Origin of the sequence: Flavobacterium sp. 28YEA47A (genome assembly GCF_041262125.1) — a bacterium.
GTDB lineage: Bacteria > Bacteroidota > Bacteroidia > Flavobacteriales > Flavobacteriaceae > Flavobacterium.
In genome coordinates this window covers 173,015-218,630 of sequence record NZ_JBGCCI010000009.1, presented here as the reverse complement: position 1 = coordinate 218,630, position 45,616 = coordinate 173,015, and the positions used below count along the sequence as shown (strand labels likewise).

The 45,616-nt window shown below is 37.3% G+C and carries 31 protein-coding genes and 1 pseudogene (1 of these 32 only partly in view); 16 read left to right on the top strand and 16 right to left on the bottom strand.

All coding sequences use genetic code 11. The features are described 5' to 3' along the window. Positions 1–240, top strand: a pseudogene (locus ABH942_RS14205) (hypothetical protein); the annotation flags it as partial. Positions 241–245: 5 nt separating this feature from the next. On the opposite strand, the gene ABH942_RS14200 reads toward ABH942_RS14205, so the two are convergent. The 3 genes from ABH942_RS14200 to ABH942_RS14190 all read right to left on the bottom strand — a co-directional run bounded on the left by ABH942_RS14200 (position 246) and on the right by ABH942_RS14190 (position 9,938). Next, positions 246–2,117, bottom strand: a complete 1,872-nt coding sequence (locus ABH942_RS14200; protein ID WP_370033071.1) for an OmpA family protein — start codon at positions 2,115–2,117, stop codon at positions 246–248. 19 nt (positions 2,118–2,136) lie between these two features. Beyond that, positions 2,137–3,069 (bottom strand): type IX secretion system membrane protein PorP/SprF, encoded by a 933-nt coding sequence (locus ABH942_RS14195; RefSeq protein ID WP_370033069.1) that lies wholly within the window; start codon positions 3,067–3,069, stop codon positions 2,137–2,139. A gap of 65 nt (positions 3,070–3,134) precedes the next feature. After that, on the bottom strand, positions 3,135–9,938 hold the full coding sequence (locus ABH942_RS14190; RefSeq protein ID WP_370033067.1) for a choice-of-anchor J domain-containing protein: 6,804 nt from the start codon (positions 9,936–9,938) through the stop codon (positions 3,135–3,137). Between the two features lie 439 nt (positions 9,939–10,377). Between ABH942_RS14190 and ABH942_RS14185 the strand changes: the two genes are divergently transcribed. Then, the gene (locus ABH942_RS14185; RefSeq protein ID WP_370033063.1) at positions 10,378–13,581 is read left to right on the top strand and encodes a T9SS type A sorting domain-containing protein; all 3,204 of its coding nucleotides are present in this window, start codon (positions 10,378–10,380) and stop codon (positions 13,579–13,581) included. Positions 13,582–13,629: 48 nt separating this feature from the next. After that, a complete protein-coding gene (gene hflX, locus ABH942_RS14180; protein WP_370033061.1) occupies positions 13,630–14,862 on the top strand; it encodes a GTPase HflX in 1,233 nt (410 codons plus the stop codon). A gap of 60 nt (positions 14,863–14,922) precedes the next feature. Here hflX and ABH942_RS14175 read toward each other — a convergent pair whose 3' ends face one another. The 6 genes from ABH942_RS14175 to ABH942_RS14150 all read right to left on the bottom strand — a co-directional run bounded on the left by ABH942_RS14175 (position 14,923) and on the right by ABH942_RS14150 (position 18,996). Next, the gene (locus ABH942_RS14175; RefSeq protein ID WP_370033079.1) at positions 14,923–15,810 is read right to left on the bottom strand and encodes a DUF3078 domain-containing protein; all 888 of its coding nucleotides are present in this window, start codon (positions 15,808–15,810) and stop codon (positions 14,923–14,925) included. Between the two features lie 68 nt (positions 15,811–15,878). Next, the gene (locus tag ABH942_RS14170; RefSeq protein WP_370033059.1) at positions 15,879–16,382 is read right to left on the bottom strand and encodes a DUF2480 family protein; all 504 of its coding nucleotides are present in this window, start codon (positions 16,380–16,382) and stop codon (positions 15,879–15,881) included. Between the two features lie 92 nt (positions 16,383–16,474). After that, positions 16,475–16,798 carry an SUF system Fe-S cluster assembly protein gene (locus tag ABH942_RS14165; RefSeq protein ID WP_056066957.1) on the bottom strand — a complete coding sequence of 108 codons (324 nt, stop codon included), beginning with the start codon at positions 16,796–16,798 and terminating at the stop codon, positions 16,475–16,477. 103 nt (positions 16,799–16,901) lie between these two features. After that, positions 16,902–17,327, bottom strand: a complete 426-nt coding sequence (locus ABH942_RS14160) for a SufE family protein (RefSeq protein ID WP_370033057.1) — start codon at positions 17,325–17,327, stop codon at positions 16,902–16,904. A gap of 4 nt (positions 17,328–17,331) precedes the next feature. Continuing rightward, on the bottom strand, positions 17,332–17,769 hold the full coding sequence (locus ABH942_RS14155) for a hypothetical protein (RefSeq protein WP_370033055.1): 438 nt from the start codon (positions 17,767–17,769) through the stop codon (positions 17,332–17,334). A 12-nt stretch (positions 17,770–17,781) separates the two neighbouring features. Next, on the bottom strand, positions 17,782–18,996 hold the full coding sequence (locus tag ABH942_RS14150; RefSeq protein WP_370033053.1) for an aminotransferase class V-fold PLP-dependent enzyme: 1,215 nt from the start codon (positions 18,994–18,996) through the stop codon (positions 17,782–17,784). Between the two features lie 294 nt (positions 18,997–19,290). Between ABH942_RS14150 and ABH942_RS14145 the strand changes: the two genes are divergently transcribed. The 4 genes from ABH942_RS14145 (at position 19,291) to ABH942_RS14130 (ending at position 23,106) form a co-directional block, all read left to right on the top strand. Further along, positions 19,291–20,163, top strand: a complete 873-nt coding sequence (locus ABH942_RS14145) for a hemin ABC transporter substrate-binding protein (RefSeq protein WP_370033051.1) — start codon at positions 19,291–19,293, stop codon at positions 20,161–20,163. Positions 20,164–20,244: 81 nt separating this feature from the next. After that, entirely contained in the window at positions 20,245–21,279 is a 1,035-nt protein-coding gene (locus ABH942_RS14140) for a FecCD family ABC transporter permease (protein ID WP_370033049.1), read from the top strand. Between the two features lies 1 nt (position 21,280). Next, positions 21,281–22,057, top strand: a complete 777-nt coding sequence (locus tag ABH942_RS14135; RefSeq protein WP_370033047.1) for a heme ABC transporter ATP-binding protein — start codon at positions 21,281–21,283, stop codon at positions 22,055–22,057. An 11-nt stretch (positions 22,058–22,068) separates the two neighbouring features. Then, positions 22,069–23,106, top strand: a complete 1,038-nt coding sequence (locus ABH942_RS14130; protein ID WP_370033045.1) for a hemin-degrading factor — start codon at positions 22,069–22,071, stop codon at positions 23,104–23,106. A gap of 186 nt (positions 23,107–23,292) precedes the next feature. On the opposite strand, the gene ABH942_RS14125 is transcribed toward ABH942_RS14130, so the two are convergent. Both ABH942_RS14125 and ABH942_RS14120 read right to left on the bottom strand, forming a co-directional pair. Further along, the gene (locus ABH942_RS14125; protein WP_370033043.1) at positions 23,293–24,381 is read right to left on the bottom strand and encodes an HmuY family protein; all 1,089 of its coding nucleotides are present in this window, start codon (positions 24,379–24,381) and stop codon (positions 23,293–23,295) included. A 17-nt stretch (positions 24,382–24,398) separates the two neighbouring features. Beyond that, entirely contained in the window at positions 24,399–26,522 is a 2,124-nt protein-coding gene (locus ABH942_RS14120; RefSeq protein ID WP_370033041.1) for a TonB-dependent receptor plug domain-containing protein, read from the bottom strand. A gap of 160 nt (positions 26,523–26,682) precedes the next feature. On the opposite strand from ABH942_RS14120, the gene ABH942_RS14115 reads away from it, so the two are divergent. Both ABH942_RS14115 and ABH942_RS14110 read left to right on the top strand, forming a co-directional pair. Next, on the top strand, positions 26,683–28,029 hold the full coding sequence (locus ABH942_RS14115) for a serine hydrolase domain-containing protein (RefSeq protein ID WP_370033039.1): 1,347 nt from the start codon (positions 26,683–26,685) through the stop codon (positions 28,027–28,029). Positions 28,030–28,086: 57 nt separating this feature from the next. Beyond that, complete coding sequence (locus tag ABH942_RS14110) at positions 28,087–28,770, top strand: hypothetical protein (protein WP_370033037.1); 684 nt, start codon at positions 28,087–28,089, stop codon at positions 28,768–28,770. A 60-nt stretch (positions 28,771–28,830) separates the two neighbouring features. Here the strand turns inward: ABH942_RS14110 and sufD are convergent, their stop codons facing one another. The 4 genes from sufD to ABH942_RS14090 all read right to left on the bottom strand — a co-directional run bounded on the left by sufD (position 28,831) and on the right by ABH942_RS14090 (position 32,879). Then, positions 28,831–30,147, bottom strand: a complete 1,317-nt coding sequence (sufD, locus tag ABH942_RS14105) for a Fe-S cluster assembly protein SufD (RefSeq protein ID WP_370033035.1) — start codon at positions 30,145–30,147, stop codon at positions 28,831–28,833. 116 nt (positions 30,148–30,263) lie between these two features. Further along, the gene (gene sufC / locus ABH942_RS14100; protein ID WP_056067005.1) at positions 30,264–31,010 is read right to left on the bottom strand and encodes a Fe-S cluster assembly ATPase SufC; all 747 of its coding nucleotides are present in this window, start codon (positions 31,008–31,010) and stop codon (positions 30,264–30,266) included. Positions 31,011–31,043: 33 nt separating this feature from the next. After that, entirely contained in the window at positions 31,044–32,492 is a 1,449-nt protein-coding gene (gene sufB / locus ABH942_RS14095) for a Fe-S cluster assembly protein SufB (RefSeq protein ID WP_139998782.1), read from the bottom strand. A gap of 57 nt (positions 32,493–32,549) precedes the next feature. Then, complete coding sequence (locus ABH942_RS14090) at positions 32,550–32,879, bottom strand: HesB/IscA family protein (protein WP_370033032.1); 330 nt, start codon at positions 32,877–32,879, stop codon at positions 32,550–32,552. Between the two features lie 180 nt (positions 32,880–33,059). On the opposite strand from ABH942_RS14090, the gene ABH942_RS14085 reads away from it, so the two are divergent. The 3 genes from ABH942_RS14085 (at position 33,060) to ABH942_RS14075 (ending at position 37,749) form a co-directional block, all read left to right on the top strand. Beyond that, positions 33,060–33,917 (top strand): MBL fold metallo-hydrolase, encoded by an 858-nt coding sequence (locus tag ABH942_RS14085; RefSeq protein ID WP_370033030.1) that lies wholly within the window; start codon positions 33,060–33,062, stop codon positions 33,915–33,917. A 273-nt stretch (positions 33,918–34,190) separates the two neighbouring features. Then, positions 34,191–35,786 (top strand): S8 family peptidase, encoded by a 1,596-nt coding sequence (locus ABH942_RS14080; RefSeq protein ID WP_370033028.1) that lies wholly within the window; start codon positions 34,191–34,193, stop codon positions 35,784–35,786. A 58-nt stretch (positions 35,787–35,844) separates the two neighbouring features. Continuing rightward, positions 35,845–37,749, top strand: a complete 1,905-nt coding sequence (locus ABH942_RS14075; RefSeq protein WP_370033026.1) for a M1 family metallopeptidase — start codon at positions 35,845–35,847, stop codon at positions 37,747–37,749. Between the two features lie 33 nt (positions 37,750–37,782). On the opposite strand, the gene ABH942_RS14070 is transcribed toward ABH942_RS14075, so the two are convergent. Then, positions 37,783–38,481, bottom strand: a complete 699-nt coding sequence (locus ABH942_RS14070; protein ID WP_370033024.1) for a helix-turn-helix transcriptional regulator — start codon at positions 38,479–38,481, stop codon at positions 37,783–37,785. Positions 38,482–38,853: 372 nt separating this feature from the next. On the opposite strand from ABH942_RS14070, the gene ABH942_RS14065 reads away from it, so the two are divergent. The 4 genes from ABH942_RS14065 to ABH942_RS14050 form a co-directional block, all read left to right on the top strand. Then, positions 38,854–42,336, top strand: a complete 3,483-nt coding sequence (locus ABH942_RS14065) for a hypothetical protein (protein WP_370033022.1) — start codon at positions 38,854–38,856, stop codon at positions 42,334–42,336. Between the two features lie 63 nt (positions 42,337–42,399). Beyond that, entirely contained in the window at positions 42,400–45,000 is a 2,601-nt protein-coding gene (locus tag ABH942_RS14060) for a hypothetical protein (RefSeq protein WP_370033020.1), read from the top strand. A 4-nt stretch (positions 45,001–45,004) separates the two neighbouring features. Then, positions 45,005–45,235, top strand: coding sequence for a hypothetical protein (locus tag ABH942_RS14055; protein ID WP_370033018.1), 231 nt, complete (start codon positions 45,005–45,007; stop codon positions 45,233–45,235). Between the two features lie 214 nt (positions 45,236–45,449). Beyond that, positions 45,450–45,616: the 5' end (the start) of a M15 family metallopeptidase gene (locus ABH942_RS14050; protein ID WP_370033016.1), read on the top strand. Its footprint extends 310 nt past the window's final position; the window shows 167 of its 477 coding nt (coding positions 1–167); the start codon lies at positions 45,450–45,452; the stop codon falls past the right edge of the window.

The following is a 45,616-nucleotide window of genomic DNA, read 5'->3' as shown; positions in this document are numbered from 1 at the left end:
CACTATCCACTATCCACTATCCACTATCCACTATCCACTATCCACTATCCACTATCCACTATCCACTATCCACTATCCACTATCCACTATCCACTATCCACTATCCACTATCCACTATCCACTTTCCACTTTCCACTTTCCACTTTCCACTTTCCACTTTCCACTTTCCACTTTCCACTTTCCACTTTCCACTATAAAAAAAGGGAAGCTTTACAGCTTCCCTTTTTTTATTCACTTTAGAAAAATTATCTCTTGATAATCAAGAATTCACTTCTTCTGTTTTTAGCATGATCTTCTTCTGTACATTTCTCTTTGCAATCCACTTTAGGTTCGCTTTCGCCATAACCTTTTCCAGAAATTCTGGATTTGTCGATTCCTTTAGAAATAATATACTGAACCGTTGATTTTGCTCTTCGGTCAGACAGGTTCATGTTGTAAGCATCGCTACCTCTGTTATCGGTGTGACTCTTAACCATGATAACCATCTGGTCGTTGTTTTTCATTACTTGAACAAGTTTGTCTAGCTCAAATGCACCTTCTTGTGTGATGTTACTTTTGTTAAACTCGAAGAAAATCTCTTTCAAGACAACTTCTGTCGGTGTAACAATCACATCGATAGGCTGTAATTCAGCATTAACATTTACGATTCCACCGTTAGTTTTAGCAACAGGGAACACATTACTTTCATATCCGTCTTTTGCCACCTGAAGTGTATAAGCTCTGTTACAATCTACACTGTAAACCACTTGTCCGTCAGCAGCAGTAGTTCTTGTTTCGATGACATTTTTCTTATCGTCAAGAATAGCAACTCTAGCATCAGATAAGATTGCTCCAGTTTTAGCATCCTTAACAATTGTAACTACTTCTACACCACAAACCGGAGTTGCCAGGTAGATATTATCATGACCTGTTCTGTTACTAGAGAAGAAACCGATATTCTTAGTAGTATTAAAAGTAAACGCGAAATCATCTTTTGATGTGTTTACCGGAGCACCAACGTTAATAGCATCTGTTTTCTTGTTTAGGTCAATTACAAAGACATCCAAGCCTCCAAAACCTTTTCTTCCGTCAGAAGCAAAGAACAATTTGTTGTCATCTGTTATGAAAGGGAAACTTTCATTTCCTTCAGTATTTATTTTAGGCCCTAGATTTTCAGGAGTCCCGAAACCTCCGTCAGCATTAACTGCAACTTTCCAGATATCATTTCCGCCAATAGAACCAGGCATATTAGAAGAGAAGTAAAGTGTTTTACCATCTTTGCTAATACTTGGATTACTTACAGAATACTCCTTACTGTTAAATGGAAGTGATTTTACATTGCCCCATTTATCACCTTCTTTGGTTGCTTTAAACAAATAAACCTGCCCGAATTTAAGTTTTTTCGATTTATCCTTTTCGAAATCGCCTTCTTTAAAACTTTCGCTGGCAAAATACATCGTATTTCCATCAGAAGAAATCGAAGCTGGTCCATCGTGGAATTTTGTATTGATTTCAGAAACAGGCACAGGCTCGCTGAACGTTCCGTTAGCATTGTAAGTAGATTTGTAAAGATCCAGAAACGGCTCTTCATTCCATCCGTAAGTCTTTCTTGACTTGTTTCTTGCACTTGCAAAATACAATGTATTGTCATTTGTCAATACAGCACCAAAATCAGATTGGTCACTATTAATATCCAATGACTTCTCATCGTATAGTTTAGTCTGGCTTTTTAACTTTGGAAGATAGTTTGGATCTTGTTTAAATGCCACTGCTCTCTGGTCGTTTGGAGCCATACTTGCAAATTTCTGCATTTGTGCGTTTGATTCTTCGTACTTTCCTTCAGCTTTTAGCATTTGAGCATATTTGTAATATGTTTCAGCATCTTGCTTTTCCTGCGTTGCTTTAGCATACCATTTGATAGCTTCCTTGCTGTTAAAAACATTATAATAGCTATCGGCCAATTGCTTATAAACATAATTATCAGCCTTACCTTTATCTACGAGCTTCAGGTATTCATTTGACGCGTCAACATATTCGAATCTATTGAATAGTTTGTCGGCCTTTTCGGTATCTTTATTTTGTGCTGATAGTGTCATACTAGCGATCACAAAACTTAATGTAATATATAAATTTTTCATTGTCTAGGTCGCTTTTAGGTTAGAAATATCTTGGTGAACGTGATACCTTTTTCGGGAAATTCAAATCAAATAACAATATAACCTCGTGAGAAGCCGGAGTCGTTACTTTCAGGTCAGAAATGATTCTGTCATAAGCATAACCAATTCTCAGGTTTGGAGTAATTGCATAGTTAACCATTCCTCCAAAAGAGTCGTCCAATCTATAAGTCGCTCCAATCTCAAACTTTTCATTGAATAAAAAGTTAGTCGAAACGTCAAATGATACGGGTGCATTAAAAGCTGACTTAATCATTGTAAATGGTTTAAATTTGATATTATCTGTCAATTGGAACACATAACCTCCCGTTAAGAAATAGTGTTGTGTTTCCTCACCATAGTGTCTTTCTTGTCCATCTCTCCTAACATTCAAATGCTTTGATTTAAGCATGTTTGGAACCGACAAAGCGATATAATAATTATTTGTATAATAGAAAAAACCTGTTCCGATATTGAAAAAAGTGTTGTTGCTATCTTGAGAGAAAGCCTCGTCACTCGGATCAGGTAGCGTTCCATTAATATCTGAAAACAAGCCTATTTTTTGGAAAGTAGCACCTGCCTTAATTCCTAAGGCCAAACGATGCTCTCCACCAAGATTTAAAGTATATGAGAAATCTCCATAAACGTTTTGTTCTTTAACAGGACCAATTTCGTCAGAAATCACAGACAAACCCAAACCTACGTTCTTTCCGGCAGGAGAGTGTCCTGAAAAAGTAAACGTTCTTGGAGCGTCTTCGATTCCTTCCCATTGCTGTCTATACAATAATCCAAAAGACAGATTTTCTTTTGAACCCGCATAGGCTGGATTGATCACGTTCATATTATACATATACTGCGTATAATGCGGATCTTGCTGCGCTTCTACATCAACAAAAACCGACAGTGTTATCAGTGCGGTGAAAAGTATTTTTTTCATTGGTTTGATTTTTTTATAGTATCAAAACACTGCCCGCCTTTCAGCAGGCAGTGTTTTTGACATATCTATTTTGTTTGTCTATTGATTTGAATCCATCCTGTTTTAGAAGGTACACCGCTACGCTCTATTACATAATAGTAGGTTCCGTCAGGTAACTCTTTGTCTTTGTTAGACTGACCTCTCCATTGATTAGTATAATTCGTACGACTGTAAACTTCCGTTCCATAGCGGTTAAAGATACTTAATTTCTTCACATTGAAACCAGCAAGATCAAAATAATCATTTTTACCATCATTATTTGGCGAAATACCTTTCTGGATGTCACAGAAAGTACTTTCAACTCTTACCTCTTTCACATTCTGACAACCTGTAGCTGTGCTCATAGTTATCGTGAACGTCATTGGATACTGAGGTTGCCCTGAAAGGTTGGCAACATATTGCGAAACATTAAAGATATGGCTGTTTGTTCCAACCGGAACACCTAGAGCATCTTTCCATACGAAAGTATAGCTTGGATCTGAAGGTTCAGCAATAAGAACATATTCATTGTTTCGACATTCGTCAGTAACAGTAATATCAAATGTATTCTCAATAGTCACAGAATATGGAGACTCTGATCTGCTACGGCAAAGTGCCGGGTCAGCTTCAATTATATACTTAATCACATATGTTCCTGGTGTACTTGTGCCTGGCATAAATTCACCTGTAGTAGGATTAACATTTAGCCCTGTACTAGGTTCAACGGTAAATCGTCCACCGGCATCAAAAGTACCAGTTGGCAATTGCCCTACTTGAACACCACCTGAGCAGAAACTATCATCAGCATAACCAAAGCTTGTTACCGGGTTAATTGCCGCAGTAATTACGATAGTTGCATTCTCTGTTCCTCCTGCTTTACATTCTGCAGGAACCGCTGGCACTAGATAGTTAATTGTATAACTACCTGGCTGTGTATTTGCCAGATTGATTTCTCCTGTTGAGATATTCACAGAAACGTTAGGATCTGTTGATGTGAACTGTCCGCCTGTTGTAAATCCTGCTGCCAATATAGGCATTGGATTTGTTGTAGCGCTCTTACAAACTGGTGTTGTATAATTGAACGCAACTACTGGCTGGATAGTAGTACCTGCTATAGTTATTGTGAACTGACCTGTCTTATCATCCGTACAGTTTGTAATTGCAGGAGTTACTGTATAAGTAATAACATAGTCACCCGCAGTTGCTCCGTCAAGAGTAATTACACCTGTAGCCGGATCAATTGGCAATCCTGGAGAAATCGAATAGCTACCGCCTGTCGTAAATGTAGCAGCCGTTACCGGTGTCGGACTAATAGTACCTGAAGGACAAACCGGTGTTGGATATGTGAAATCAGTATCGATTTGATTTACTCGTACAGTAAAATCTAAACTTTCATCACAACCCGTTGTAACTTTCACGCTGTAAGTTCCTCCATCAGCTGCCGTCGCGCCAGTAATATTGAATGTAGATCCTGTCTGGCTGGAAACAGTTCCATCAGGCAATGTCCATTCAAAATCAGCATCAGCAACATCAAAGTTTGTTGCCTCTACAGTAATTGTAGTAGAATCTCCTTCACAAAGTATCCTGTCTCCTGTTACCGTAAATTCTGGCAATGCAAGGTTAGGCTTGATTTCAAACTGTCTTGTTACGAAACATCCGGTTGAGATTTTCTCAATTCTTACAAAAACTGGAATATCAACAGTAGTAATAACAGAAGTGATTCCTGGAGTAGATCCGTCTTCAGCTTCAGCTAATGTCAAGTAGTAAGATATTTCGTAATCTGTAGCATTTGCAACACCATCAAGAATTACAGGAGTGTTAACAGTCACATCAAATGGATCTGTAGTTCCTGTACATGCTTGCAAATCTCTAGGGTTGTTGATTGGGAAATCATCAATTTTTATTTTTATATCAATGAATTTACGTGTTGGTGGTACTGTAGGATCACAACTTGGGTACAATGCCTGAGCTGTCATTTTTGTTTCTCCAGTTACACAAACATTGATATCAAGGTCATTACTATAGAATGCATCATCTTTTAACCATGAGAAGATAACATTGTTTGCATTACCTGCCGGTGTAAATCTCCATGCTTCATTTTGAGTAGTCCATGCACCTGTATTTCTACCTGGTGGTGTATAACCTACCGTTCCGTTAGCATTTTGGATTCCGATTACACCTGATCCAGTATTATGTGCTCCACAAGAAGGTCTGTTTTCGATATATATATCAATGATGTTACTTCCTTCATATAATACAATCTGGCTCGTTTGAAGACCATTTGCCTGATTACAGTTATAAAGACCTAACTTATAAATATTCATTACGAAAGCTCTACAAGGAGCTGTTCCCAATACGGTATAATTTATAGAACGGTCTGGAGGAGATGCTGCAGGGGCAGTTGTTCTAGGATCAAGATCCTGCATAACACCAAAAATAGCATTGACATAAGGTGGAGTTGTAATATTTGCCGGGTTATTTGGAACCGTTGTGTTATATTGCCATCCGGTTGCACCTAATGCACTATAACGTCCACCTGGGACTAAACCAGCAATACTAAATGTAATAGCACCGTTATCACCCACTAATAATTTGTCATATGAATTACCAAAGAAGCAGAACTTAAATGGTAAGGTCACAAGAGGCGACCATTTATCATCAGTGTCAATTTGAACTGCACTACCTGATGAGAATGGGAATGGAGGTCTGTAATCAATTCTATCTACTGTATAAATATTCGTAGCTAATGTCTGATAGTATGTAGCTGATAAATCAACACATGGATCATTCGGACAAACAACAATTTCCGGATCTCCCAAAGAAACATCAATTCCTTCAACATCAACACTCAAACATCCAGGAGAATTGTAGATTGTGAAAGGGAATGGACCTGACCAATAGCTATAGCTACCATCAGCACACACCGCTCTAACATAATATTCATATGGAACTGCCGCAACTAAATCACGCACGTTAACTTCTGGACGAGTTCCAGGAACCACAGTACCGTTAACATTTCCAGGATAGTTTAATGGTGCCGGAGCAACCACATATTCCCATCTTGTTTCTGCTCCTCCCGGTGTCCATGACAAACGTACGGAACTTCCTGAAGTTTGTTCAACAGCAAGGTTTGTAGGATAAGGACAAGTAATAGGAGAACAGAATGGCATACCTGCATACAATTGTGTGTTGTAAGCTCCAATTCCTGGTGGTTTTGTAAATACTACATCTCCATAAAAATTAGTTATCGAAACACCAACCTGACCAATATTGCCAGCAGTAGAATTATCCCAACGTAGTATATATTGTACGCCCGGACATAAAAGAACCTGTTGCGTAGTACTGGCGCTTCCTGATGGAGGACCTGTTAAAGTTGTTACAAGCAAACCGTTTTGGTAAACGCTCATTGTACTTCCCCAACCGTTAGATGCTGTATCTGTCATTGTAAAAGTAATAGGACACAAGTCAGCCGTTTCACAAAGAAGCGTTCTGAATACGATTGGTCCTACCCACTGGCTCACGTTTGGATCAGCACATATTGCTCTTACATATACTTCATACTGGCTTCCTGGTACTAAAGGAGCACCTGTAACCGTATTAGTGTTTGCAAGGAAGTTTATGTTATTTGTAGTAACAGCACCTGCAAATGTAGCCGATGGAACTCCTGTTCCGATTGGCTGTACCGCTACCTGCCATTGTGTTTCCTGATATCCAGGTGTCCAAGATATTTGTGCAGAAGTTGATGTGATGCTACCTGTCACAACTGCCATATCCATAGGATCCGGACATGCTGGGATTGGCTCAAACACTACATCATCAATAAAGATCTTGTTTGCGTTATTTGTTCCTGGTGGAACACGGAAAGCAATGTTTACCAAAGTTGGTGAAGCACCGCCTTCTCCTACAAGATTAATGATACGCTCTTTGTAAGCTGTATTTGTCAGACTACCTGTCCATAACGGCACTGCATCAAAATCAGCCGGAGCAATTCTTCCTCCTCTTGAAATTCTGATTTCAAGCGTATTTGCCGCTGTAGCACTCGCTACTTTATATTTATAACGTAATCTATAGTTTTGTCTTAAATCTAATACTGGTGAAATTAACCAGTCGTCGTTATTTGTACCGTTATTAGGAGTAAAAGTAGCCGCTTCATTACCTTCAAAAGGAGTAGCCGTATCATCCATGTTCCATGTGTTAGTACCCAGAACACTTAATACAGACCAGCAAAGCTGTCTTGTCGAGTTGCTATTGAATCCTTCAGAATAAGGAACCGGTATTGGTTCGCAAGCAGTTGTAAACAGGAATGGTCCTACCCAACGGCTAACATCTAAAGGAGAAGTTGAACAAACCGCTCTTACATAATATTCGTATTGTGTAGCCGGGTTCAATGCTGGACCTGCTCCGCCTGTTCCATATCTATCACCATTTCCTAAATTCACAGCTCTAGGATCATTATATGCAGGAACACCCGCAGCTGGTCCTTGAACGACTACCTGCCAAGCAGAAGCCCCTCCTAACGCAGGTTGTGTCCAGAATAATTCTGCACTCGATGTAGTTTGTCCTCTAACTCCCTGGTTAGTAGGAATACCGCAGGATACCGCTGTTCTGAAAGTGTACGGACCTACCCATGCACTTGTTCTGTTTGGACCACAAATAGTTCTGAGATAGAATACATATGGAGTATCTGATGCCAATCCGGTTTGCGGATTAGGACGAACTGTAGTTTGTTGCCATAGAGGATTAGCTCCAACAGCAGCAGTATTACTAGGCGCAACAGCTATGTCTTGTCTATCCAAATAAATTTCCCACTCCGTAGTTGGTCCTGAAGGAAGTGAAGCCGGCGTCCAAGTCAGAGTAGCTCCACTAGCTGTAATTCCTGTTGCTCCCAAGTTGATTGGAGGAGGACATTTTGGGAATTCGCAATCTACCATTTCCGTATGCAGTGGCGCAGTACCTGGTGCTCCAGTACCTGCTGTTTTTTGATATAATAATTGTCCGAATGAGTTCTGGACAACAATTCCTACACTAGCCTGTGCTGTACCTCCAGACACCCATACCAGTTCAAACGGAATACCGTTACATAACGGAACCGGAACCACTAAAGAAGTACCCGATGTAAATTGTGGCCCTAATACCTTAACAGTAATACCGTTTTGTCGCACATGCATCACGGCTCCTTGCCATCCGTTAGTACCGGTTAGCCTGAAATTATGGATACATTGCGCATTTGGCAAAGTAGGGTCACATATTGGTGTAAAGAATTCGAACGGACCTGCCCATGGGCTATAAGTCGTGCCACCTGCCACACACAGTGCTCTTACCCAATATTGGTAAGCAGTAGAACCAACTATTGGAGCTCCTGCAAGAGTAGTAGAAAAATCTCTATTAGTTGTTACTTGCGCACCATGCACACCAAACCCAGGAATTGAAGCTCCTGCTGGCTGAATAGCAACCTCCCAAGTATCATAAGCAGGGTCAGGGTTATTCCATGCTAATGTTACTTGAGATTGTGTAATTGTTGGCGCACTTAAGTTAGTAGGTGCCGGACAAGTTACATATTGCAACTCTAAATAGTATCCTACCGTTTGTGTAGCACTTGTAGAAGAAATAACAACAATATAGGTCTGTCCTGCCACAACGTTTATCGCAGGAATTATTCTTGTACCGCTACCGGTGTTTGCCACACCCGCAATACAGCTTACTCCTACGTTAGCACAACTGTTGTATACAAATACACCGGAATTTGGTCCGGTTGGTGTCATTATAACTCGGATATCTCCGGTTGTTGGGGCCACGAAAGAATAAAACACTTCGTTACCCGTCATATAGTTTGTAGTCGCTGGAACGGCTCCACAGCCGGTACCTTGAGCTACGTCAGTCCTGTCATTTGAGTTGGACGTATTATTATTGGTAGAATACGGTATACCCGGCATCACGATAGGATCCGTACACGTTTCTCCCAAAGCAGCCGTCGTAAAGAAATAAGGTGCTGTCCAGTCACTCTTATTACTAGCAGAACAAACTGCTCTTATATAATATTTGTAATTAGTGTCTGGGGTTAATCCATTAATTGTATAGGTCAAACCTGTTACATTAATAATTGTACCTTGTTCCATTGTTTGGTCATCACGAACAACAATTAATTCGAAGTCATTAGCACCTCCTGTAGGAACATTCCAGGTAAGTATTGCATTGGTCATATTAATGGTAGGTGCCTGCATGTTTATAGGCATCTCACATTTTTTAGAAACACGCACATCATCAACATACCAACGGTCACCACCTAAGGCAGCTGTTGGCTGTGTAAAGACACGAACAAAAGCAATATAAACCTGTTCACCAGCATTATAGCCCAATGCTTTCAGGTTAACTGTTTTTTCGTCCCAGCGTGGCGTGGTACCATCAACTTGGTAAATCCCATCAGGGTTTAATTCCGGCTCGGTCCAGTCTTCAGCTAAAGTATAAGCAGCCAAATTTCCTTGACTACCATCCCTTGAAACGCGAACCTCATAGATGGTTCCCTGATCCTGATTCAGGAAGGCTCTGGTTAAAAATTGGAGCTGGGCATTTTCAGGAAGGGTGATCCGAGTAGTGGTTAGCCAATCTCTCGAAGTGTTCCCTTGGCCGATTTGGTAATTCTGTATAAAAGCAGAATTAGGGGCTGAAGCTGAAAAGTTTGGCTGTGTATTGACCAGCCAATACCTTGGATTAGCTCCACCTCCAACGTTAAATCGATCCCAGCCCGTTGGGAGTGCGGTTGACGTACCTCCATCAAAATTCTCTGTCAGGCCTTGCCCATAGGCGACAAGAGAGATGAAAAAGGTAAGAAGTAATAACGTAATTTTTTTCATAAAATGAAAAGTTTAGGTTGTTTAATATATTTTGATAAAAATTTAAGAACTCCAAATTTAACTATTTTTAAGAATATCGTAACAAAAAAATGACATTTAACTAAATTGTTTTGTGAATATCCATAGTTTTTGGGTCTATAGCTTGTTTTACACGGAACATTTATTCTTTTTTTAAAGTAATTTTTATTGATTTTTTTGAATTTTCCACCAAAAAACCCTGTGTTTTACAAAAAACATTGCGTTTTAACATTTTTTGTGAAACATCATGCAATAAATCGTATTTTGCATTAAAATTCATGCAAAAAGACGATATAAAGTGTCATAGGGAATCCTAAACCAGCCTTTAGTTCTAAAAAGCATTTAAGTTTTATAAAGAAAAAGGCTCCTTCTTATATAAATATGTTTACTTCTTTTATTAGCCATTTAAAATAATTTAATTATGAAAAAAACATTACTTTTTTTGATTTTAGTTTTATGTAGTATTAATTCGGATGCACAATGCTGGAAATCCGTTAGTTTTTGTACAGGCATAAAAACAGATGGCACTCTATGGAAATGGGGACCAAATCATGCTGGCCAAATTGGGAATGGCACTTATGTTTCAACAAATTTACCCGTAAAAATTGGCACGGATACTAATTGGAAAGTAGCAAGTTGTACAGATTATTTTACGGCTGCTATAAAAACAGATGGAACTTTATGGACTTGGGGAGAAAACTCTGAAGCTCAATTAGGATTGGGTGATTCGATGATCATAAGAACCATACCTACGCAAGTCGGTACCGGAACCAATTGGAAAGCAGTATCTGCTGGTCAAGATCATTGTTTAGCCATAAAAACTGACGGCACCTTATGGATGTGGGGATTAACCGGAACAACAGGTGGATTAATATTATCACCAGTTCAAGTTGGAACAGATGCGGACTGGGAACAAATATCTGCAGGCTTAAGCTATTCGCTTGCAATAAAATCAAATGGAACATTATGGTCTTGGGGGAGAAATCAGGAAAAATTATTTTTAGGATTGGGCAGTTCAGCCCCAGATGTAGTAAGCAGCCCTACACAAATAGGAAGTGACACAAACTGGATTGCAATTGCAACTGGAAACACCAATCCAACTGATGGAAACGTAAATTTTGCATTAAAATCTAACGGTACATTATGGGGCTGGGGTAAAAATGCAACCCATAGCCCTTTAGGAGACGGGACAGCAACTCCAAGATATATACCGGTTCAGATTGGCTCTGATAATGATTGGGCAATAATATCGTTGCAATCTGGGATTAAAAATAACGGAACTCTTTGGGCTTGGGGGAAAGGTCACATAATAGGCATTGGAAATACATCCGCAGTCATAACTCCCATACAGATCGGAACTGATACGGATTGGAAAGCTATAAACAATAATCTAATCAATTTTCTAAAAATAAAAGGAGATGGAATATTATGGAATAGCGGAATGAATAATGACGGAGAGTTAGGATCAGGCAGTGCTTCTCCTACACTTTCACTTGTTTCAATACAAGTTCTGACAACAAATTGCCCTCCTCCAATAATCGCCAACGATGATTCAGGAACCGCTTTAAATGGTCTTGCAAGCACTTCTATTGCGAATGTTCTGGCAAATGACACTTTTAACGAAAATCCTGCTACATTTTCAAATGTTACATTATCCTTTATAAGTTCCACTCATAACGGTATCACTTTAAACACCTCAACAGGTGCGGTAAATGTTTCAGCGACAGTACCTGTTGGGACGTATACATTAAATTATCAAATCTGCCAAACTACCAATCTTTCCAATTGTGATAATGCAACAGTTACCATAACAGTAAACCCACAAACTATTGATGCCGTAAATGATAATTTTTCTGGTACACCAATCGATTACCTGACAGGAGGTATCACACCATCACTGTTAACTAATGATACAGTAAATGGTTTAGCAGCAAATCCTGAAGATGTAATCCTGACCCTCACGAATAATGGCGGTATTGCTGGAGCAAGTATAAATGCAAACGGAGAGATCGATGTTCCGGTTGGAACACTTATAAATACTTATACGTTACAGTACAGCATCTGTCTTGTTTCCAATCCTTCTATATGCGATACCGCTTCGGTAATTATTACAGTAGCAGACCGTGTCATTACAACACCGGAAATCGCTTTTGCTATCCGGGCCAATAGTACAGTCTTTGAATCACAACTTCAGAGTACCGGAAAAATAATTATTTGCGGGCCATTTACCAAATACAATAATGTAGACGCCAAGCACTTGATGCGCCTAAATACTGATCTTACACACGATACCACATTTCCCGCTTTGGGAAGTTTCCCTCATCCGCCTGAAGATTTTAAGGTACTTCCAAACGACAAGATTATTGTAGTAGGAACATTTACATCGATCAACGGAACACCTACCGCGAGAGGAATTGCCAGATTAAATGCTGATGGAACGGTTGATACCAGTTTTAATGTAGGTGGAACCGGCATCGATATCATTGGCCGTATTATATCTTGTGCCGTCCAAAGCGATGGAAAAATATTGTTGGGAGGAGGCTATATCCACTCTTATAATGGTGTTCCAACACGAAATATGATACGCCTTAATAGCGATGGAACTTTGGATACTTCTTTTGTCTATCCTTATACTTATGCACCAAGCACATTTAGTTCCATATATAAGATTGTTGTACAACCTGATGGAAAAATTTTAGTTTCCGGAAATCAAAGCGGAGCTGCTGATACTTTAGGCAATTATATTGGACAGCCCCATATATTTAGATTAAATGCTAATGGTTCCCTCGATTCGACTTTTACAACTGCATTTCTTAATGCTACAGATAGGAATGTCGACTTCTGCTCTACTTGTATAGCTCCGGTACAAAACATGGTTTTGCAACCCGATGGAAAAATAATTATTGTTGGATCATTTGTTAGCTTTAACTATATTAGAAGAAGAGACAATATTGTCAGATTAAATAGCAACGGAACATTGGACAATACTTTTCTGGCTAACAATTCTCATGTAACAAGCAATAGAGCCATTAAAGATGCTGTTATTGAACCAAGCGGCAAAATAATCATAGGTGGCGAGTTTACAACCTTTAATGGATTAACTACTAACAAATTAGCCAGATTAAATACCGATGGAACCGTTGATATTACTTTTAGCCCCGGTGGTGGCCCTACCTATTATGATAATTATCCGGGAACTGTCTTTGATCTGAATCGCCAAGCTGACGGAAAAGTAATCGTATCTGGAGGATTTAGCCATTACAATGCCATTTCTGCGACCAACATTACCAGAATAACACCTGAAATTCAGGGCGGACAAGCAAGAGGAAATGGTATACAATTATGGAATACTGAAAAAGAAATGGAAAATAGTTTTCAGGCCACGGGCGAAATCAGCATCTATCCCAATCCCAGTAGCGGCATCTTTACATTCGATCTGACTCAAACCAAAGAAAAAATTGCGATGATCACGATATATAATGCATTATGTCAAAAAGTATATCAGAAAAACAGTGTTTCGGAAGCCGTAAACGAAATCGATTTGTCAAATCTACCAAGCGGATATTATTATGCACAAATAACAGGCGGCAATAGCAATGTCCAAAAAGTACTTATGAAAAAATAATCTTTTGGCACTCCTGTTATTAGCCAAACTGTTTTTATCTTTGCACTTATGTTAGAAAAGGAAACTATAAAGTTTGAAAAGACGGTAGTTGTAGGGATTATCACACAACACCAAAATGAAGAAAAACTCAACGAATATCTCGATGAGCTCGAATTCCTGACCTATACGGCTGGTGGGGAAGTTGTAAAACGCTTCTCACAGAAAATGGAGCGTCCTAATCCGAAGACCTTTTTAGGTACCGGAAAAATGGACGAAATCAACCACTACGTAAAAGAACACAGTATCAATACGGTTATTTTTGACGATGAACTTTCGCCTTCACAGCAAAAGAATATCACCAAAATACTAAATTGCAAAGTGCTGGACAGGACGAACCTCATCTTGGATATTTTTGCACAACGTGCTGAAACATCCTATGCCCGGACGCAGGTAGAATTGGCTCAATGCCAATACCTACTGCCTAGGCTATCCGGAATGTGGACTCACTTGGAACGCCAAAAAGGAGGTATTGGGATGCGTGGTCCCGGTGAAACGGAAATCGAAACGGACAGGCGTATTGTTCGTGACCGTATTGCCTTGCTAAAAGATAAGATCAAGGTCATCGACAAACAAATGTCTGTGCAACGAAGCAACCGAGGTGCTATGGTTCGCGTAGCTTTAGTAGGTTATACCAACGTGGGTAAATCAACATTGATGAACGTCATCAGCAAAAGTGAGGTTTTTGTCGAAAACAAACTGTTTGCTACATTAGACACTACTGTACGCAAGGTTGTTATCAAAAACCTGCCGTTTTTGTTATCCGATACCGTAGGATTCATTCGCAAATTACCAACCCAGCTTGTTGAATCGTTCAAAAGTACGTTGGATGAAGTGCGTGAAGCAGATCTGTTACTTCATGTTGTAGATATTTCACATCCGGATTTTGAAGATCATATCGAATCTGTCAATCAGATCCTGGCCGACATTAAAAGTGCTGACAAGCCAACCATTATGGTCTTTAATAAGATTGATTCATACAAACACCTGACTATAGATCAGGATGATCTGATTACGGAAAAGACAACCAAACACTATACATTGGAAGAGTGGAAAGACACCTGGATGTCGCGTATGGGAGAAAACAGAGCCCTGTTTATTTCCGCACTCAACAAGGAGAACTTCGAAGAGTTTCGCGAAAAAGTATATGAAGCCGTAAGAGAAATTCACATTACACGTTTTCCATACAATAAGTTCTTATATCCGGATTATAAGGAAGCTCCTGAAGATAAAAATGCCGACTAAGAATATTTTAATAAAAAAGCCTTCCTGTCCGGAAGGCTTTTTCTTTATATCTATATATTTTTAAAAACCATAGTTGGCTCCTACTCCAAATACCTGTCTGATTTGGAATCCTTTAAAGGCATTGTCGTCATAAATTGTCTGGAACGACAGGTTAGTAGAAAGATATTTATTGATTTTCATCACAATATTCAGCTGATAGTCTATATCCACGTTCTGTGTATCTTCGAGGTAATTTGAATACAGACTTAAGATATTTTCAAAAGTCACATTAGCCATAATATCTAGCTTATAGTAGGCCGAAGCATAAGCACCTAACTCATAGCGTAGCGATTTACCTTCTTTTACACCAAAATAAGCTTCATTTGGCAGCGTATAATTTTTATCTACAAAAGTGATTTTTGAAGTAGCAGGAGCAAAGTTAAGTTTCAAATTATCATCTCTTTTCCATAAGATACCTGGTCCGAAAGTAAGGTAAGCCGGAGAAAGGAAATTGGTAATTTCTTTCCTTATTTCCACTCCTTCAGCATCTTTCCCATACTCATAACCTTTGGTGAATTGTGTCCTAAAGTTTAGGAATGCTGAATAATACCAACGGCTCTCTGGATTGAATTTCTTACCTAGTAAAGAGTTTAATTCCAAACGGTCATCTGTTTTCTTTGCAAATGAACTCGTTCGTGTTTTAACGATACCGTAGGATGCGATAACTTTGTTATCCCATGTAATGTCGTTCTTCTTGTAATTGAAATCATAATTGACACCAATGGTTCCCGAGATGTTGTTCTCTCCACCTGCCAACCAGTTGTCAAAGGTAGATTGGTTAAAAAGAAGAGACGCATTTCCTTTGGTTTGCCATGTTTTAGTAGTATCTGCTGTTGCAGCTGATGGCTCTTGAGCTTTGGCCTTTGTCATTCCGAAAAAGCAAAGCAGTAGTAAGGTGAATTTTTTTATCATCTTTCCTGTTTTTTAACAAAGGTATTAAATACAGCTTTTTAACACAGAAAAAAGTACTAAAAAAGTTACTTTTTCTTATATAATGGCACTGCAGAACAAGCCTCACCATACATAATGCTTCGGGCAAAAGGATGTAATTTTTGTGCCGCCAGCAGATAGGCCCCTGTAGGCACGGGCTTTCGGGAACATCCTTTGATGATAACCGGCTTTCCTTCGTATTGTGTATAATCCAGAGTTGGAAGAATTTCTTCGTAAAGAGAATTTTCCAAGTCTTCCAGCCTGCCATTGGCTACTTTTTTAGCAAAAGGAGCCAAGTGTATGGTCACGAGAATAAAGGCCCAACCCGGTATGATAGCATCCGTACTGCAAAAAACGGCAACATACTTATCAGCATATTGCGACCAGTCATGTTGTTTCAGCTGTTCGCGAAAATCCTTTTCACGCAAAAGAAAACCTTCCAAAAGCCATTGTGAAATATCTAATTCCACGCGTTCTCCTTTTGGATAATAATCTTCCAGATCAAATACTTCTAGTGCGCTGTTCGCTACTTTATTTACAATTTCTTCCATAACTTTTTAGTGGAAAGTGGATAGTTTATAGTGGATAGTTTATAAATGACAAACCTCAACTATAAACTATCCACTATAAACGCTCAACCAATCTATAGCATTCCTAATTCTAGTTTAGCTTCTTCACTCATCAAATCTTTGCTCCAAGGCGGATCAAAGGTGATTTCGACTTCGGTAGCTTTTACGTTGTCAATTTTATTGATTTTTTCTTCCACTTCTTTTGGAAGACTCTCTGCTACAGGGCAGTTTGGTGAAGTCAAGGTCATTAATATCTTGACTTCATAATCGGTATTAACCATTACATCATAAATAAGCCCAAGCTCATAAATGTCTACCGGAATCTCCGGATCGTAAATGGTCTTCAATATTTTGACGATATCCTCGCCCAATTGATTAGTGTCTATTTCTTGTTCCATGTCTAAATAATTTTTGGTTACGAATACAACCGAAACGATTCGTAGTAATAAGCAGCCGGAAACGGCTTAAAATTCAGTAAGGATCTCGGCACATCCTTATTTATTAAGAAGCCGACTGAAACGCCAGCGCATACATTTTAATCTGCTTAATCATTGATACCAATCCGTTGGCTCGTGTCGGAGACAAATGTTCCTTTAATCCGATGTCATCAATAAATTTAGTATCTGCATCCAAAATATCAGAGGCTTTCTGACCTGAAAAAGTACGGATCAGAATGGCAATAATCCCTTTAGTCAGGATAGCATCGCTGTCTGCCGTAAAAACAATTTGTCCATCGCGCCGTTCGGCATGCAACCAGACTTTTGATTGGCATCCTTTGATAATATTCTCATCGGTTTTATACTGCTCATCAATCAATGGCAGCGTCTTACCCATATCAATTACATATTGGTATCTTTCATCCCAATTCTCATCATCAAACATGGAGAATTCGTCCTTAATTTCTTCTTGTATTTCTTGAATTGTCATCGTCTTATTCTTTGTTCAAATCAGAAGCCGAAATGATTTTTTCGACCAATTTTTCTATTTCTTTTGGCGGATTTCCATGATCAAATGAAGGGCTTTTGTATGTATCCTGCTTATAAATTACAGTTAAGCCAGCAATCATAGCACCATCATAAAACCGTTTTTCAGAAGGCGCTTTCAGATTTTGGATATTTCCCTTATCTATTTTGGCTAACAAATCCAGCATACTGTTCCAATCACTTCGTGAAAGTTTTTTTTCAATTGCCTCACCCTTCCTGCTTTTTATAGTAAAGATCGTATCCTGCTTCGCAATTATTTTACGATAGTTGCCACGGGTTGTAGCCTCATATTCAAAAGAAATGTTTTCACTCTCTTTTTGTAATTCTGAGCTATTACAGCCTTTTGCCAGAACCAGAACCATTACAAATACAGATAAAATTTTCATACTACTCTATTTTTAAGATAACATGGTTTTGGCTTTTTTGACAGCTTCTACTAAAGCATCAATTTCTTCTTTCGTATTGTAGAATGCAAAAGAAGCTCTTACTGTTCCCGGAATATTAAAAAAGCTCATGATGGGCTGGGCACAGTGATGGCCTGTCCTTACCGCAATTCCTAACTTATCTACAATGGCTCCGATATCATACGGGTGGATACCTTCAATATTAAATGAAATTACAGAAGTCTTGTTTTTAGAAGTTCCATAAATCTTCAATCCTTCAATTTCAAGCAAACGTTGGGTTCCGTATTCTAAAAGTTCGTGTTCATAGGCAGCAATCTTATCAAATCCTATTGAATTCAGATAATCGACTGCTGTTCCAAGCACAATTCCACCTTCAATATTAGGAGTTCCTGCTTCAAACTTATGAGGAAGTTCTGCATAAGTCGTCTTCTCAAATGTGACTTCCTTAATCATTTCGCCACCGCCCTGGTAAGGAGGCAATCTGTTGAGCCAAACTTCTTTTCCGTATAAAATCCCGCTGCCTGTTGGCCCGCAGATCTTATGTCCTGAAAAAACATAAAAATCACAATCCAACTCCTGAACGTCTGGTTTGATATGAGGTGTGGCCTGCGCTCCGTCAATTAAGACAGCAGCTCCTGCCTCATGCGCTTTTTTGATAATTTCCTTTATTGGATTAATCGTTCCCAAAGCGTTTGAAATATGGTTAACCGCAATAATTTTGGTTTTTTCAGAAAGCAGTCTTTCAAACTCTTCCAGTATTAATTCTCCCTGATTGTTCATCGGGATAACAGTCAGTTTTGCACCTGTACGTTCGCAAAGCATTTGCCAAGGCACTATATTCGAATGATGCTCTAAAGCTGAAACCATTACCTCATCGCCTGCTTTTAAAATAGAAGCAAATCCATTGGAAACCAAATTGATTCCATGAGTAGTTCCTGAAGTAAAAATCACTTCATGATTGTGCTTAGCGTTAATATGATGCTGTATTTTGCCACGGGAAATCTCATACGCATCGGTCGCCAATTGGCTTAGCTTATGCACACCACGATGAATATTCGCATTGATTTCTTCGTAATAGGCCGAGATGGCATCAATAACCACTTTAGGTTTTTGTGAGGTAGCCGCATTATCAAAATAAACCAACGGCTTACCGTTCACTTTCTGGGAAAGTATTGGAAATTGGGCTCGAATGGATTGAATATCTAACATTTTATATCTGGAAATAGATGCAAATTTACGGTATGTTTATTTAATACAGTTAAGAATTAAGATAGAATTAAAATTTAGTTAAGTCCGGACAAAACAGACTCGAAAATTCATTCAGAAAACCATAGAATAGTAAGATAATCATGTCGCAGACAGGAAAAACCTATCTGAAAACTGCCAAAATATCACCTTACAGCAATTTAAGGAAACTTTTAAGATTTTTTACTTTCAAGGCTTCAAAAATAGTTATAGTTTTGCCATTATTTAGATTTATTTAAAATAACAAACTCAACCACAATGAAAAAAATAAGCGTTCTTGTCCTTGCAATTGTTTCATTAGCAGTCTTTTCATGTAAAAAAGAAGAAGCTAAGAAAGAAGAAACTCCGGTTGAAAAAACCGAAGGTCTAAAAATTGTTTCACTAAACGGAGCCGTAACAGAAATTGTTGCTGCTTTAGGTCATGAAAAAGAAATAGTAGGTGTTGATGTAACTTCAACTTATCCTGAAACGGTTAAAGCAACTGCCAAAGACTTAGGTCACGTTCGTTCTATTACTATCGAATCAATTGTTGCTTTAAAACCAACAGTAATCATAGGAACTGATAAAGACATGAGCCCTGAACTAGCTGAAAAAATCAAAGCTGCAGGAATCGAAGCACATATCCTAACACAAGAATTTTCTCCGGAAGGAACAAAAAAATTAATCGCTGATGTTGCCACTATTTTAAAAAATACAGACTTCAAAGCGTTGACAGACAAAATTGATGCTGATTTGGCAAAAGTACAGCCAATCGCTAAAGCTCCAAAAGTATTATTTATTTACGCAAGAGGTGCTGGAACATTGATGGTTGCTGGGAAAAACACTCCTATTGAAAAAACAATTGCTTTGGCTGGCGGACAAAATGCTATCACAGAATTTGACGATTTCAAACCTTTAACTCCTGAATCTTTAATTAAAGGAAATCCAGATGTAATCTTGTTGTTCACGACAGGTTTAGAAAGTCTTGGTGGTGTTGACGGATTGCTTAAAATTCAAGGTATTGAAAAAACAAATGCCGGAAAAAATAAAAAAATCATTGCTTTAGACGGAGCTTTGATTTCAGGTTTCGGGCCTCGCGTTGGTGAAGGTGCTGCAACATTAAATGCAGAATTGATTAAAGCTACTAAATAAAAACTAAAAGCCTTTAGCCCCGAACGCATAGCGTTTAGGAAATAAAATGCCACTGATCCCTTACGGGAAGAAATAATTATAATGCAAAATAAGTTACCGTTATATCTATTTTTAAGTCTGCTGTTGTTACTGATTTTGGCAACAGCAGCCTTATATATGGGAGTTTACGAATTCGAAAAGCATTCGTTCTTTGAGATTTTTAAGGGCCTTATCAACAATGACAGTTCTATTTCTGAAAGCGACAAATTTGTCCTGATGGATTTAAGACTGCCGCGAATTGTAATGGCAATCCTGATTGGAAGCGCATTGTCGGTTTCAGGAACCTGTCTTCAAGGTATGTTCAAAAACCCATTGGCATCACCCGATTTGATTGGAATTACTTCCGGAGCAATACTTCTTGGAGCGATTTCTATTGTTCTCGGAAGCCACATCAAGCCTTACATTCCTGAAGTGTTTCACTTCTCAATGTTGAGTATAGCCGCATTTTTGGGTGCCTTGCTAACCATGACAATCGTTTACAGGATTTCAACCTCAAACGGAAAAACAAATGTGGTTGTAATGCTGCTTTCCGGAGTTGCTGTAACTGCTATGGCCTTTTCCACCACAGGTTTCTTGATTTACCTTTCGAAAGAAGAAGAACTAAGAGACTTGACATTTTGGAATTTGGGAAGCTTGGGTGGTGCAACCTGGACAAAAAATGCGATTCTGGCTGTCGTGATTATTGTGGCTTTCTCTTTCCTGATTACCAAAGGAAAAGCACTAAACGCAATGATGCTTGGCGAAAGAGACGCACAACATTTGGGAATTCCTGTTGAAAAAATCAAAAAGAGAATCATTGTTCTGACCGCTTTACTGGTTGGAACCTGTGTTGCTTTTTCAGGAAACATCGGCTTTGTTGGTCTGATTGTTCCTTATATTTTAAGATTAATTTTTAAATCGAATTATCATATTATCCTGCCGATGTCGGCTGTTTTTGGAAGCATATTATTGCTTACCGCTGACACGATAAGCAGAACCATAGCTGCACCGTCAGAAATTCCAATCGGAATCCTAACCGCATTTATGGGAGCGCCAATTTTTATCGCTATTTTAATTCGCAGCAAAAAATCGATGTAATATGTTAGAGGCTTGTAAGATATCATATGCACATAAAAAGTTTTCCATTCTGGAAAACATCGATGTTTCTGTAAATTATGGTGAGTTACTTGTCATTGTCGGGCCAAACGGTGCAGGAAAATCAACACTGTTGAGTATGTTGGCCAATGAAATGAAGCCAGGTGATGAGCCAATCCTGTTCAAGAAAAAAACATTCGAAGAATGGGACCAGAAAGAACTTCCGCTCCATAAGGCAAAATTTTCGCAACAGAACAGCAATGACATTCCGTTAACCGTAACCGATGTCGTAATGATGGGCCGTTATCCGTATTTTAACTCCGTACCTCATCAAACCGATTTGGATGCCGTAATGAAATCGATGGAAGAAACCGATGTTCTTTCTATGAAAGACAGAGATTATAATACACTTTCCGGAGGTGAAAGACAGCGCGTTCATTTGGCGAGAGTACTTGCTCAACTGGAAAACAATATCGCTCACAAACTTGTCTTTCTGGACGAACCTTTAAACAATCTTGATGTGCTACACCAGCATAGAATATTGCACACTATCAAAAACTTTACTGAGCTTGGCAATACGGCTATTGTTGTGTTACACGACTTGAATCTGGCGGCACAATTTGCAGACCAGGTACTCTTATTGAAAAAAGGAAAAATCGTGAGCCACGACAAACCTGAAAAAGTTTTTACAAAAGAAATCATAAGCAAGGTGTATAATTTTCCTTGCACAATTTGCCTTAATCCGGTAAATCAGAACCCTTTAATAATTTTTGGAACATAATAGTTACACAGATGGATACATTAACAAACAACCTGAAGTCGCAATGGGATAAGCTAAAAGCTGAAAACCCAAATTTAAGAATCCGCAATGCTGCTGAAAAACTAGGAGTAAGTGAAGCAGAATTGCTGGCTACACAAGTAGGAGAAACCGTTACAAGGCTTCGTCCTGAATTTGCCGCTATACTGACAGATGTTGAACAACTAGGAAAAGTAATGGCTTTGACACGCAACGAAGAGTGCGTTCATGAAAGAAAAGGAATTTATCTTAACCCTGATTTCAGCTCTCCTCACGCAGGACTGTTTGTTGGTGAAGATATCGATTTGCGTATCTTTTTAGGACACTGGGCTAAAGCTTTTGCTGTTGAAGAGAAATCAGAGCACGGCGACAGAAAAAGCCTTCAGTTCTTTGGAAAAGATGGCTTGGCTATACACAAGATTTATTTGACAAAAGACAGTAACGAAGCTGCTTTTGACGAATTGGTTGCTAAATACAAGTCTGACGACCAGGCAGCAACAGAATCTGCAATCGAAGTACCTTTAAACATCGATGAGAAAGCAGATGCTGATATTGATGTAGCCGGTTTCCAAACTGCTTGGGAAAACCTGAAAGACACACACGAATTTTTTGGTATGCTTCGCAAATTTGGAGTAACAAGAACACAGGCATTGCGTTTGGCTCCAAATGAAAACTTTGCTAAAAAAGTAGAAAAGGATGTAATCGTAAAAATGCTTGAAGGAGCTGCTGAAAGCAAACTTCCTATCATGGTATTTACTGGAAACAGAGGAAACATTCAAATTCACACTGGCTTAGTAAGAAAAACAATGTGGCATGGTGACTGGTTTAATGTAATGGACCCTGATTTCAACATGCACTTGGATATGTCTAAAATTGCTCAGACATGGATTGTAAGAAAACCGACAGAAGATGGAGAAGTTACCGCTATTGAAGTGTTCAACGAAATGGGTGATATCATTGTTCAGTTCTTCGGAAAAAGAAAACCAGGTATTCCTGAATTAAAAGAATGGAAAGACTTGGTAGCCACTTTGTAGGTACTTAGTTTAATATATTTTTTATCCGGCCTGTCATCCTAAACAGATGGCAGGTTTTTTTATGGGATAAAACAGCCTTTTTATTTGTTATAACAAACGAAAAAGCCATGAATGAGCATTTGTGTCATTCATGGCTTTTTATGGCTTAAAAACAAAAAACCGAGCTAATGGCTCGGTTTTTATAAATTATTGTAGCAGTTTATATTCAAATGTTGGGAAGCCTCTTACTCCAGCATCATTTGTCATTGCAAGGAATTTAATTTTATAGTAGTTTCCAGCAACATCTTTTATTACATAAAAACGATCTGTTCTTATGCTTGGCAATGAAGTTGGTCCACCACCGCTTCTCCAGTTAGAACCAATAATTCTTTGATCAGTTGCAGAAATAGTAAAATTAGTTTCTACAATGTTTGATAATGTAAAGTTTTCATAAGTTACTCCATCAGCGTTTAAAACTTGATACGCTTTAGTTCCACCTTTCATGTTTGTAACAATAAAATCTGAATAACCATAAGTTACTTCTCCACCACCCATATTCAAGTAGTTAGTGAAAGTAGTGAAATTCAAATCCCATTTCGCTTTCATAGGTTCAGCACTTACTGTATTTCCTGAGATCAAACTGAAAAATGTAAAGTTATAATCTGCATTTTTAGCAATCGTTTTTTCTTGGAAAGTTGCAGAAGTTAAGTCCGCATACTGAATCTTATATCCGTTACCGCTTCTTAAAATTCTAACTTTTTTCCATCCTCTTGCATCGCCATCTGTGCTTACAGAACCAACGCTTGGCACTACTGTTGAAACAGCGAAACCAAGATTTACAAGATATACTTTGTTTTGAGATTCTGTAGCAGAAATTTCCGCAATTGCAGTACCAATTCCTGAACCGTTTCCAGCCAAAATCCCTGTTGGATTATCAACATATCCGTTAGACGCCAATGTTGTTCCACCGCCAACAGCAACATCTGTATCTGCAGTTTGTGGCAATGTAATATCTGATGTTTCTAATTTTTTTACAGCCATTTTTAGAGATCCGTTGATAACTACTCTAAAATCTGAGCCTGAAGAAAAACCTAGATCCCAAGAAGCTCTATTTGCTGATACAGAAGTACCTGTGCTCAAATCTACAAATACTTGATTTGGTTGGTTAGGACCACCTACATTTGGTTGTAAAACTTCTCCTACTGATGGAACTTCTGTTTTAGGAGAATCATCATCGCTTGAGCATGAAGCCATGGCTAAAGCTGCGATAGAAAGAAATAAAAATGTTTTTTTCATTGTATTATGATTTTATATTAAAAATTAAGATTATACGTTAATTTGGCAAAATAAGATCTTCCATAAGCCAGCATTACACTCGATGTCACCGCATGTCCTGCCCCTTCGTTGGTTCTACTCTGGTTGACATTGGTAACATCCAGTATGTTTCTGGCACCAAGTGTCAAATCAAACTTATTTTTGAAAAAAGATTTTCTTATAGAAGCATCAAGCCAATTGCTTGCTTCGATATCAGAAATCACATAACTTGAGGTACTTTCAACAAATTGCTGTGTTTTTCCATTATACTTATAATAAGCAGAGAATGTTGTCGCCCACTTAGGAACCGTATAGGAAGCACTTGCATTTAGGTTAAAAGAATAAAGATATTTGTCATCCGATGTAAAAATCTGGTTTTTGATTACCTGTGAGATTCCAACAATTGAAGCACCAAAATTCAAAACCAAATTCTCGCTTTTCAATTGATGATTTGTAGATGCATTCCACATCTTATACTTACTGATATTGATGTATTCATATTCAGGAATACCGCTTCCTTCATTGAATCTCACAAAAGCCATATCTATCCTGTCATCTACATCTAAGAAACTTGCTGTTAGCATATTTGAAAGTCTGAAATCAGAATCCAGATAGGATGTCTTTTTAAGACTTACTTCATAAGAAGTACTGGTTTCTGGTTTCAGGTTTTCATTTCCGGTAAAATGGTGTCCGTCAAAAATCTGTTTAGAGTATAACTCTTCAAAAGTTGGTGTTCTAAACGATTTTCCAAGTGATCCTCGAAGCTCAATCCCCTTATCAAATAAGTATCTCAAACCCAGAGAAGAAGCATATTGATCTTCAAATCGGGATTGTGCAGAAAATCGCAATCCTGGTCGGATTGAAAATTTATCAGTAGCCTTAATTTCTGAAGACACAAAAAAGTCATAATTCTCAAGTCGCTTTCTTACAGGAGTGAGCTTATTGTTTTCTTCTTGTACTAAAGAAAAGCCCTGATTGTTTACCAATTCATAACCTATCTGCAAATCGACTTTGTCATTGGTAAAAAAATTACTCAAAGTTCCAGTCGAATAGAGCACTTCCATTGACTGATCTTTAACCTTAACGTTGTTCAATTCACTTTCTGAAAGAATAAGAGTTCTAAAATCTTCAACCTTTCTGGCTTGTTTTTGATGAGAGACCGAAACATTATAGTTCAACTTCGAAAACAATTTACCAACACCATTTAAATGGTGGTAATATCTATCTGTAAAATAACGCTTATCATCAGAATAACGATAGGATCCAATTTGTGTATTAAAACCTGATTGGACAACACTATTGAAAAATTCTACTTTTTCATCTAAGTATTCAAATTTGTAAAAGATTCTAAAATCATCTTTTGCATAGCTTATCAATGCATTAGAATTTATTTGCTCTTTTGGAAGCCAATTGTAGCCTCTTAACCCATCATTTTCAATATGATTTGGACCTTGTTTTTCACCTAAATATCCTTGAAAATCATTTCTGTTTCCTCCCAAAGAAACAAACCAATTATCAGAAAGCTTATGTGAAACTTTTAAAGATTGTATGTGCCTTCCTTTGTCAAATAAGGCAAACTCATTATTTACCGTTTCTTCTTGGGCCGTTGCAAAAATAGACCATTTGTGATTTGAATTCTTTTTCGTTATTATGTTCAGAATTCCACTTACTGCATTTGCCCCGTGGGTAACTCCCATAGAACCTTCAATGATTTCTATCTGTTCTACATCGTTCAGGTTTATCTGAGACAAATCGATATTATTCCCTAAACCTGCTTCATTCACTAACGGAACATTGTCCACTAAAATTTTGAAATATTGGGCATCTAAACCAAATAGGGAAACCGTTGATCGTCCATCACTTCCACTAGGTCTAACTGTGATGTTTAGATATTGATTGAGAACATCTCCCAAATTATTCGCCGCTAGGTTTTGAATATCTTGGTTTGTAATTACTCTAACATTAAAAACCGACTTGTTTATTGATTGCGGCTCAAACTGACCCGTAACAACTACTTCTTCAAGTTGACTGGTTCTTGTAGTATCTTGAAGTTTTTCTTGTGAAAAAGCACTAAAAGAAAGAAAAAGGGATAAGGAAATATAAGCCTTAGTATAAATCTGCATTGCAATTCATCTTTAGATTAATTCTAAATTGCAAATCTAGGGAGGCTATCTGGTTTATGCAAATTATTTTTACTAATTCTAAATAAAAATGTCGGCCCTTTAATTTGAATGCATTCTCATAATGTTTTTCTTCTTAAATTTACCAAAATCAAGAACTTTCATGAAGAAAAAACTTAAAATAGCTGGTATTCTTTTGGCCATAATAATTGTGTATTTGGGATTCACGAATTATCCCAAGCTGGATCTCATCTCTGGATTTTCGGCAAAAAGCATAGCTTCAGGTTATTTTATAGGCCATCGTTCCCAACAAATGATCGAATCTGGCGACAATGATATTAAACTTATTAAGCTGGCTAGCAATACGATTCACGAAAAAGAGAACTATGCCACTTCTTCTGTTTACGGTTTAAAAGAACGCAAAGCGATTTATCGTGAAGGTCTGGGTGTAACATTAATTGATGATAGTTTTGACTTTTCAAAACCTTATCTGATCCCAAAAAGAATCAAAGTCAGCAGTAATCTTCCGTATCCATATGGAAATAACGAGCCTGCCGACACCACTTTTGCTATTATTGACTATACCAAACTAAACAATGCGATAGAAAATGCTTTTGACAAAAAGGGCGAAAAGAACAAAAGGACACGTTCACTACTTATTATATATAAAGACAAGATTGTTGGTGAAAAATACGATTCAGGTTTTGACAAGAATTCAAGGATTTTAGGCTGGTCGATGACCAAGAGCCTAACAGCCACGTACTTTGGTATACTACAGAAGCAAGGAAAAATAGACATCAACAAGCCGGCGCCTATTGCCGAATGGAAAAATGACAAGCGTTCTGAAATTACCATAAATGACCTGCTTCACATGAACTCAGGTTTGGAATGGGAAGAGAAATACGACAAGATTTGCGATGCTACACTTATGCTTTTCCAGGCAGAAGATATGGCAGAAGCCCAGAGAAAAAAGCCATTAATAGGCAAACCTAATGAAAGCTGGAATTATTCTTCCGGAACAACCAATCTATTGTCCGGGATTTTAAGAAGTCAGTTCAAGACACAGCAGGAATATCTGGATTTCTGGTATTCTTCACTAATCGACAAAATTGGAATGGATTCGATGCTGGTAGAAACCGATATGGCAGGGAATTATGTAGGTTCTTCCTATGCTTGGGCCAATACACGGGATTGGGGCAAATTTGGCCTGTTATATCTCCATAAAGGCAATTGGAATGGTGAACAGCTTTTTGATGAAAGCTGGGCTAACTATGTAGCTACTCCAACCCAAACTTCAAATGGTCGTTATGGCGGACATTTCTGGCTCAATGCAGGTGGCAAATATCCTGATGCTCCAAAAGACCTGTATTATGCTAGCGGCTTTCAGGGACAGAAAATCTTCATCATTCCATCAAAAAATTTGGTTATCGTCCGCTTTGGACTGACAGACGATGACGCTTTTGGCTTTAATAAATTACTAAAAGAAATTCTGGAGAGCTTCAAAAAATGATTTTTTTTGTATGAAAATTTTGCTTAAAACTTCTATCTTCGTAAAAAAACATAACAGATGAAAAAAATTGTTCTAGCATTAGCATTCGTTTCAGCGTTGTTCGTCACTTCGTGCAGTAGCGATGATAGCAATAGCGTATCTTACGGTGAGTCAACAGGAAATTACTGGCCAATGGCAATAAACAATACCTGGATTTTTGGTTCCGACAGCGGAAACTCAGAATTAAAGATAATTGGAAGCACTGTAATCAATGGCACAACGTATTATGAAATTTCCGATCAAGCAGATAATGTTTTGGGTATTCAGAATTGGGTAGCAAAAAAAGGAGCTACTTATTTACAAAAAATAGCCGACTCTTCTATTAATCAAGAAGGTATTACAATGAACATGCAAGGATATGAAATTCCCATTTTCAAAGACGATCTGGAAGCCAATAGTTCCTGGAATGGAAATTTATCATCCAAAATCACCTATTCCTTTAGCGGACAAAACACATCAACCACCGCTAAAATTAAATACACCGGCACTATAGTAGAAAAAAATTCAACTGTTGTACTGAATGGTATTACTTATCCTAATGTCATAAAGACAAGAACAAAGGTGGAGATGAAAATTCTCGAACAAACTGTCATTATCGATTTGCAATACTGGTTTGCTAAAGAGGTCGGGCCAATATGGGAAAAGACATCTTATGATGGCTCAATACAAGAAAGAGCATTAATAAATCACATTTTACACTAAACAAAAAAGGCTTCAAAATAATTTGAAGCCTTTTTTGTTTCCTGATATAATATATCCGTATTATAAGTCAAAACCCATGTTTACGCCTAATTTCGTTGCAATAATCTTAGTGACTCTGGCTTTCATTGCCGGAATCTTGATACTTTCGATTACTTCATTAGAAAAGGCATACATCAGCAAGGCTTTTGCCTCTTTTTGAGGAATACCTCTGGATTGCATATAGAACATTGCTTTTTCATCAAGCTGGCCTATCGTACAACCGTGGGAGCATTTTACATCATCTGCAAAAATTTCCAACTGCGGCTTTGCATTGATAGAAGCTCTATCGCTTAAAAGGATGTTGTTATTTTGTTGGAAAGCATCTGTTTTCTGAGCTTCCTTCTCTACATAAATCTTTCCGTTGAATACTCCCGTAGACTTATCATCAAAAATTCCTTTGTAATTCTGATGGCTTTCACAATTTGGAGTTGCATGATGCACCAAAGTATAATGGTCAACGTGCTGCTTTCCTTCAATAATTGTAATTCCTTTCAGCGTAGAATCGATATGCTCGCCCTGATGGAAGAAATTCAGGTTGTTCCTTGTCAGATTACCTCCAAAAGAAAAAGTATGCACAGAAGCGTTGCTTTGATCTTTCTGGGCGATATAAGTATTGTCAATCAAAGATGCCTCAAGATTGTCGTTCTGAATCTTGTAATAATCTACAATCGCTCTTTTTTGAGCAAAGATTTCGGTAACGGAATTTGTCAGTACCGGATTTTCATTCAAACTCTGGTGTCTTTCGATAATCTGCACATGTGCATTTTCACCAACGATAATAAGATTTCTCGGTTGAATAAGTAATGCGGCTTCCGTACCTGTAGAAAAATTGATAATTTCTATCGGCTTTTCTACCACCTTGCTTCTCGGAATATTAATATAAGCTCCTTCGTAAGCAAAGGCAGTATTTAAAGAAGTCAGGCTTTCATCTTTACTGGCAATCTTGTTGAAATATTCATCGATTACCATTTTGTATTTTGGTTTATTCAGTGCTGAAGACATCAGGCAGACATCCAAACCGTCATGCGTTGTAGAAGAAAGAAATGAGCTGAAAACACCATCTACAAAAACAACTTTATAGGTGTCTATTTCATGAAGGAAAAATTTCTTTACTTCCGAAAACTCAACTGTATTTTCCTTTTTAGGAAAAACGCTGAAGTCATTTTTCAAAATCGAACTCAGCGAAGTATATTTCCAGGCTTCCTCTTTTTTAGTAGGAAAGCCTTTGTCTTCAAAATTTTTAAAAGCTTCTGTGCGAACATCGTGCAATGCTGAATCAACATCTACACGTTCTTCAAAAGCCATAAAAGATGATATTAGTTTTTCTTTTAATTCCATTTTGTTAGTCTTAAAGTTGAAAGTCTTAAAGTCAAAAGACTTTTGCAGTCAACTATTTTTTGCCATAAATCTAAAATCACAAATCAAAGATTTCTGACTTTACATCTTTCAACAAATTAATTCTCAGCCTTGATCCAGTCGTAACCTTTTTCTTCCAGTTCGTAAGCCAATTCTTTTCCTCCTGATTTTACAATTTTTCCATTGTATAAAACATGAACAAAATCCGGAACGATATAATCTAAAAGTCTTTGGTAGTGTGTGATTACAATAATTGCATTGTTTTCACTTTTCAGCTTATTAACACCATTTGCGACAATTCTCAACGCATCGATATCCAAACCTGAATCCGTTTCGTCAAGTATTGCCAATTTTGGCTCTAGCATTGCCATTTGGAATATTTCGTTTCTTTTTTTCTCACCACCAGAAAAACCTTCGTTAAGTGAACGTGACAAAAATTTTCTGTCGATTTCCAAAAGTTCTGACTTTTCACGAATCAATTTCAGCATTTCATTGGCTGGCATTTCCTCCTGCCCTTTTGCTTTTCGGGATTCATTAATAGCCGTTTTCATAAAGTTCGTTACAGAAACTCCTGGAATTTCTACAGGATACTGGAAAGAAAGAAACACACCTTTATGCGCTCTTTCTTCCGGTGCTAAATCAGACAAATCTTCTCCATCCAATTCAACTGAACCTTCAGTAACTTCATAATTTTCATTTCCTGCAATTACAGCAGAAAGTGTACTTTTTCCAGAACCGTTAGGCCCCATAATCGCATGAACTTCGCCGGCTTTTACTTCAAGATTGATGCCTTTTAGGATGTCTTTGTCCTCAATTCCAGCGTGTAAATTTTTTATACTTAACATTGTTGCTTTTGTGTTTTATAGAGTCTTGAAAGATTATCCAACCGAACCTTCAAGTGATATTTCTAATAATTTTTGTGCTTCAACTGCAAATTCCATAGGAAGTTTATTCAGTACTTCTTTACTGAAACCATTTACGATCAAAGCAATAGCTTTTTCTGTAGGAATTCCTCTTTGGTTGCAATAGAAAACCTGATCTTCACCAATCTTGCTGGTCGTTGCCTCATGTTCTATTTTGGCCGAAGGATTTTTAGATTCGATATACGGAAAAGTATGTGCTCCACAGTTATTCCCCATCAATAGCGAATCGCATTGTGAAAAGTTTCTTGCGTTATCTGCTCTTGAACTGATTTGAACCAATCCACGGTAGCTATTTTGTGATTTCCCTGCAGAGATTCCTTTGGAAATAATCGTTGATTTGGTGTTCTTTCCTAAATGGATCATTTTCGTTCCGGTATCAGCCTGCTGGAAATTATTGGTTACGGCAATCGAATAGAATTCTCCAACCGAATTATCTCCTTTTAGCACACATGATGGATATTTCCAAGTTACGGCAGAACCAGTTTCTACTTGTGTCCAGGAAATTTTTGCGTTTTTCTCGCACAAACCTCTTTTGGTCACGAAGTTGAAAACTCCACCCTTACCTTCTTTGTTACCCGGAAACCAGTTTTGAACTGTAGAATATTTGATTTCAGCATCATCCAAAGCAATCAATTCCACAACTGCAGCATGCAATTGGTTTTCATCACGCGATGGAGCGGTACATCCCTCTAAATAAGAAACATAACTTCCTTCATCTGCAATAACCAAAGTTCTTTCAAACTGTCCGGTTCCGGCTTGGTTGATACGGAAATAGGTTGAAAGTTCCATCGGACAACGAACGCCTTTTGGAATATAGCAGAACGATCCGTCTGAAAAAACAGCGGAGTTCAGTGCCGCATAGAAATTGTCTTTTTGCGGAACTACAGAACCGATATATTTTTGAACCAATTCAGGGTGTTCTTTGATAGCTTCTGAAATAGAACAGAAAATAATTCCTTTTTCAGCAAGTGTTTTCTTGAATGTTGTAGCTACAGAAACCGAGTCCATAACAATATCCACAGCAACTCCGGCAAGTACTTTTTGCTCATCAAGAGAAATCCCCAACTTTTTGAATGTTTCCAAAAGTTCCGGATCTACCTCATCAAGGCTTTCGTATTTTGCTTTTTTTAAGGGTGCTGAATAATAGGAGATATCCTGAAATTTAGGCTTTTCATAATGAACATTTGCCCATTCAGGTTCAATCATCTGTTCCCATGCTCTGAACGCTTCTACTCTCCAATTGGTCATCCATTCCGGCTCTTCTTTTTTCTTAGAAATAGCACGGACAATATCTTCGTTTAAGCCAACAGGAAAAGTATCGGACTCTATATCAGTATAAAACCCGTATTCGTATTCTTTATTCTCAAGCTCGATTTTTAAATCGTCTTCTGTGTATTTGCTCATTTTAGTTTTTTTTAACCCTTTCAGCGTTTCAAACGCTGAAAGGGTTGAATAGTTTTGTTATAAAGAAAAACTTTCTCCGCAACCGCAAGTTCGGGTAGCGTTCGGATTATTGAAAACAAATCCTTTTCCATTCAAGCCTCCGGAAAATTCAAGGATTGTACCTGCCAGATACAAAAATGATTTTTTCTCAACGGCAATTCTCACATTATTATCTTCAAAAACCTTGTCGTTTTCTCCCAGTTCTTTATCAAACTTTAACTCATATGACAAGCCGGAACATCCACCGCTTTTTACGCCCACACGAACGTAATCTTTGGTAGCATCAAAGCCGTCATCATTCATCATATCGATGATTCTTTTACTTGCTGTATCAGATACCTTTATCATAGTGATTTAAATTTAGTCTAATTAATTTGCAAAGATACGTCATATTTAGCTTTTTCCATAATCAGTAACATTTTTCTAACTATGTTTCTATAGAAAAAGTTTATTTCCGGCCTTTAAAAGCCAATCGATTTTAGTAATTTGCGAACAAAAAGCAGTTTTAACCCTTTATATCCTCATAAAATGAAATTATATCCGATCGAAGCAGGAAATTTTAAATTAGACGGCGGAGCCATGTTTGGTGTAGTTCCAAAGACCATCTGGAACAAAACCAATCCTGCTGATGATAATAACCTGATTGACATTGCTGCAAGATGCCTTTTAATTGAAGATGGAAACCGACTGATCTTGATCGATACCGGAATGGGCGACAAACAATCGGAAAAATTCTTCGGATACTATTCGCTTTGGGGCAACCATTCTATCGACAAATCTTTATCTCTTTATGGTTTTCACCGTGACGACATTACTGATGTTTTTATGACCCACCTGCATTTTGACCATTGTGGAGGAAGTGTCCAATGGAATAAAGACAAGACAGGATATGAGGTCGCTTTTAAAAACGCCAAATTCTGGTCAAACGACAATCATTGGGAATGGGCAACAAAACCAAATCCTAGAGAAAAAGCCTCTTTCCTTACTGAAAATATTATTCCGATGCAGGAAAGCGGACAATTGGAATTTATCAAAAGGCCGGATGGAGATTTGCTCAAAAAATCAGAACTCGGATTTGATATTTTCTTTGCCGATGGCCACACGGAAAAAATGATGATTCCAAAAATTAAATATCAGGACAAGACGATCTGTTTTATGGCAGATTTATTGCCAACAGCCGGGCATTTGCCTTTGCCTTATGTTATGGGATATGACACCCGTCCGCTATTAACTTTGCCAGAAAAAGCTAAATTTCTAACCGAAGCTGCCGAAAACAACTATTACCTGTTTTTAGAACACGATGCTCACAATCAAATCATAACTGTTGAAAACACAGAAAAAGGCGTACGCTTAAAAGACGTTTTTACCTGCGAAGAAATCTTATAGGTATTCTACTTTTCAAAAAATTAAAATCTCAAGCTCACCGACTAATTCTGAAAACGGGAATAATTTCTCGGAATAAAAACCGATAAAACAGAAGACGCATAGGCAGATAGTAAAATCTATCTGCCCATATTTAAACTTAATTTTGAATTTCCAAAAAGCCAATTCATTGAATTTAAATCAACAACCTTTCTAAAATAAAGTTAATTATTTATAAGTTTGTGGTAAAGTCAGTGTACTTTTGGCAAACTAATTGAAATCAAATTTTTTTTGAAAATGAAACTAATAAAACTGTCCTCCCTTTCACTGCTTTCAGTGTTGGTTTTATCAGGATGTGGTGCTTCAAAAAGCATGACTCCGATCACGAGTATCGAAAACCTTCCTTTAAAAACTTCAAAAATCAAAGAAGATGACCTGAAAAGATGGAGTCATCTTGATATCATAAAAGATACAATTCCGGGAATGAGCGTTGACAAAGCCTATTCTGAATTAATCAAAAACAAAAAAGGCACGAAAGTAATTGTAGGTGTGGTAGATTCAGGTGTCGACATTGAACATCCAGACTTAAAATCAGTTATTTGGACCAATACAAAAGAAATTCCTGGAAACGGAATCGATGATGACAACAATGGTTATATCGATGATATTCACGGATGGAATTTTCTTGGTGATGTAGGCAATGAAACCTTAGAAATGACAAGAATTGTCCGCAAAGGAGATGATGGTTCAGAAAATTTCAAAAAAGCAAAAGCGGCCTATGAAAAGGAATATCAGGAAGCCTTGGCATCAAAACAGCAATTCGATTTCATCAATAATGCTGACAAAACAATCCAAAAAGAATTAAAAAAAGAAAATTATACTTTAGAAGATCTTAAGGCTTTAGAATCAAAAGATCCTACTGTAAGTCAGTATAAAAGAGTAATGCTTTCTGTTATTGCTCAAGCCGGACCAGAATTCAAATCGGAGTTGAAAGAGTATCAGGAGCATATTTACAATCAGTTGAATTACAACCTGAATCTTGAATACGATGGAAGAAAAATTTTAGGTGATAATATTGATGACTTAAAAGATTCAAAACACGGAAATAACAATGTTACAGGACCTAAAAAAGAAATGGCTTCGCATGGAACACACGTTTCAGGAATCATTGCTCAGGTAAGAAACAACGGTATTGGTGGAGATGGAATTGCTAACAATGTTGCTATTATGGCTGTGAGAGCTGTTCCGGATGGCGACGAATACGACAAAGATATTGCTCTTGGAATCCGCTATGCTGTTGATAATGGCGCTAAAGTCATCAACGGAAGCTTTGGAAAAGGATTTTCTCCACATAAAGAATGGATTTATGACGCAATCAAATATGCTGCAAGCAAAGATGTATTGATTGTCTTGGCTGCTGGAAACGAAGGCGCAGATCTTGATGTAGAAGAGCGTTTTCCAAATGACCGTATCGCATTTGGCGAAATTGCAGATAACGTGATAAAAGTTGGTGCTCTTGATACGACATACGGAACAAATCTTGTAGCAAGTTTCTCAAACTACGGAAGCAAAGATGTAGATGTTTTCGCTCCTGGAGTTAAAATCTATGCAACGTATCCAAATAACGAATACAAATACGAACAAGGAACGTCAATGGCTTCTCCTAATGTTGCCGGAGTTGCCGCTTTGATCCGCTCTTATTATCCATCGTTAACTGCTTCTCAGGTAAAACATATCTTGATGGACTCTGGAATCCCGACGAATATCGAAGTAGTCTTGAATGGTGAAAAAGCAAACAAACGTTCGTTCTCAAAAATCTCAACTTCAGGAAAAATGGTTAATGCCTATAATGCTTTGATTATGGCAGAAAAAATAGCTAAAACGAAAAAATAAAATCCAGGAAACTTTCAAAATGGAAGGGAGATCCCTTCCATTTTTATTTTGTATGCTTATGAAACAACTATTTCTACTTTCAGTATTTTCAGTATTCTGTGGAAGTGCAATGGCACAAAACGGTTATTGGCAGCAACACGTCGATTACAAAATGGACGTAAACATGGATGTAAAAACATACCAATATAAAGGAAAACAAGAACTGGTCTATACTAACAATTCGCCAGATACACTCAAAAGAGTTTTTTTCCATCTTTACAACAACGCTTTCCAACCAGGAAGTGAAATGGATATCCGACTACAAACCATTGTAGATCCTGATAAAAGAATGGTCAAGACTTCAAAATCCGGTGGTGTCGAAAAAACTGAAAGCAGAATCAGTCTGTTAAAGCCTAATCAGATTGGTTACCTGAATGTGACTAACTTTATGCAGGACGGTGTTTCGGCTACGACTACTGTTGTGGGTACTATTTTAGAAGTAGACCTCGCAAAACCAATCGCACCAAAAAGCAAAACCAAATTTACTTTGGATTTTGACGGACAGGTCCCGGAGCAAATTCGTCGTTCTGGACGAAACAGCTCAGAAGGTGTAGCCCTTTCTATGACACAATGGTATCCTAAAATGGCGGAATATGATTTTGAAGGCTGGCATGCAGATCCTTATATCGGGAGAGAATTTCACGGTGTATGGGGCAATTTCGATGTCAAAATTACTATTGATAAAAAATACATTTTGGGAGGATCAGGATATCTTCAGAACAAAAATGAAATCGGATATGGTTACCAAGATCAGGGTGTTGAAGTAAAAATACCTCGAAAAGTAAAAACCCTGACCTGGCATTTTAATGCACCAATGGTTCATGATTTCAGTTGGGCGGCAGACAAGGATTATATCCATGATGTTTACCCAGGCCCAAATAATGTGGAATTGCATTTCTTATACAAAGACAAAGCAAAACTTAAAGAAAACTGGAAAAAAATGCAGCCAAAAACTGCAGAATTGATGGATTTCTTTAATAAAAATGTTGGCCCATATCCATATAAACAATATTCAGTCATTCAAGGTGGTGACGGTGGAATGGAATATGCTATGTGTACGCTAATCACAGGAGAAAGATCCTATGGTAGCCTTGTAGGCGTTACGGCTCACGAAATGGCTCACTCCTGGTTCCAACACGTTTTGGCAACTAACGAGTCCAAACACGGATGGATGGATGAAGGTTTCACTTCTTACATTTCAGATTTGGCTATGGCGAAAGTACTACCAAATAAAGAAGAAAAAAATCCATTCGACTCTGCCTATTCTAACTATTTCTATATGGTTAAAACAGGAAGAGAACAACCGCAGACTACTCATGGTGACAGATTTGAAGAAAACATGGTATATGGTATATCTTCATATAGCAAAGGTGAATTATTCCTGACACAGCTTGGGTATATTATCGGACAGGAAAATCTGGCAAAAACGCTTAAAAAATTCTATGAAGATTTTAAATTCAAGCACCCTACACCAAACGATTTCAAAAGAACCGCAGAAAAAGTTTCAGGAATGAATCTTGATTGGTATCTGGTAGACTGGACACAAACCACAAACACCATCGACTACGGAATTAAAGAAGTAAGAGATGCTGGTGGAAAAACAGAAGTTGTACTTCAAAGAATTGGAAGAATGCCGATGCCGTTGGATATTATGGTTACTTATGTAGATGGAAGCAAAGAATCGTTCTATGCTCCGTTGCAGATGATGAGAGGCATAAAAGAAAATCCTTATCCGGGCATAAAAAGAACATTCTTAAAAGGATGGGATTGGGCGTATCCTTCATTGAAGTTCACTATTGACAAAGGAATGGGAATGATCAGCAAGATTGAAATCGATCCTGAAAACCTGATGGCCGACGTGAAAAAAGACAATAACGTATATCCGGCACCAATTCCTGATAACAGCAAGGTCTTGAAAAACTAAATTAAAAAAGGCGGACAAAATTGTCCGCCTTTTTTAATTCATAGCATTAATTCGAATACTGGCTTTGACAAGTGCCAGCGCTTTTATTTTTGAAAGCTCCACATCTTTATCCTGATGATGCTTATTTTGGCTTACGAGCCTCACACAGCCCGGATTTTCGGATTTCTGGATATATTTCACGGTCACATACTCTTCACCGCTCATATCGATTCCTAAGAGGTACATCTCGCCCCAGAAAATCTCATTCGCCACATCATGAATTTCTTTATACAGCACTATATCGCCACTTTTTAATAACGGATACATACTATCGCCAGTCACATAAACCGCTCCATCACATTTTGGTAAATGCGGAATGGAAATATGATCTATTGGATCCTGTGCCTTACTATCCTGAAAAAGAGGCACCAATCCTGCTACAGCTTCAATATCATACAGCGGAATCTGTTGGTTTTCAACAAAACTATCCGTCTTTAGCCTGTACGTTTCTATCTGTTTATTATTGAGGATCTCTTCATTATCCACAAAAACATTTCCCTGACCTGTTAAAAGCCATACCGGATTCAAATCAGTATAAACAGCAAGAATATTCTCTAAAACCTGTGAACCGATGCTTTTACCATCTTTTACGGCTTTCGAAATACTTCCTCTACTTGCACCAATGCTATTTTCAAAGGCATAATAACTTATGCCCTTTTTAGCCATATATTCTCCTACTCTTTCTGAAACCATATGATTATAATATTATTTATTCGACAAATTTAGGAAAAAAATCTTTACATAAATAAAAAATACAATAATAATAAGAAAATAGTACTCATTTAAACCAAAGCAATTATTTGATTGAAAACATTTTAAACAACTAATTTATAAGCAATAGTTAAAATAATTAGAAGTATTTCAATAATTATTAGTGGATTGTAAAATATTTGAAAATAATCTTATTTTGATTTGTTTTGTAGATTATTTTCTTCTATATTTGCAATGTAAAAATCTTTATAAGCCACACAAAATTAAAATATTGCTGTCCGGAAAGCGGTTTTGTAATTTTTGAAAGGTTATTCACTAAGATTTATTTCCACTAAATTTTAAATTAATAACAAAATGAGTACACAAATTAAAAACACACTTTTCAGGTTTATGACCATGAGAGCACCAGAGTTGATTAATGACTCTGAAACAAAAAACCATTTCGTACAGATCGATGAAGAAACAGAATATTCTGCAAGCCATTTTCTTTCTGCAATTCAAAGTAGTCCAAACAGTCTAAGAAAAAAGCAGTTAGAAAGCTTAGTTCTTAGTTTTGAAAGTCAAAATTTAAAACTAAAAAAAGAAATTGGTTCTATTGTGGGCGATTCATTTCTAAAATTTTCTGAATGGCTTACGGCCAACAGGAATTCTCTGACCGAATTGAAATTAGAAGCAAACATTCCTTCAAACATCAACGTTTTAGATTTTAACACAAAGATTCAGATGTGGGATAATCTTTTTTATCAAATCATTTCTCAAAAATCACCCTATCTGCGTGAAATCTTTTTATCGCTCTTAGTTGCCAATCAATTTGTAACAAATAAAAGCTTGGCATTTGAGCAACAAAAAGAAATAGCCAAAGCCAGAATTATTATTCCTAAAATTATTTTTGAAGACGCATCTGAAATTGATATCCCAATAAAAGGAGAACCTCGTTCCATTCCTGTAAATTCTAGGCCTCTTGACAAAAAACTAGATGCTATTTTAGCCGAACAAAAGATTTCGCGATATCAAGAAACAATAAAAGAATTGAATTTCCTACAGGAATCTTATAAGAAGTCAACACAGTTGGCCAGAGAAAATGCCTATAAGCTATATGAGCAAGACCTAAAAGAGATTTATGCTTCTGCCCAAACCGTTGAGAAAAAATATACCGATAAGGATCTTGGTATCGAAAAAACACTGGTTGAATATGTTGGAATCACTATACCTCCTTTTGAATTTAATCCAAACTCAGAAATTGATTTCGCATTAAATTATCCAAATATTTCCGATTTTACTGAAAATGTCATTTTGAATCTCTCAAACGACTTTGGTTCATTTAGTGGAATTATTGGGGCTATGGAAAGCGGAATAATTCACGAATCAAATACGCTTGTACAACAAAACCCTGGCAATCAAGAAATTGTTAATAACGGTGGTATTTTAACACCCATAAACACAAATACTGTAGGCTTGGGTAATGTCTTTTCTTTTGTAGGACAAAACCACATGGGCAAAGCTCCGTTAACATTTTTATTTAACAATGCCCCGCAAGGAGCTGATGTTATTGGTGCCAGCTATAACGTAAAATTTCAAAACGGGACCATCGTTTCAGGCACTTCCTTTAATGACATTTGGGTAGATGATAAATTACAGGTAACCCTATTCAGGGAAAAAATAGACTACTCAGTATCAACAAATTTCACCGTCAGTGGAGAATTACTATTAAGTAACAACACTGCTATACAAATTACAGGGAAAGGCGTCGTTGGAGGCGGTGAAATAATTTCGGGTATGATACAAGAGTTAAAAGCCTCCGGAAATGGAAGTTATAAAATAGTTGATATTTATGATGAAAATACTCCTGGCGAACCTGAAACAACTCCAGTCCTTGACCCGGTTCCAACATTTGGTTTCAGAAGATTAGGTATTACTGATTATAGAAAAGTAGAACAGGAAATTTGTTGCTATGTTCCGGGAGAAGTTTCCCATATCGAAAATATCATGGCGAGAGAGTTTAAGGAAAAAACCACGAGACGCTCAAGAAAAACAGAAGACACAACTACGACAAGTAGCGAGCAGGAAATTGAAAAATTAACCGATACCTCAACTACAGAACGCCATGAGATGAATCAGGAAATTGCTTCGGTAATGGCTAAGGACACAAGTATAGGAGTTCAGGCAGGAGTTCACTGGGGAGGACAATCATTTGGAGGACAAGTAAATGCCTCTTATGCCAATAACACCTCATCTGAAACCTCAAACAACCAGGCAGTTACGTATGCCAAGGAAATTACGGAACGTGCTCTTGATCGTGTCGTACAAAAAGTAAAAGAAGAACGTACGACTAAAATTATTGAAGAGTTTTCTGAAGAAGACACTCATGGTTTTGATAACCGTAAGGGAGACAATCACATTTCAGGAGTATACCGTTGGGTTGACAAAATTTATAAAAACAAGGTTGTCAATTACGGAAAGCGATTGATGTATGAGTTCATGATTCCTGAACCGTCTTCTTTCCATAACGAAGTAACTTCCGGTAAAAAAGACACGTTTACAGAAGTTTTAGTTAAACCAATTGACCCAAGAACCGCTACCTTATTAGCCTTAAAAGATAGCAACGTAATGATTCCAAACGTCTATAAGCATTGGGCTGCCATTTACAACGCAGAAATAGAAGCTTATCCTGACGAGGAAATTACCGTGGGAGAATCCTTTACAGTTTTGGGGTATCCAAATGGGGCAAAAATAGCCAATACAGAGTCAAATTCCGGAAATGGTAAAATAAAAGTCCCTGAAGGATATAAAACCACTCGCGCATTGGGGATTTTTAATGCTAGTGGAGCTAATGACTTACAAGGAAATATCCTCTCTTTATCTATTGGTAATGTGACAGAGAAAAATGTCCAGGCGTTTCGTCAAGCTACATTGACAATAGATGATGAAATGAAGGATTTCGAAATAGAAGTACCGGTTTCCTTTACACTCGGAAATCACGTTGCCGGTGATATTGTTGCATCGGTAAAATGCAAATTGACAGACAAAGCAAAACAACAATGGAGATTAAAAGCATTTAATGTCATTATCGAAGCTTATGAAGCGAAACTAGCTGAATATCAGGAAAAACTGACGGAAGCGAAAGCCACCGGAGAAGCTAAAGCAAAAACAAACCCAGGATTCTATCGTCAGGTTGAAAATACCATCTTGCGAAAAAACTGTATTGCTTATATGCTAGGCCATGATAAAATGGGTAAAAATATGCTTTTGGGCAGTAGTGCTAAAGATCTAAGGGTTAAAAACGACTCAGAATTAGACATCTACACATCGCAGGTTAAGTTTTTAGAGCAGGCCTTTGAATGGGATTTGATGAGCTACCATTTCTACCCTTTTTACTGGGCTAACAAAGACAAATGGGCAGAACTATACAACCCGAACGAAGCGAATGACCCAATTTTCAGAGCCTTCCTTCAAAGCGGTATGGCAAGGGTAATCCTAACAGTTCGTCCAGGATTTGAAGAAACCGTTAACTGGTTCATGGCTACAGGACAAGTCTGGAATGGTGGACAAGTACCAGCTGTTGACGATCCGTTATTTGTTTCTATCATCAAAGAATTACAAACACAAGAAGGCGAAGTAGAAGAAACATGGGAAAGCCGCGTACCAACTTCACTGACCATTATCCAGGCAGGAAGCATGGGCTTGAATGTAGTCAACGCTTTGCCTTGCAATTCGGACTGTGATGACAACACTCTGTTTGACAGTGACGGACAGCCTATATTGGATTCTGAAGGCAATCCTATAAAATCATTTGTAAAAACAGATGCCTTGATTGGAGATAATTCCCAAACCGCATAATATAAGCCAAAATTAATCTTTAAGCCCTGCTACATGTAGCAGGGCTTTTTAACCACACAAAATATGAGAGCGACAGAATATGGACTACTCCATTATGGGAATTATTCCTTTACCGACATAAAAAGCAATATTTATGCTTTCAATAACGAAATCAACATTGTAAATGACGAAACAAATGAAAATGAAAGCAATGCTTATACCGAAATCATCTATGTAGAAATAGAGCCGACCGATGGAAATCCCAATGAATTTAAACTTGCCGAAGACGGTGAAATCCTTGATTACAGAGAAGGAAATTACATTCTCAACTCCAATGTTATTCCAGCTATGGAAGTATCAGATTCATCAACGGTTTTTCTTCAAAATTTAAGCATACAGGCACGAATCTGTAAGTTTGGCGAAAAATATTTCGCTTTGGTTACCAAAAACATAGCAGGAGCTGTTGCTTGGGAAACATTCTTAGGAGGTTTAGAAATAGTAGCAACGCAAATGAAGAAGAAAAAGAGGGAAAAGATAACCTTGCTGAACGACATTTTAAGAGAAAAACAGCTTTCAGTAGTGCTTTTTATCTCAAAAGATGGGGCACTGCTAGAAACCGCCTACCAATCAATTGACAATTTATACGAGAACGAAATTGTACTTTTTATTGAAACCAATGACAGCATGAATCTTTTTGGCTCCGTAATCAGAATAAAAACAGGTGCTAATGTCTCCTCTTCATCAGGCGTTCCGTATAAAAAACTAAGTAAGATTGTAGATTATTTTAACACCAACGTCTCAAGTTCCGCTTTGCAGGAAATCATCAAGCAACACATAGCCGACAAATCAAGCGGTTTTTTCATTGTCAAAAGAGCATTTTGGGGAGCCGTGAACAGGGTAGTACGATTTTCATCAGACCTGACACTGGAAGGAATCGGGAAAATCTCAAACGGAATTGGAGGACTTGTTGGTAAACTAAAACTGGACGACAGCAAATGGCAATATTATGATGATAACGGCCAGCCACTAAAGAACGCCAGCCTGTTTTTACCAGCATTGGGAGTTATCAAATACTTGCAGGAAGCAAACAAAAAGAGCAAACCTGAAGAAACTAATGCCAATGCAATAAACAAAATTATTGAGTTAGAAGACATTCTAAAGGAGAGTAAAAAAACCCTTGGCAAAGCTGATTTTTTTAAAAAAATCATCAACCAACTGTTATATATGCTGCGAAAAGTAAAGGATTTTTTGAGAGACCCGTTGGGCAAGGCTCTTGATTTTACAGAAACCGCATTTGTAATATACAATGCCTTTGTCGTAGGAATCATAAACAGCATCGTAGACGCTATAAAGGGAATTTTCGACATTATATCGATACTATGTAACGCTTTGGCTGCATTGCAGAAAAAAGGAAGAGACATAGGACAGAATCCGCTAAGCTATCTTCGTTTGTTTTTTGAGATAATTGAAAACATGGTTGAAACACTCGAAAATCTTTTTAGCAAAGAAAATCTGAAAGCCTTAATCGAATTCTTTAAGAAAAGTGCAGCGTTTATCCTTACTCTCCCAACTAGGGCATTTGCCTGGTTAGCCGAAAATGCAGCAATGCCAAATCTCGACAAGGTTGCCTATTATATTGGCTATATCATTGGGTTTATTATCCAGCTTATTTTGGAAATATTGTTTACAGGCGGTGCCAAAACAGCAGCAGATGCATTTAAAAAACTGGCAGACTCTTTGATAAACATCTTTAAGACCATGGAAAAAATTGTCTTTAAATTTTCAGACGAACTGGTTATTGGCTTTGAAAATCTTTTAGCTATTTTTGCTTATATTAGGGAAAAATCTAAAAATTTAGGTGTTCTTTTAGAATATCTTTTTAAATGGCTAAATGAGTTATTTGCGGGAGTAAAGAGCAAGGTAGTTTTATCAAATGGCTTGACTTATAGTTTTATTGACCCAATTACTATTTTTACAAAATTTTTCTATAATCTAGCTCGTAAAAAATGGTGGGGACAATTACACGAACTGGGTATTTCGATTGCAAAAAATGAAGAAGGATTATACACGTTGATATATAAAAATGAAGAAATAGCAACCAGTTTGGATAAAACCGAAATAGAAAGATATTTAAAAGAATTATTTTCAAATACTCAAAAAACCATAAACGAAACAAAAAGTTATTTAGATGATTGGGCAGATAGTAAAAAATTAGACGATTTTATAAATTCTAAAAAATTTAAATTTAGAGAATTGGGCTATCGATTTACACATACTCTAAAGAAAGGAAAAGATGGTTTAATTGATATCTCAATGTTTTTAACAGATAAAAAAGGTGATAAATTTTGGCAAGGCTATTCTACTATAAGTAATGGTTTTTTAGAAAATGTTTTTGATGTTACAATTCAGAAGCAAGACATATCTACGGCAATGTACAATTTTTTAGATAAAATAGGCTTTAACAATGTTAGAGGATCATATTCTGGAAATGGTTCATTAAATGTTAATTATGACGAATTTATGAAAGTCTATAAAGCAACTAATAATAAAGAGATTGCAGCATTTGCAACGCCTGCAGGAAAAGCTTTAAATAAAGCTTTAGATAATAAATTTAAACCAGATATAAACAATATTATCATTAGAGAGGATATTAAAAAAGTAATTATAAATTGGATAAGAAAATAAAATTATGACACATAGAATAATAATTAAACAACAGGAAAATATAGGAAAAAGCATTCTTCATGTTTTAAAAACGTTATATACAGATGGCAGCGAAATTAAATCTCTAGATGATATAGAAAAGTTCATGAACAAATATCATCAAGATGCAATTATAAAAATATCTTTAAAAGACAATTGTATCGATAGCGTTCGATTTATTTGCGAAAGCAATGATATTAAATATTTGATAGAATAACCTTTAACAATTTTAAAAACGGAATTTTCGTAATTAAAAACAATCAAAATTAAGCTACTTTCGAGTAGCTTTTTTTATTACCTTTTACCTCACATTTAAACCAACAATCTAAAAATCTGTTTATTATAGTTTTTTAATTGATTGAAAATAATCTTATTTTCTTTTATTTAATTGATTTTTTTCATATATTTGTAATGTAATTAATTGAAAAAAAATGGATAAATATACTAAACAACGAATTGAAAAACTTCATCCTACTGTTAGAGAGGAAGTTACAAAAGTCATTGAAGAATGCGACAATGCATTAACCGGCAGAGCAAAAATCCGGGTTACGCAAGGGCTTCGGACTTTTGAAGAACAGGATGCATTGTATGCACAAGG

Coding starts and splice junctions, on each gene's coding strand:
- ABH942_RS14145 (WP_370033051.1), top strand. CDS start 19,291: ATGAAAAAAATAAGCGTTCTTGTCCTTGCAATTGTTTCATTAGCAGTC.
- ABH942_RS14140 (WP_370033049.1), top strand. CDS start 20,245: ATGCAAAATAAGTTACCGTTATATCTATTTTTAAGTCTGCTGTTGTTA.
- ABH942_RS14055 (WP_370033018.1), top strand. CDS start 45,005: ATGACACATAGAATAATAATTAAACAACAGGAAAATATAGGAAAAAGC.
- sufC (WP_056067005.1), bottom strand. CDS start 31,010: ATGTTAAGTATAAAAAATTTACACGCTGGAATTGAGGACAAAGACATC.
- sufD (WP_370033035.1), bottom strand. CDS start 30,147: ATGGAATTAAAAGAAAAACTAATATCATCTTTTATGGCTTTTGAAGAA.
- ABH942_RS14115 (WP_370033039.1), top strand. CDS start 26,683: ATGAAGAAAAAACTTAAAATAGCTGGTATTCTTTTGGCCATAATAATT.
- ABH942_RS14120 (WP_370033041.1), bottom strand. CDS start 26,522: ATGCAGATTTATACTAAGGCTTATATTTCCTTATCCCTTTTTCTTTCT.
- ABH942_RS14190 (WP_370033067.1), bottom strand. CDS start 9,938: ATGAAAAAAATTACGTTATTACTTCTTACCTTTTTCATCTCTCTTGTC.
- sufB (WP_139998782.1), bottom strand. CDS start 32,492: ATGAGCAAATACACAGAAGACGATTTAAAAATCGAGCTTGAGAATAAA.
- ABH942_RS14200 (WP_370033071.1), bottom strand. CDS start 2,117: ATGAAAAATTTATATATTACATTAAGTTTTGTGATCGCTAGTATGACA.
- ABH942_RS14070 (WP_370033024.1), bottom strand. CDS start 38,481: ATGGTTTCAGAAAGAGTAGGAGAATATATGGCTAAAAAGGGCATAAGT.
- hflX (WP_370033061.1), top strand. CDS start 13,630: ATGTTAGAAAAGGAAACTATAAAGTTTGAAAAGACGGTAGTTGTAGGG.
- ABH942_RS14170 (WP_370033059.1), bottom strand. CDS start 16,382: ATGGAAGAAATTGTAAATAAAGTAGCGAACAGCGCACTAGAAGTATTT.
- ABH942_RS14080 (WP_370033028.1), top strand. CDS start 34,191: ATGAAACTAATAAAACTGTCCTCCCTTTCACTGCTTTCAGTGTTGGTT.
- ABH942_RS14195 (WP_370033069.1), bottom strand. CDS start 3,069: ATGAAAAAAATACTTTTCACCGCACTGATAACACTGTCGGTTTTTGTT.
- ABH942_RS14075 (WP_370033026.1), top strand. CDS start 35,845: ATGAAACAACTATTTCTACTTTCAGTATTTTCAGTATTCTGTGGAAGT.
- ABH942_RS14135 (WP_370033047.1), top strand. CDS start 21,281: ATGTTAGAGGCTTGTAAGATATCATATGCACATAAAAAGTTTTCCATT.
- ABH942_RS14060 (WP_370033020.1), top strand. CDS start 42,400: ATGAGAGCGACAGAATATGGACTACTCCATTATGGGAATTATTCCTTT.
- ABH942_RS14165 (WP_056066957.1), bottom strand. CDS start 16,798: ATGGAACAAGAAATAGACACTAATCAATTGGGCGAGGATATCGTCAAA.
- ABH942_RS14125 (WP_370033043.1), bottom strand. CDS start 24,381: ATGAAAAAAACATTTTTATTTCTTTCTATCGCAGCTTTAGCCATGGCT.
- ABH942_RS14130 (WP_370033045.1), top strand. CDS start 22,069: ATGGATACATTAACAAACAACCTGAAGTCGCAATGGGATAAGCTAAAA.
- ABH942_RS14090 (WP_370033032.1), bottom strand. CDS start 32,879: ATGATAAAGGTATCTGATACAGCAAGTAAAAGAATCATCGATATGATG.
- ABH942_RS14065 (WP_370033022.1), top strand. CDS start 38,854: ATGAGTACACAAATTAAAAACACACTTTTCAGGTTTATGACCATGAGA.
- ABH942_RS14160 (WP_370033057.1), bottom strand. CDS start 17,327: ATGACAATTCAAGAAATACAAGAAGAAATTAAGGACGAATTCTCCATG.
- ABH942_RS14085 (WP_370033030.1), top strand. CDS start 33,060: ATGAAATTATATCCGATCGAAGCAGGAAATTTTAAATTAGACGGCGGA.
- ABH942_RS14155 (WP_370033055.1), bottom strand. CDS start 17,769: ATGAAAATTTTATCTGTATTTGTAATGGTTCTGGTTCTGGCAAAAGGC.
- ABH942_RS14150 (WP_370033053.1), bottom strand. CDS start 18,996: ATGTTAGATATTCAATCCATTCGAGCCCAATTTCCAATACTTTCCCAG.
- ABH942_RS14110 (WP_370033037.1), top strand. CDS start 28,087: ATGAAAAAAATTGTTCTAGCATTAGCATTCGTTTCAGCGTTGTTCGTC.
- ABH942_RS14185 (WP_370033063.1), top strand. CDS start 10,378: ATGAAAAAAACATTACTTTTTTTGATTTTAGTTTTATGTAGTATTAAT.